The following is a 56,936-nucleotide window of genomic DNA, read 5'->3' as shown; positions in this document are numbered from 1 at the left end:
GGAGTCCAGGAGGTCGGTGTAGGAACGTCTGCGCCGGGTGTCCTCGGTGTGCTCGCCGTAGCGGACGAGCCGCAGGAAGACGGCGCGCGCCGCCCGCCGTCCGGTGTCGTGAAGGCTGGTGTAGATCTCCTCGGCCGTGGTGGTGACGGCTTCGTGGATACCGCCGGTCGCCCGGTAACCGGCCACGGTAAGGACGTGGCCGGAGCGCATCTGCCAGGTGGCGCGCAGGGCGTGGGCCAGCAGCGGAAGTCGCCCGGCCTCGTACCCCGCGCCGGGATCTCCGCTGTCGACCCCGAGGTCGCGCAACAGGAGTTCCACCAGGCCGGGTTCGACGTCCAGGTCCATCTCCTGGGCGGGGTGGAGGATGGCTTCCCGTAGTTCCGTCTCCGTCAGGGGACCGAGCAGCAACTGGCCGTGTTCCAGCGCCTCGCGCAGCCAGGGGTGGTTCGCGCACGGGGAGTAGAAGTCGGAGCGCAGGCCCAGGACCAGCAGGGCGTCGGGGCCCCGGCCTCTCTCCGGGTCAGCGTGGGCAAGGGCGGCCAGCATGTCCACGAAGCGATGGCGTTCGTCCTCGCTGGGGCACAGGGTGAAGAGCTCCTCCAACTGGTCGACCACCACCACGAGACGCCCGGTCCGGCCTCGCTGGTCCCAGCCGGCCTCCGCGAGCCGGGAGGCCAGCTCCCTGGTCGGCCATGCGGTGGGGGTGAGCAGGACGCGCGGCCAGTCGGCGGAGCCGGGGGCCGCGAGGGCGCCCCGGGCCAGGTGGGGCAGCAGTCCGGCGTTCAGCAGCGATGACTTGCCCGCGCCTGAGGGGGCGACGACGGCGACCGGACCGCCGGTGCGCAGCCGCGCGTCCAGCCGGACCAGGAGGGTCGCAGTCGCCGTGTCCCGGCCGAAAAACCACGCGGCCTGCTCGGTGCCGAATGCCTGCAGCCCCGGGTAGGGGCACTCGTCCGTCGCCGTGTCGGCGATGACCCGACGCGTGGAACGCACGCCGTGCGTGTAGTGGACGTGCAGGTCACGCTCGGCGGCGTACAGGTCCCGCGCCGCCTGGTACACCCGCCCGCTGCCGGTGGCCTGCGCCCGGAGCGTCGTCTGCGCGTCCCACGGGACATACGACGGACGTGCCGGCGCCGACCCGCCCGGGGCGTCAGGGCCCGCGGGTCGCCCGGGCACCCACCCGTCCGAGGGCACCGGTGCGGGGGCGTCCGGCTCCTCCGCTTCGGCCGACCGTTCTCCCGACGGCGCTCGGTCGCTTCCGCCCGCCGTTTCGGAACCCGACGCCTGCCCTCCCGGCGGCACGCGGTAGCGAATGCGCGGATCCTCGGGTCCGGGCTGCCGGTCCGGCGGTGTGTTCACCGTTCGGTGATGTACTGGTCACGCGCGGCCTGGTAGACCCGCCCGGAGCCGGACGCCGTGGCGTGCATCACCGTGCCGACCCGCGCCTGTTCATTCCCCGGCAGCAGCGGAGTCAGCTCGGCGTCCAGGACGCGACGCAACTCACCGGCGATCTCCGGGTGTTCACGCAGCATAAGGTGAACCCGGAACTGCCAGTCCGTCTCCAGCGCCGGGGCGATCCCGTCCGCCCCGGCCTCCAGGGCGGCCAGCAGCCGGTCCCGGGCGGTGGTGTAGTCCACGTCGATCTGCTCGGCCTGTTCCGGCCGCACCCGGCGCAACAGCGCCGTCAGCGCACTCCTGGCCTGCTGCCAGGCATCCGTGGCCATCGCCGAGACAAGAGCTGTGCCCACCGCCAACGCAAGCGGTTCCATACCGGCCCCCAGCGACTCCCGCCACTCCCCCGGTGGCGGCAACCGGCTTCCACGGTAGCCCCTGACGGGCCCCGCCGGGTCCCCAACAACACCATTGTTACTGCTACTTAGACCGTGTCCTACGTGGTGAGGCGAACGTTGCCCCCGGTATGGGGCGGGGTACGTGGAGTTGGATTGTTCCGGACGGGTTGTGGGAGATCGCGAAGCCGCTGATCCCGCCGTCGAGGGTGCGGCCGCAGGGCGGCGGAACGCAGGACACGCCTGATGAGACGCTGTTCGCGGCCATCGTCTACGTCCTGGTCAGCGGCTGCGCCTGGCGCCAACTGCCATCCTGCTTCGGCATATCAAAGTCGACGGCTCACCGCCGGTTCCTGATCTGGTCGAGAGCCGGCGTCTGGGGCCGCCTCCACGAGGCCGTGCTGCACCAGCTCGACGACGCCGGCCTCATCGACGTCACCCGCGTCGTCCTCGACTCCGCCCACGTCCGGGTCAAAAAAAGGGGCGAACATACAGGTCCGAGCCCCGTGGACCGGGGCAAGCCGGATTCCAAAATGCACATCCTGTCGGACGCGAACGGACTGCCCCTCCTCGTCGGCATCTCGGCCGACAACACCCACGACAGCGAAGGGCTCAAGCCCATGATCGAGGGTCACCAAACGAGACACGACCCTCACCGCGGCCGGTACTTCAAGCCCCAGCGCCTACACGCAGACAAAGCCTATGATCGTGCCGACCTGCGCAGATGGCTCCGATGGAAGCGAATCGGAGTACGCATCGCCCGGAAAGGCATCGAATCCAGCGAGCGATTAGGGCGTCGGAGGTGGGTCATCGAGCGCACGATGTGCGCCACGAGGCGCTCTGTTTGTATCCCCGGCTCAGCCGGGAGGAACTCGGAAGGAGGTTCCTGGGCCCGATGACTTACCTGGATCCGAAAGGTAAAGGGGACAAAAGCATGTCAGAAAACCAGTGACCGGGCTCAGTTGTCGGAGACGGTGCGCTGGGTGGCCCGCGCGATATGGCGAAGACTGGATTGTTTGAAGCCCAATCTCCAGAAGATGCAAGTTCCCATCCGCCGGAAGGACAGCTGAAACCGGTGCCGTGCTCTGCTCTGGCTTCGATTGTGTGGCCGGAGCAACTTCCGGAGCGCGGGGCGATGTCCAGCGAGGACATTCAAGGAGATGAGTGGGACGCCTGTGTCGCGCTAGTACGTACAGACAGGGACGAACGTGGGATCGCCTACGGGATGAGAATCCTATGGCGACGGAGGCCCCGTAGTAGTCGCCGGAGTCACGACCGGCCAGGGAGGACGGGAAAGCCGTCCACATCGGACGAAGGGGGCCAGGTGATTCAGACACTCGAAGCCGGGAGGTATGCGGAATGCAGAACGCCAAAACGGTGCTGGGTGTCCTGCGTGCACGCGGCAGGCGTGGCCTGCCGTGTGATGAGCTGTATCGGCAGCTGTTCAACCCGCAGTTGTATCTGCTGGCCTACGGTCGCATCTACGCCAATCATGGCGCGATGACGCCCGGGGTCACGTCGGAAACCGTGGACGGCATGTCGCAGCGGAAGATCAACCGGATCATTGAAGCGATGCGTCACGAGCGTTACCGCTTCCGCCCGGTCCGGCGTGTCCATATCCCGAAGAAGAACGGGAAGACGCGTCCGCTGGGGCTGCCCACCTGGTCGGACAAACTCGTCGGTGAAGTGGTCCGCCTGTTGCTTGAGGCGTATTACGAGCCGACGTTCTCCGACCGCTCCCATGGGTTCCGTCCCCGCCGTGGCTGCCACACCGCATTGCGGGAGGTGGACCACACCTGGACCGGGACGTCCTGGTTCATCGAAGGGGACATCGCCGACTGCTTCGGCAGCCTGGACCACCAGGTCCTGCTGTCGATCCTCGGCGAGAACATCCATGACCGGCGGTTTCTGCGGCTGGTGCGCAACATGCTGACAGCCGGATACCTGGAGGACTGGAGGTGGGGCGCCACACTCTCCGGAGCGCCGCAGGGCGGAGTGGCCTCCCCGATCCTGTCCAACATCTACCTGCACAAGCTGGATGAGTTCGTCGAGACAGTTCTGATTCCGGAGTACACCCGGGGAGACCGCCGGGCCAGAAACCCGGCCTACCTGGAGTTGCAGAATCTGCTGGCGAAAGCCCGCCGGCGCGGCGATCGGGTGCAGGCCCGTGTGTCGCGTCAGCGGATGGTCAGCCTGCCGAGCGCGGATCCCAACGATCCGGCATACCGCAGGCTGCGCTACATACGCTACGCGGACGATCACCTCCTCGGTTTCACCGGCCCGAAAGCCGAGGCCGAGCAGATCAAACAGCGCCTGGCCCAGTTCCTGCGTGATGAACTCAAGCTGGAACTGTCCCAGGAGAAGACACTGATCACTCACGCCCGCACCCGGGCAGCAAGGTTTCTCGGCTACGAGATCACGACCCAGCACAACGACACGAAGAAGACTGGCCGTTACCGTCGAGTCAACGGCCAGACAGCACTCCGTGTCCCACGGGACGTGATCAAAGCCAAGTGCGTCCCGTATCTCGCCCGCGGAAAACCCGCGAAGAAGACGGCCCTGATCAACAGCAGCGATCACGCGATCGTGGCGACCTTCGGGTCCGTCTACCGGGGCGTTGTCCAGTACTACCTGCTCGCCGGAGATGTCTTCCGGCTGCATCGGCTGCATCGGCTGCAATGGGTCATGGAGACATCCATGCTCAAGACACTCGCCGCCAAGCACCGCTCTTCAGTGACGAAGATGGCCGCCAAGCACAAGGCCAGAATCGAAACTCCCAATGGGCCCCGAGTATGCTTCGAGGCCCGTATCGAGCGGAAGAACAGGAAGCCACTGGTGGCACGGTTCGGTGGAATTCCGCTCCAACGGCAGCGAGCGGCAGAACTCGCCGATCGTGAGCCGGTCCGGGTGGACTATCCGCAGAAGGAACTCATCGCGAGGCTCCTGGCGGACACCTGCGAGATCTGCGGAAGCAAGGGCAACGTGCAAGTTCACCATGTCCGCGCTCTCGCCGACCTCGCGCATGCCGGATGGCAGCCCTCCGACTGGGCGCGCGTCATGTTGCATCGGCGTCGCAAAACCGTCGTGGCCTGCGACGCCTGCCATGACCGCATCCACTCAAAACGGCCTGCCAAAACAGACACGCAGTAGTCACTGGAGAGCCGGATGACCGGGAAACCGTCATGTCCGGTTCGGCGGGAGGCCGCGCGGAACAGGACCTGCCACGGCAGACACCTCGCCGCGCGGCCGACCCAACGTCATGGCTGTCCGGTTACCGCAGACTCAGTCCCCGCTAAGAGCGCCAGCCCCGCAACTACCTGGCATTTCTCGGACTTGCCGCCGCCCTCTGCTGCTACAAGCGCCTCGTCCGCCTCACCACGTAGGACACGGTCTAAGCAGCTCCCGGGTCCAGGGGGCGCCCGGGTAGGTGGCGGACAGGTGGGCGTTCATCCACTCCCGCAATGGCTCACGATCAGGCTGCCAGGCGGACACGGGGAAGATCACCGGTACCGGATCGCCGTCCGCACGCTGGGCGATCCGGTCCAGGGTGAAACGGAGGGCGAGGACGGTCTTGCCGCTGCCCGGGTCTCCCAGGACCACGAGCCGCCGCGACGGCACGGCATCCACAGCGGCCGAGATGCCATCGAGGCGATTGTCCAGATCCGCGGGCAGACGGTCGTCGCCGGGGTCGTCGGCGAGCCACGCCTCGGCCGACGACCACCGCACTTGGAGCGGATGCGGATCCTGCAGTCGCCGCAGCCGCCACTCCCGGTGCCACTGCTCGTCCACCGCCACCGCCAGCCGGCCCGCCAGCTGCTCCAGCCGCTCCGGCGACGAAGCGCCGTCGGCGGACACGCTGTCGGCGGGAGTTCCGCGCCACAGGTTCACGGCCAATCCGACGACGGACAACCCGAAGCCAAGCACCGCCGTCAGCGACGACGTGTTGCCGAGGTCCCCGTTGGCCAGTGCCACGGCCAGCACGGCGCCCGTGACGGCCACCGCTCCCAGCCAAATGCCATGTCTCCACCACCGCATCGCGCGGCCCCCGTCACACCCGGCTACCTGCACGGAGAATGATCCAACGATCACTCTCTGCGTGCGAGGCGGGCTCAACCGACAAGCCCCCGTCCGCTTCGCGCCACACGGTGAACCCGAAGACCCGCTGCCGTCACACGCACACCAGTTCAGGCGTACCCGCCCGCTCCCGCGAAGCTGCGCCCTCCTCCCGGCCCGCTGGGGCGTGGGTCGCTTCAGTCGCTGTCGTCGTACGGTTCGGCCACCCTCGACTCGTCGCTTGGAGCGGATCCGCCCGAAGCGACGACTGGGCCGCAGGCACCGTCCGCCGTACGACGGCTGACGGACGGCAGCAGTTGACGTCGGACCTCAGCGGACAGCCAGTCGAGGAACAGGGCGCGTTGGCCGACGTCGACAGCCCCCCAGCGTTCCAGGCGATCGCCTGGAACGCCGTGCCGACTGCGCCGACAGATGCTCTAGGCCGTGGGCCGTGCAACGGCCCGCCCGCCTCATCGGCCTCATCCACACGTTGCCGGATGACGTCCAACCACGGGGACGCTTCTGCGCCTTGGACCGCTTCGGCGATGTCCGCGTATCTGGTGTGGACGAGGGCGTGGTGGAGGTAGTGCATGGCAGTGCGGCCGCAACCGTTGGCGCGTGCCGCCTGAGCCTCATCGAGCCATGCCCGCGCTTCCTCTGCCCGGGGGTCCGCGGACTCGCGGAGCGCGGCGTGCAGCGGACGGATGTCCTCCAAGAGTTCGTCTCCGTCTACTACACCACCACCGACACCCCTCAACCCAACACCCCCGGCCGACGTCCAGCCCGAAACCAACTGACCAACGGGGCACCATTCCTGGGCGTGCCGGGTCCCTGGCGCCAGGCGCCGACGGTGGCGCCCAGCCGGCGGGCGGCGGAAATCAGCAGCAGACAGAGATTTTTGACCTCCGCAAAGTGCCGCGCGAAACGCCGGGCGTACTCCTCTCCGGCCTGTCCGCCGGCCAGTTCCGCCCAACGGTCGCGTTGCCCGGTCATGTTCAGCGTCCTTCCGGTCAGTCTTGTCCAGCAAGGGCGAGGCCACCCTCAAGGCCTGGAAAGTCCTGACCAAGTTGCGCTGCAGTCCCTCCCGGACGACCGCAATGGTGCAGGCCATCCTCGTTCTCCACCACGTCGAAAACCCGACCTGCCAAGGATGAGAAACGCTCAGCCATGCCGACCGACCTGGTGATGAGTTTTCGCGCCCACACCCGTCACACCTACGACGGGACACGACGAGGCGGAAGGATGACGTGATGAGTGCGGACACGCGGCTGGAGGAGCTGGGCGTGAGCGGGCTGGGCGAGGTCGACGAGCCGGCGTTCTCGGGGCTGGCGGAGCGGTACCGGCGGGAGCTGCACGTGCACTGCTACCGGATGCTCGGGTCGTTCGAGGATGCCGAGGACACCGTGCAGGAGACGTTCCTCCGTGCCTGGCGGCGGCGGGAGACCTTCGAGGGGCGGTCGACGTTCCGGGCCTGGCTGTACCGGATCGCCACCAACGCCTGCCTGGACCTGCTCGCCAAGTGCCGCCCGGAGCCTGCGACCGGCGGCGAGGTGCTGTGGCTGCAGCCCTACCCGGACCGGCTGCTCGACGAGCTGCCCGCGGGCGACGCGGACGAGCCGGAGACCGTCGCCGTCGCGCGGGAGACGATCGAGCTGGCGTATGTGGTCGCAGTCCAGCACCTCGCGCCGCGCCCGCGGGCCGTGCTGATCCTGCGGGACGTGCTCGGCTGGCCGGCGAAGGAGGTCGCGGAGCTCCTCGGGGACTCCGTCAACTCCGTGAACAGCGCGCTGCAGCGGGCCCGCGCCGGCATGCGGGAGCACCTGCCCGCCGAAAGGCAGGACTGGACCGGCGGCGAACAGGACGCCGCCACGCGCGAGTTGGTGCGCCGCTTCACCGAAGCCAGCGTCGCCACGGACGTCGACAGGATCGCGGCAATGCTGCGGAACGACGTGCGGTGCTCGATGCCGCCCACGCCGGGCCTGAACATCGGCCGCGACGCGGTGGTGAACGACTGGGTCGAGGACGGCTTCGAGGGCATGACGGGCCTGCGCGCCGTCCTCACCTCCGTGAACCGGCAGCCCGCCGTCGCCTTCTACCTCTGGCGGGATCGGGAGGGCGCGTACCTGCCGCTGGTGATCGACGTCCTGCGGATCACCGGCGGGGCGATCACCGAGATCGTCGTCTTCCACGACGACCAGTTCCCGCGGCTCGGGCTGCCGGAGCGCCTGCCGGCGGACGGCTCGGAGTAGTCCCGGTGTGGACGCTCACGCTGCGCGGTGGCGCGCGTGTCGCGGTAGTCGCGGCGCAGTGGTACGACGCGTTCGGCGTCGTCACCCGCGGGCGGGTGCAGTTGGAACTGCGCGACGGCGAGCTGGGGCCGGTCCTGGGACGCGATGCCGGGTTCTGGCTCCGCGGCACCGGCGTCCGCGCCCTGCGCAACCCCGGCCGTCGCACGGCGAGGGTGCGCATCGTCACCCCCAGGGCCAGGACCGTCACATGCCGGTCAACACCCGTACGCCAGTTGCCGAATGATGGAGGAACGCCATGAACAGCATGAATGACACCGGGGTCGGCGCAGGCCCGGCATCGGGCCGGACCAGCCACACCCACCGACTCCGCGGGCTCGCCGGCACCGGCTTCATTGCCACGCTCGCAGCGATGGTGGCCACTACCCTCGCCGCTGCGCTTGCCCAGGCCGGTGGCGTCGACTTCGAGGTCTCCGATGGTGGCGAGACGATCCCGTTGTCCGGGTTCGCCGTGGTGACCGGCTTCTTCTCGGTCGTGGGCGTCGTCATTGCCGTCGCTCTTCTTCGTTGGAGCGCTCGCCCCGCCGAGCGATTCGTGTGGACGGCAGTGTCGCTGACCGCGATCTCGTTGGTCCCGCCCCTCCTCTCCGGGGCGAACACCGCCACCACCACCGCCCTCCTCGGGCTGCACCTCGTCCCTGCGACGGTGATGATCCCCACCCTGGCGCGGAGCCTCCGCAGCCGGACCGATTGACGATCCGGCAACGAGACAACGCGCGGCGCGCCGCGCCGACCTGATGCGCGCCCGCCACCGCGCAGAGATGGCCGACGCCTCCAGCTACGCCGTTTCATCTGGATCAAGTAGTGGGGACCTGATCGATGGACAAGGAAGGCGCGTCTGACTGCAGGTTGATCTCGCCCCAGTCGCCCAGGATCTTGTAACCGTCATTGAGACTGCTCATGGAGTCGACTGATCCGAAGTCGGCACTGCCGCTCGCGTCGATCGCAGGCTTGATGACACTCTGGCCCGCCCAGTGCAGGTCACGTACGGATGAGAAGATGACCCTGGCCTGTCGGAAGCAGGCACGTTCCCCTGGTAGCGGGGCCCGGTATTCGAGGTGTCTCGGCAAGAGCAGCAGATCGAGTTTGAGGGTCAGGACCCCTGGGTGGACCGCGATGTCCAGTACGTAGCTGTCTTCCAGGCTGACGTTCTCGAACCCCGGGAAGCTCGGGTAGTTGTTGTGCATGGCTTACTCCTCGGACTGGCCGCAAAGTGCTGATCATGATCCTGACCAATGGCCGCCATGGCGGGACCCTACTCGGTCGGGTGAAGGCGGCCGGATCGCAGAACCCTTTCGGGTGCCGGAGCGTAGTGCCGTGCATGGGGCCGATCAGCAACGTGCATATGGAACAGCCGGGGCTGGCCGTGGTGGAGATCGCGGCGTACGACGACCAGACCGCCTTCGCCGTCCAGGAACTGCTCGCCGCTCGGTGGCCGACCTCAACGGCGGACCGTACGACCCGGGATCCCGGACAGTCCGGCGTCCGGCTGCCCTGCTACTTGGACGTGCGCCAGGAGATCAACCCACAGCACTGAACAGGCGAGGCCGGCGAGATGCCGTAGCGCACTGACCTGCCGTGGTCGCGGGAGGTGGTCGGCGGCGCCCAGGCCGTGGTCGGACTTGTGGCCGGGTACGCGCGCACCACTCGGTTTGCGGCCGGAGGGGCTGGGCGGAAGGCATGGGGCTGTGACGTGGACGCCGCCGGAACCGGTGCTCGCCGCCGCTGCGCCCGACCCGGCTCTGCTGCCGGGGTGGGCGGGAGAGCCGAAGTTATGGACAGGGTTTACGGCTGTCCGTTGTCCGCACTTTCCGGGTTGTTCGACGGTTGGCTCGTGGAGCGAGTGGTCATGCGGCGCGGTGGTGGGGCGCCAGGGTGGCGTGGATCTGGTGGCGGATGTCGGCGAGGACGGCTTCGTCGCTGCGGTGCAGGTACACGGTGGCGGTGGTGCTGATGTGGATGATCGCGGTGATCACCCGCGCCAGCGTTGCCGCGTCGGCGGCACCGATGTAGTCGTTGCGGGTGAGCAGGCCGGTGACGCCGTCCTCGAGGCGGCCGGCAAGGGCTAGGCCCGCTTGCCGGTAGGGCTCGGCCGGGTCGCCGAAGACGAGTTCGTGCAGGTACGTGCGGCCGTTCTCGAAGTGCTCCCTCAGGCACTCCACCACGGGACGGATGAGAGCGGCGACCGGCTCCAGTGCGCCCTGTCCGACGGTGGCGTTCGCGGCGGCGAGGCCGACGTCGATGGCGGCGGCGAACTTCTCGTTCTGCACCATGATCAGCAACTCGGCCTTCGTGGACGCGTACCGGTAGAGGGTGCCGATCGCGACGTCGGCCCGGTGGGCGATCTGCTGCGTCGTGACCCCGCGGACGCCGTGTTCGGCGAACAGCTCACGGGCCGCGGTCATGATGCGCTCGCGCTTGGCCTGTTTGGCCCGCTCGCGGCGCCCGATCGGCATGCGACCGCGTCCCATGGGACCTCCCTTGACAATTATTCTGAGTACGCTCATAGTTGAGTGTACTCGGATTAATTGAGTGAGGCGAGGCTCCGGGCGGCGCGCAGAATTTGCCGACTTGGTCTCAAATCTGGATAAATGCGACAAGGACTAGGAGTGGCACCCCATGCGAGCGTTCGTCGTCACCAAGTACAAGGAGCCGCTGCAGGAGGCGGACGTCCCCGAACCCACCGTCGGGGAGCACGACGTGCTCGTCCGGGTGGAGGCCGCCGGACTGAACCCGCTGGACGAGAAGATCCGCGCCGGTGAGTTCAAGCAGATCCTGCCCTACAAGCTGCCGCTGATCCTGGGCAACGACGTCGCGGGCACCGTCATCGGCATCGGGGCGGCGGTTCGCGGCTTCAAGCCCGGAGACGAGGTCTACGCCCGGCCCCACCAGAACCGCATCGGCACGTTCGCCGAGCGCATCGCCATAGCGGAAGGCGACCTGGCGCTCAAGCCCGCTTCCATCAGCATGGAAGAGGCCGGCTCGCTGCCGCTGGCGGCGCTCACGGCGTGGCAGGCGCTGGTGGAGCGCGGGAAGGTGCGGCCCGGGCAGAAGGTTCTCATCCATGCCGGCGCCGGCGGGGTCGGTTCGATCGCGATCCAGCTCGCCGCGCACCTCGGTGCGCACGTCGCCACGACCGCCAGCGGCTCCAACGCAGACTTCGTGCGCGCGCTCGGCGCGGACACGGTGATCGACTACCGCAGCCAGGACTTCGAGCAGCTCCTGACCGGCTACGACCTGGTGCTGGACAGCCTCGGTGGGGAGACTCTCGAGAAGTCCCTGCGGGTGCTCAAGCCCGGCGGCAAGGCCATCGGGATCTCCGGTCCCCCGGACCCCGCGTTCGCGCGCGAGGCCGGCCTGAACCCGCTGCTGCGCCTGGCGGTCGCAGGCCTGAGCGGCAAGATCCGCAGGCAGGCCAAGAAGCTCGGCGTGACGTACGAGTTCCTGTTCATGCGCGCCAGCGGCGACCAGCTCCGCCAGATCACCACCCTCATCGGCCAAGGCGCGGTGCGTCCGGTCGTGGGAAAGGTGGTCCGCTTCGACCAGACCCCGCACGCGCTGCAGTCCCTGTCCCAGGGCGGCATCCGCGGCAAGGCCGTCATCGGCAACAGCTGACCCGCCGCAACCGCGACGGGCGACACGAAACACACAGCGACACAGAACACACGAGGAGCATCCGTCATGAGCAGCACCGGCACCCCGAACGAAGCCGTCATCACCTCCTACGCGAAGGCCCCGGCCCGCACCGTCAACGCCGGCGGCGTCACCTACGCCTACCGCGAGCTGGGACCGAAGGGCGGCATCCCCGTCGTCTTCTTCGTCCACCTCGCCGCGACCCTGGACAACTGGGACCCCCGCATCATCGATCCCATCGCGAAGGGCCATCACGTCATCGCCTTCGACAACCGCGGTGTCGGGGCGTCCACCGGCCAGGTGCCGGACAGTGTCGAGGCGATGGCCGACGACGCCTACACCTTCATCAAGGCGCTCGGGTACGACAAGATCGACGTCTTCTCCTTCTCCCTCGGCGGCATGGTCGCCCAGGCCCTGGTGGTCAAGCACCCCGAGCTCGTCCGCAAGCTCGTCCTCACCGGCACCGGGCCCAAGGGCGGCAAGGACATGGACAAGGTCGCCAGAATCACCTACTGGGACATCCTGCGCGCGACCCTGACCCGCTCGGACCCCAAGGAGTTCCTGTTCTTCAACCGCAACGCCACCGGCAAGCCCGCCGCACGCGCGTTCGTCAACCGGCTCAAGGAGCGCACCGTCGACCGCGACGTGGACATCAAGACCAAGGCGTTCCAGACACAGCTGAAGGCGATCAAGAAGTGGGGCCGCTCCACCCCCGACGACCTGTCGTCGATCACGCAGCCCACCCTGATCGCCAACGGCGACAACGACCGCATGGTGCCGTCGGTCCTGTCGGAGGACCTGCACCAGCGCATCAAGGGCAGTGAGCTGATCATCTACCCCGACTCCGGGCACGGCGGCATCTTCCAGTACCACCAGGAGTTCGCCCCCATAACGGTCGAGTTCCTCGCCCGATGACCACCACCTGACCAGGGAAGAGCAGGGCGACATCATGAGTACGTCACCGGCCGTCGCACCCCTTGAAGTGAAGAAGCCTCTCACCTCCTCGATCCTGCTGTGGGTGCGCACCGACCAGCCCCGCCAGACCGGCATGGACCACTGGAAGGGCCCGCACTCGGGGATCATCTCCGCCACCCCGGGCCTGGAGGAGTACCGGCAGATCCACCTCGCCGAGCACAACACGGGCCTGTGGCCGGCCACCGACGGGGTCCAGACCACGATCCCCGCCGACCGGAAGATCGACGGCGTCGCGGAAGTCACCTTCCAATCGGCGCTCGCACCCCTGAAAGGGCGCAAGCAGACGAAGCTGGCCTATGCCGACGAGATCAACGTGTTCCGCCGCACCCTCCTCTACGCCGGCCCGCCGAACTCCTCTCGGTGGTACGACGTCGCAGGCCCCGGAGAGACGGTCGGTGCCCGCGCGCTGATCTATCTGCGCCGCAGAGACGGGGTCGGCGCCGGCTCCTTCCGGAAGTTCGTCAACGAGCAGCTCGCTCCCGCGCTCGCCGGCACCGGAGTACTGAAGGAGCTGCGCACGCAGACATTCCTGCCCTGGTTCGAAAAGCTCTGGGACACCCCGGACGTTGCTCACGACAACCCCCACGACCAGCACTTCCACGCCTCGGTCAGCCTGGGGTTCACCGACACCGCGGCACGGGACGCCTTCTTCACCGGCAAGGTGATCGAGAACCTGCCCAACCGGCTGGCACCGCAGGTCTCCGCGATCCACGCCTACGACGTCACCGCCGCCCTCACCTACGTCAAGAACGGCGAGATCCTCCCGCACCACGAGGAGTGAGCGCCGCGCAGATGGGACGCGGGACCGCAGGATCTGCTGATCGGGCTGCTGCCGGATCGACCGCCGAGGTCATCCACGGCTCGACGGCCCCGACGGTGCACCCCTTCCCGACACCGGTCTGCCAGCTGTTCGAACGCGATGGATCACGGGTTTCCGGCGTGAAGAGATCACGTCGGGACCGAAGAACAAGCTCAGGCGTCCGTGCCGCGCAGGTCCGGGTAGAGCGCTTCGACCGGACCGCTCAGAGCCGCCTTGACCCCTTTGGTCAACTCGTCGGCCAGGACCTCGTGTTCTCCGGCCTCGACAGCGTCGTAGACCGTCGTCACCAGCTGCGTCGGCAGCATCTTGGGTCCGTCGGCGTGCGCGGCCATATCGGTGTCGACGTAGCCCATGTGCACACCCGTCACGTGGACGCCCATGGGTGCGAACTCGATGCGCAACGAGTTGGTGGCCGACCACAGTGCGGCCTTGGACGCGCTGTAGGCGCCGCCGAAGGCATACCAGCTGGCAACGGAGTGCACGTCGATGAGGATTGACCCCTGCTTGGCGGCGAGGATCGGTGCGAAGGCGCGGGCAAGGAGGACCGGTCCGAAGAAGTTCGTCTCCATGTTCGCCCGGATGTCCGCCTCGGTGACGTCCAGTAGGCTCGCGCTCGGCGGGATGGCGCCCGCGTTGTTGACTAGCACGGTGACATCCGCCGCGGCGGCGACGGCCGCGTCGATCGACGCACGGTCGGTGACGTCAAGGGTCAGGGGGACGATGCGGTCATCGTCCCAGGCGCGGGGGGAACGGGCGGTGGCGTAGACCTTGGCGGCGCCGCGAGCCAGGGCGTCGTGGACGAAGTGGGTGCCTATACCGCCATTGGCGCCGGTGACGAGGACGACTGCTCCATCGAGGGAGGGAATGGGTGTTCCTTCTTTTCCAGGGGGAAGTGAAGTGCGTGGCTGTGCACGGACGGAGCAATGAATCCTGGCCCGGCCGTGGGATAATGAGCGGAGCCACATTCGATCCCATACAGTTATGACTGTAATCGTAACTGATTACAGTCATAATCTACTCCTGGAGGACGCCGCCATGTCTGTCGCCCCCCGGTCGGTCGGACGGCGCGAGCGGAACAAGCAGGAGAAATTCGACCGCATCGTCGCTGCCGCCACAGAGTTGTTCGCCGAACACGGCGTCGAAGAGGTCACGACCCAGCAGATCGCTGACAAGGCCGACATCGGCACCGGGACCCTGTTCCTCTATGCCAAGACCAAGGGCGAACTCCTCCTGCTTGTGCAGAACGCCAAGTACGTCGAAGCACTTGAGCAGGGCCGGGCGGACGCCGAGACCGTCCCAGGCGTGCTGGACGCGGTGATGGCGATCGTCCGGCCGATCGTCGAGTGCAACCGCATCCAGATCGACAACGGACGCACCTACCTGCGAGAGATGGTCTTCGGCGACCCCGAAGAGCCCCGGCACAGCGCGGCACTCGCCATCGTCGCGCAGACCGAGGAGGCCGTCGCCGCCGTGCTGCGCCGAGACGAACGGGTCGCAGAGGGCGACGCCGCGACGCTGGCACACACCGTGTCCGCCGTGATGTTCCTCAGCATGGCGGCGAGCGTGAACATCGCCTTGAGCGTCGAGGAGATCGCGCAGGACATCCGCAGGCAGGTCGACGTCCTGCTGCCTCGCTGAAGCACGGCCCGGACGCAGGCCCAGGCGACCATCCGAAGGTCCTCGGCTGCGGCAGGGCCCGAATCCCCAAATGGCAGGCCATCCGACTGTTGCTGCCCGTTCCGACCTGGCCGGGGGGTGGGGTGGGCGGCCGGAAGACTACCGCCACCGTGTACTGCCGGGATTCCGCGATTGCCTACCTACGTGGCGTCGGGTCCCCGACGCTCGGCCCCTGCCTCCAGGATTCCGGGTCAAGGTCGGTGTGGTGCGGTCAGGGCTTTGTGGGTCGACTCCAGGATCTTCTCCGACAGCTCTGTGCCCGCCGTTGCCCGGGCGAGCAGGATCGCGCCGACCAGGGTGGCCATCACGGGAAGGCCGTCGTCGGCGTCGGTGGACATCCACGCGGCGAATTCCCGGACTCCGGCCGCATACGTTTCGCGTAACTCCCCGGCTGTGGGCTCGCGAGCCATGTCCCCAGCGAATCCGGCGGTGGGGCAACCGGTGCCGGGCCGGTCGCGGTGCTCGGCCGACAGATAGAAGTCGACGAAGGCGCCGCGCGCGGTCGGTCGTGTTCGGGCACAGCGTGAACGGGGCACCGAGCCCTTCGCGGGCGAAGAGATCCTCCAGGACTGCCCGCCGTTCACGATAGGGCCGGACCATCTGACGTGGGCAGCGACGATTGGGTCGTTGCCTCGGTCGAGCAAGCGATCGAGCGGTTCGAGCGGATCAACGTCCTGGTCAATAACGCGGGCATCGGCTCCTTGGGCGCCTACAAGGAACACTCTCCCGCGCAGGCCCAGCGCTTCTTCAACCGAGTTCCTGGACTACGAGATCCGCGAACACGGGGTCCGGGCTCGTCCAGCCTGGCGGTACCAACTCCTCGTTCGAAGGCGAACACCGTCGAGCCCGGCATGCCCCAAGCCGAAGGTGCGGTACGCAGCAGGCCGGAGCGCCTGGCTCCTCAGTGCGGCGCACCGCGTCCCTCCCGCCGGGGCCTTCGACGGACAGGTCCGCAAGGGCAACAAACTTGCCAGCTGAGATCTGCAGACAGTGAACCGCCCCGATATCGGTGGAGGTTCCGGACTGCCCCGAGTTGGGTGGAGTCGAGTAGCCGGGGACGGCATGGTCGGGGTTTCCCGTCGCGCCCGTCCACAGGCCCGACCAAGACCGGTCCGGTCATCGGTCCCCCGGGGCCGATGACCTGGGTGGAAGGCATGATGCGTGACGTGGACGCGGCCGGAGCCGATGCTGTCCACCCCCGCGCCTGATCCTGCTCTGCAGCCGGGATGGGTGGGCTGGCCGAGAGGGACTTCGGTGGCCTGACACGCCGCGTCTTGCCTCCGCACTCGCCGGCGATGACCCTTGTCAGTTCACGCGCTGTCGGCGAGCAACGTCGGGTAGTCGGTGTAGCCGCGGTGGTCGCCGCCGTAGAAGGTGACCGCGTCGGGGGTGTTGTAGGGGCCGCCGGCTGCGAGGCGGGCAGGCAGATCCGGGTTGGCCAGGAACAGCGCGCCGAAGGCGACGATGTCCGCGGTGCCGTCCGCGATGTGGGCGAGTGCGCCGGGTCCGGTGGTCTCGGGGTGGGTGAAGGGGTTGAGGATGAATGCCGTCGGCCAGTCCTTGCGCAGCCGGGCGGTCAGGTCGCGGTCCGGGCTCTCGACCAGGTGCAGGTAGGCGAGGTCCAGCCGGGCGAGACCGGCGATCAGGGTGGTGTAGGTCTCCAGCACGTCCGCCGGGTCGGTCTCGGCGATGTCGTTGTAGGGGTTGCCGGGAGAGATACGGAAGCCGGTCCGGTGGCCGCCGATCGCCTCTGCGACGGCCGTGGCGACCTCGATACCGAAGCGGACCCGGTCCGCGGCGCCACCTCCCCACCTGTCGGTGCGCAGATTGGTGTTGGGGGCGAGGAACTGGTGGATCAGGTAGCCGTTCGCCCCGTGGATCTCCACGCCGTCGAAACCGGCGGCGATCGCGTTGCGCGCGGCGTCGGCGTAGTCGGCGATCGCCTGGGCGATGCCGTCGGGGTCCAGTTCCTTCGGCGTGACGTAGTCCTGAGGGCCCTGGTAGGTGAACACCTGACCCGCCGCCGCGACCGGGGAGGGGGCGACAGGGAGGAGTCCGTCGGGCAGCAGGCTGGGGTGGCTGATCCGGCCGGTGTGCATCAACTGCGCGAAGATCGTGCCGCCCTCGGCGTGGACGGCGTCGGTCACCTTCCGCCAGGCGTCGACCTGCTGGGCGGAGTGCAGGCCCGGGGTGTTGGTGTAGCCCTGGCCGCCCACCGACGGCTGTATGCCCTCGGTGATGATCAGGCCGGCGCTCGCGCGCTGGGCGTAATAGGTGGCCATCAGCTCCGTCGCCGTGGCGGCAGGAGCATCGGCGCGGCTGCGGGTCATCGGCGCCATCGCGATGCGGTTGGCGAGCGTCTTGCCGCCCAGGTCGATCGGGTCGAACGCGGTGGTCATAGCAGCTTCCTTCGAAGAATGGGTCAGGTGAAAGAGACAGGCGGCGGCACGTTCCCTGCGGGGTGGCGGGGAACTGGTGATCGGCAAGGCCAGGGTGGGCCGCCGCTGGAAAACAGTCATAGGCGTCAGCTGTGGCCGAAGGCCGCCGCGGTGGCCACGCACGAGAGCGATGTGCTCGCCGAGGTCACCGAACGCAGGCTGCTGACCAGGAACTTGCGGACCGTCAACGCCCTGACGGACCCGACGGTCCCTCGAGCCGGTGATCGCCGGTGTGACCGCGGGCTCAAAGGGGCGGGCACAGTGTCGCCGGTCGGGCGCCTGTCCATGTGTGAGTGGGGCTGCCGTATGGACAGGCGTGACCGTGGGCCTCAAGCCGCTTCGAGGAAGGGGTAGTCGGTGTAGCCCTCGGCGCCCGGCCCGTAGAACAGTTCCGGCCGCGGCTCGTTCTCCGGGTGTCCACCCTGCCAGCGCTCGACCAGGTCGGGGTTGGCGATGAGGGCCCGGCCCACGACCACGGCGTCGGCATGGTCGGCCTCGATCTGCTGGAGCGCCTGCTCGCGGGTGGTCTGCCCCCCGAAGGGACCGCTGTTGACGATCAGCTTGCCGTCGAAGCGGCGCCGCAGCTCCTGTACAAGGTCGCCGCCCGGCTCGGCGTGCAGTACGGAGAGGTAGGCCAGGCTCAGCGGGCGCAGTTGGTCCATCAGGGTGCCGTAGGTGGCCAGGACGTCGTCCCGGTCGGTCTCGAAGACGTCCCCGAGGTCGACCTCCGGCGAGATCCGCAGCCCGACCCGCTCGGCACCGACGGCCTGGGCGACCGCCGTGACGACCTCGACGACGAAGCGGGCGCGGTTGTGCGGCGAGCCGCCGTACTCGTCGGTGCGCTGGTTGGCCGCCGGGGAGAGGAACTCCTGGAGCAGGTAGCCGTTGGCGCCGTGGATTTCCACGCCGTCCGCTCCCGCCTCGATGGCCCGGCGGGCCGCGGTGACGAAGTCCTCCAGGGCTGCCCGGATCTCTGCGGTGGTCATCGCTTCCGGTACGGGGTAGGGCTGCTCGCCCTTCTCGGTGAACGTCTTGTTGTCGATGGCGATCGCGCTGGGGGCGAGGATGCGGCGGCCGCCGTTGATGTCGGGGTGGGTGCCGCGGCCGGCGTGCATGATCTGCAGGACGATGCGGCCGCCCTCGGCGTGCACCGCCTCGAACACCCGCTGCCAGCCGGCCGCCTGCTCGTCGGTGGCGATGCCCGGCTCGCCGACGTAGCCTTGCGACGCGTGGTCGGGGTAGGTGCCCTCGGTGATGATCATTCCGGTGCTCGCCCGCTGCCGGTAGTACTCGACCATCAGGTCCCCGGGGATGCCGGAGGAGCCGGCCCGGACCCGGGTTATCGGTGCCATGACGATGCGGTTGGCGAGCTCGATCTTCCCGAGGGAGATGGGGGAGAAAAGCGACGGGACGGGTGAAACATCTGAGATGTTGACAGTCATGGGTTTCTTTCTTTCTGCAATACGGAGGGGAACGGGATGAAGGTCTGCGACGCAGGGGTCCGCGCTGTCCCGGCGGAGGCACGGGCCCGCTGACGGTGACGCGGTTCCATGACCGCGATCGGGGTGTGGGTGGTGTTGGCGGCGAACGCGGTGAGAGCCGCATGCCGTCGGCGTCGACGCCGGTCAAGCGCAACTGCCCGCCGCAGTACGGGCGTTCGCTGCTTGCACACGATCAGCAATCAGCCAGGTGACGAAGTCACGGGTGCCGCCGCCGGAGTCGGCACGGATCGGTGTCTGCAGGCCGCGCCGCGACCGACTCCCTCGACGCGCCCCGCGAAGGACCGATACATGGCTTCACCTGGAACGCGCTCATGGCGGTGGCGGGAACAGCGATCTCAGCGCTCCTCGTTCTCACCGGCCTGAGGCACTTCCGCCGGCCGATCGCCCAGCGGACAGCCTGCTCCACGAAAGCGCGAGGCTAGCTGAGCGGCACGTCCGCGACAGCCTTGAGGTGGCTGAACGTCTCCAGGGAATACCGGCCGTGGTACCGGCCCATGCCACTTTCGCCGACGCCGCCGAAAGGCAGTCCCGGCATGAGCAGCTGTATCACCGGCTGGCCCCAGGCAACGCCGCCGGAGGACGTCTCCTTCACGAGGCGCGACTTGGTGGCCTCGGAGGTGGTGAAGGCGTAGAGGGCGAGGGGCTTTTCGCGTTCGTTGATGAAGGCGATGGCGGCATCGAGGTCTTCGACTTCGACGACGGGGAGGATCGGACCGAAGATCTCTTCCTGCATGATGGGCGATGCGGGGTCGACATCGGTGAGCACGGTCGGTGCGATGAACAGGTCGTCACGGTCGTGTCGGCCTCCCACCGCCGCACGGCCGGAATCCAGCAGACGGGTGAGTCGGTCGAAATGCCGCTCGTTGATGATCCGGCCGAAGTCGGCTGAGGTCTGCGGAGTGGCACCGAACTGGGCGTCGACCGCCGCACGCAGGGCGGGAACCAGCGCGGCGGCGGTGGCCGGATCGGCCAGTACGTAGTCGGGGGCTATGCACTGCTGCCCCGCGTTGCCGAACTTGGCGCCGACCAGCCGCTTCGCGGTCTCGTCCACGTCGGCGTCGGGGGCCACGAAGACCGGCGACTTGCCCCCGAGTTCGAGCGTGACCGGGGTGAGGTTCTTGGCTGCTGCGGCCATGACGATCCGGCCGACCGCGCCATTGCCGGTGTAGAAGATCTGGTCGAAACGCTGTGCCAGGAGGGCCGTGGTCTCCTCGGCGCCTCCCTCGACCACGGTGAGCACATCGGCGTCGAAGTACTGGCGCAGCAGGCGTGAAGCGACCGCCGAGGTGTGCACCGACATCTCGCTCGGCTTGGCCACCACGGTGTTCCCGGCGGCCAGCGCGCCGATGATGGGGTCGATGAGCAGGTGCAGCGGGAAATTCCACGGAGCGATCACCAGGACGACCCCGAGCGGGTCGTACGTGGTGTAGGCCGTTGTCGTGGGACCGAAGTGGGCAGGAACCTCCACCGGGCGGGGCTGAAGCCAGTTCTCGAGGTTCGCCAGTGCCTCGTCGATGTCGGCGACGGTGAAGTCGATCTCCTGCATTTTCGCCTCGGCGGCGTTCTTCCTCAGATCCGCCCAGAGCGCATCGAGCAGCTCCTGCTCGTTCTCCACCAGCAGGGCCCGCAGCCGCTGCAGCTGGTCGACGCGCCAGTCCAATGGGCGGGTGACACCGGTGTTGAACGTCGCACGAAGGCGGCCCACCACCTCCGCAGCCGTCTCGCTTTGGTGCGTCCTCGACTCGATCCCCTGTGTTGCGCTCATGGGATGTACTCCGTTCTTGATCCAGGCCACGCCCTGGCCGTCTTCTAGCCGGGCACAGTGGCCAGCGTGCTGGACGATCCGGCATCCACCCAGGTCACGGCTTTGCGTACGTGCGCGGTGCCTACCACTGGTTGGGTCAGGATGGTGTGCGTGCGACCGTGGATACTCGAGGCATGGACAAATACCCCGAACCGGTGCACGAGCCCGCCGTCGGCGCTCTGGACCCGCGTGCCGAGCTCAATGAGTTCCTGCGCACCCGACGCGCCCGGCTGAAGCCGGAGGACGTGGGACTGCCGGACTACGGGCGGTACCGGCGGGTACCAGGGCTACGCCGCGAGGAGCTGGCGCAGCTGGCCGGGGTGTCCGTGGCGTACTACACACGCCTGGAGCAGGGCAACGGGCGGCACGTGTCGTCGGAGGTCCTCGACGCCATCGCCCGCGCCCTCAGGCTGAGCGACGCCGAGCACGCCCACCTCACGCACCTGGCGAAGCCGAAGCAGCACAAGAAGAAGCCGGCCGGCCGCGCCCAGCCGGTGCGGGGCCCCCTGCGGACGCTGCTGGACACCATGGACGGTGTTCCGGCGATCCTCGTAGGGCGGCGCTCGGACATCCTCGTCTGGAACCGGATGGCCGCGGCGGTCTTCGGCGACTGGGCCGAGCTGCCGACGCGGGAGCAGAACTGGGCGCGGCTGGTGTTCCTGCGGCCCGAGTACCGAGACCTGTTCGTGGACTGGGAGCACAAAGCCAGCGACGTCGTCTCTCAGCTGCGCATGGACGCCGGCTCCCATCCCGGCGACCCCCGACTGTCCGCGCTGGTGGGCGAACTCTCCGTCAAGAGCGAGGAGTTCAGGCGCCTGTGGGCCACCCACGACGTCAAGGAGAAGTGCCACGGCATCCAGCGCCTGCACCACCCGCTCGTCGGCGAACTCGACCTCCGCCTCGAGTCGTTCCACCAGGCCGACGCCCACGAGCAGATGCTGGTGACCTACCACGCCGAACCGAACTCCCCGTCCGCGGAGGCACTACGACTGCTGGCCAGCTGGGGCGCGGACGCGACCCGGGCGGGAACGGGCACGTCGTCGGCACGCACGGCTTGATGAACTCTCCCTGATCATCGGTAGTCGGCTGCACGTCTGACGCGGGAAGGCTGATGCTTCGATGCGCCGTTCCGAACGTCGGCGGGCACGAATCGCCGCGTACGATTCGATCTTTTCCTTCGGAATACGCATCGGCACCCCTTGCGGGAAGAGCACAACCATCGTGCCACCGTAAGGCCCCAAGCGCCTTCAAAACTCGGCTCTGTCACAGATCTTGGGGAGTGGTCGCAGAGGGTCACTGGAGCAGAATCAACTTGCGGAGTAGTTCGAATCCGGCACGTCCATAGAGCTGCCTTTTGATCTTTTTGATGCGGTTTACGGCGCCTTCGGTGCCGCCGGAACTCCAGTGCAGGGTGAGCCCGGCGGTCACGGCGTCGAGGTCGCGGAGCAGGTGGAGTGCGAAGCCTGTAAGGCCGGGCAGTTGGCTGGTGTCGACGGCGTTGATCCAGGCAGGGAGCGTGGAGCCGAGGCGGTCGCTCATGATTTCGCCGAAGTCGCGGACGTGTCCGGCGGCGGTGTCCAGTTCGGGGCAGCCGGCCAGGACGTTCTTCAGCGCGGCGCGTTCTTCCTCGTTCAGGGTGGCGGGGTGGCGGGTGAGCCATCCGGTCACCTTGCGCACCGTTGGCGGCGGGGACGGTGCGCGCGGCGGGGCCGTGCGCAGGGAGGCGATGTAGGCGCGGACCATCTGGTAGGTGACGGGGGCGTCCTCGGTGAGGAGTTCGCGGTGGAGGCGGGTGACGCTGGTGCATCCTGCGGCGAATCGCCGCTCCAGGTAGGGGTCGAGGCGGCTGGGCCGGGGCCGGTTCTCACGGAAGGTGTCCTGCCAGCGCGCGGCGTGTGCGTGGCGCAGCACGGTGTTGAGGCCCCAGCCCAGGTGGCGGGCGATCGCCCGGCGCGAGTGGCCCTGCGCGAGCATTTCGTGGACCTGGGCGTGCGCGGCCTTCTTGCGCTGGGCCCGCCGACCGGCGGGCTCCGGGCTGGGGTCGTTCGGCGGTGTGCCGTACGGCGGCCCGGGTGGTGCCGGAGCGCGCAGGCACTCGCGGTGGGCGGTGACGCAGGTCTCCACAGCCCGGCCCAGGCCCTGCCACAGGTGGAACCGGTCTGCGACCTGGAGGGCGGCGGGGGCGCCGAGCCGGGCGCCTTCGGCGTAGGCGCCCGCCCGGTCCCGGCAGATGATCTCAACGCCGGGGTGAGTGGTCAGCCACGCGGCCAGTGGTCCCGCGTTGCGTATCGGGAGGACATCGACCACACGGTGGGTTTCTCCGCAGGTCAAGACGGTGGAGTAGTTCTGGCCCCGGCGGGTGGCGAAGTCGTCCACGCCCAGCACGCGCGGTGTACTGAGCTGCGGGTCCGACAGTGCCATGACCCTGCGGAGCAAGGTCATCCGCCCTGCGCGTAAGCCCAGTTGGGCGGCCAGCCGGGCGCCGGCCCGTCCGGCGAGCGCGAGTCCGACGCGCTCCAGGGCGTGGTTGAGCCGCTTGGTGAAACGTGCGTACGGGACGGCCAGCCGGGCGAACGGCTCGGCGAACGTACGACGCGCGCAGTCGTTCCCACCGCAGATAAACCGACGGACCGTCAGCCGGATCACGACGCTCTGCCCGCCGAGCGGGAGATCCTTCACCGTGCGCTGGTAGGAGTCGTGCACCCGGCCCGAGAAGCGTCCGCAGTCCGGGCACGCGGCTCCCGCCGCACGTCCTCTCGCCACCACGTCGACCGTGCCGAAGGCGGCGGTCACCGCCTCGACGTCCAGGTCGTCGATCCCGGCGGACATCAGCGAGTCCCAGAACGATATGTCGGCCTGCATGAGTGCCCGTTTCTCAACCTCACATATGGATCTTTGGGCGGGTCTAGTCTGGTTTGGTGGCCGAGATCAACGGGCCTGTACGCGGACGGCGTTGTCCGGGCTGTGGTGACTGGCTAAGGCTGGATGCCGGGCCGCGGGCGGTGTTCCGCTCGGGGTGTGCCGGTCTAGGCAGTGGCGTCGGTTGCGGCGGGTGAAGCTTCGTACGGCCGCGCTGGAGCGGGACGAGGGCCGACGGGTGTGTCCGGTGTGTGGGGCGGCCTGGGTGGCGGGGGTGGATCACCGCAGCAACGCGCGCCGCCCGCCGGACGCGCAGGGCTTCGTCGTCCTTCCCCGCCGCTGGGTGGTCGAACGCTCCTGGCCGTGGATCATGAGGGCCCGACGGCACTGCCGCGACCACGAACGCCTTCCCGAGATGAGCGAATCGTTGATCACAGGGCGGCCGTCGCCTTGATGACCAGGCGCCTGACCCGCTGCGGGGCCCGGGCTACCGAACGACGCGGCGTCAGCCCGTACTACCTGGCACAGGCCGCCTGATCCCTCGGCCATGAGGTGTCGTGGTCCGCACCATGAGGACTTCATCAAGCGACTGCACGTGCCGTCGGGGCCGTGGCACCGCGGACGCAGGCCTGGCCTGTCACTCCCCCGTGGTGACAGGCCAGGCCTTAATGCCTTCATGCACGTGCAGCCCGAAGACCACCCGACCAGGCACCTTGTTCGACCTGTACGTTCCGTGATCGGTAGAGATGCGGCATCTGACCTGAGGCGTCGCGTCGTTGGGGGCTACGGGCAACCGATGAAGCCAATCGACGAGGCCTGGTTGTCCCATTCGGGGGTGAAGTTCCCGGAGGTGCCGACGGGCATGGTGTTGTCCGGGTTGCCGCCGTTGGTGCCCCATGAGACGCAGTAGTTCCGGTCCGTCTTGTTGGCCCAGGAGCTGGCGTCGTCGTGGAAGTCACCCTCACTGCACCCCGGACACGGAATGTTTCGGAAGTCGGACGAGTAGGAACCAGCCGGCCAAGCGACCATGGTTCCGCCGTTGGGGTTGAAGTTCCTGTACTGCCACAAGCACGCCCATCCAGCCCGGCAGGCGGCGAGTCCCGACGCCTCCATGTACATCACCGATACCACCGCATCGGTGATGTCCTTGTCCGTTCTGGCGTAACTGGCGCCGTTCGCCACGGCTGCAGTTCGCTCGGTATCCGGCTGAGCGGAGACGGGGGCGGGCAGCATGATGGTGGCCGACACCACGGCCACGGTCGCTGCTACGCGGAACAACTTCATGTGACGTCCCTTGGTTGGTGATCCGTTGGGACACCCATGGTGTGGTGGTCCGCGTGCCTCCGACCAGGCGCTTTGATGGTGCTCAAAGGGCGCTGATCAGGCGAAGGAGCGGTGTCCAGGCGCAACGTATACAGCATGAACATCCGCTGGAAGCGTCACACCCGCCTGCTGTTCACGAGCTGGGCCCCGAGCGGGGTCGGGAGGTGGTGAGCGTTGGTCCCATTGCGGTGGGTGGTGATGAGTCCGGCGTCGCGCAGCACGGTGGTGTGGTGGGAGACGGTGGCCGGGGAGATGCCGGTGCGCTGGGCGAGGTCGGTGGTGGTGATGCCGTGCCCGGTGGTGATGGCGTGCAGCACGCTTGCGCGGCTGTGGCCAAGGAGAGCCGCCAGGGTGCTGCGGCCGGGTTCCAGGGGGGGGCATCGGTTGCTGGGTTCCAGATGGTGTCTTGGGAGACGGGGAACGCCAGGACGGGGGGCTCGGGGGCCGGGGTGATGATCGGTGTGCGGCCGCAGAACAGGGACGGGATCAGGCGTAGTCCACGCCCTTCCAAGTGGAGGTCCGCGTCGAGGTCGGGACGGGCGAGTTCGAGTACGGGGGTGTCCAGCGGATGGTGGGGTGCAGGCGGGAGAGCATCGCGTCCAGTCCCTCGGCCAGCAGCGTGCGCGCCGCGGACAACCGGGTTGCTTCGGTGCGGGCATGCAGGTGCTGTTGCATGGGGGCGATCGCTGTCCGGTGCCAGTCGTGTATCGCGTGGCTGACGGTCTCCAGAGCCCGTGGGGAGCCGTCGGCGAGCGAGCTGGCCCATGCCAGTGGCTTTCCGGTGACGTGGGTGAATTCTTCCAGCTCGCTGTGCAGGGTCGATTTCGGTGTGTACAGCAGCGCATCCAGGCCAGCGTCGAGATCGGTGGCGTTGAGTGGGGTCAGGAAGTCCGGGCAGGGCTCATGGGGCGGTACCAGTGATCGCAGGAGTTGGACGGAGCGGGGGATTTGCTGGCGTGCCCAGCGCTGCCAGGGCCCGAACGCGGCGCCCGGTCTGCGTCGTTGCACAGCCCGCAGGCTGATAACTGTCTCGAAAACAGGATCGGCCCCCTCTCCGAGGGACACCCGAAGAAGATCGTCACGCGTGAGATGAATCCGAAATGCCACCCGTCCCCCTACGAAGCCGCCGAACGCGAGGATCAGGCGACCAGACGGGAGTGGGGGTAGCAAGAGGATCGCAAGCCACGTCATCACGCTGAGGGGTGCGTGCGTCCGAAAATCCTCCTGCCCACACATCGATCGAGGCGGTAGGACAACCGTCGCCAGCCAGCAGACCGAGTTCGCAAACAGGCTCTGACCAGCACCGTCACCGGACACAGCCGACTACGAGCCTGGCCACCGCACACCTGACGGAGCGTCAATCTCGCCCGTCGGTCGGTGGGGCGTACGCCGTCTCATCCGAACCCGGACCTTCGCAATCGAACACAGCGGTCACCCTCTGCGACCGCTCCCCAAGATCTGTGACAGAGCCCGTTTGACGACGCCGTAGCCAGCGCTACGGGACGTCCGCTACGGGACTGTTCGCGAGAGCCCCTGGCCAGGCATTCCGGAGGCGATGAAGGTCGTTTCCCACCACTGTGGCGCTGCCGCTCGATATTGGGTTGGTGATCGAGCGTCTGCACACGGCAGAGTGCTGTGGTGACTGAGCTGTGGGCGCACGCCCTGACCTGGGCAGAAGTGGATCCGTTGCGGCATCCGTTCGAGCTGGATGAGGATGCGGCAAAGGAGTTGGCTGGTCGTGTCGCGCCCTTGCTGCCCGACGCCGGTGCCGCAGAGGAGAAGCGTTGGCGTTCGCTGGATCCTGTCACCGAGTTTCTGGTGGACCGGTACGGCCGATGGGCCTGCGGGTGGAACTGGTCGGTGGGTGAAGGCGACGCAGACGGAGGGGTCGTCGGCGCGTGGTGCTGCGCCGCCGATTCCGTGACGACGGCGGACGCAACCGCCCCGCTGGTCGTCGCGGCACTGCTTGAATGGCGCGCCTGGCTCGAAGATCTGGCAGAGCGCTTCTTCGCTCTGGCACCACGGTCGAACTCAGCTGAGTCCTCGATGGACCCCTGGCACTGGGAGCGTGCGTGCACGCGACTGGTCACTGTGGTGGCCGACCGCACTCAGGCCGAGAGCGGCTGGTACGGGCACTGCATTCAGGTCCTCGAATGGTTCCTCGCCTACAACGGCATTGACGAGGAGAGAGCCCGGGAGATCGTGGAGAGCGCGGTCGGTGGCCGGTTCGGCAGTTGGATCGCACCAGACGTCGCGGTGGTCGAGGCAGTGAGCTCGCGGTTCGCCCGGACCATGGGTGGAGATCGATGAGCTTCGGGACCGACCACCGGAACGACGCCCTCGCCGACTGGCTGCGCATCCGTTCGGAGATATCCTGGCCGAGCTGGAGCGGCGAGCACCCCGTCGCCGAACCCCCGACGTTTGACGGCTTCCGAGACTTCTTCACCGCGACGCGTGGCGGCCGTGACGTCGAAGGGACCGCGCGGGTTCTGACCGCCCTCGACCGGGCTCTGGCCGACGCGGAGCAGGGCGCGCGGCTGACCTTCTCCCTCATGGCGAACTGGCAGCGGACCGTGCTGGGCTGCAGCTCCGTCGCCTTCCGCACGATGCCGGCCTTCGCGAAAGGCGGACGAGAGCGCTACGGCTTCGCGCCCGACACACACGCACGGTTCGAGCACTGCCTCGCCGAGAGCATCCGCCCGGACCTGCCCCTCCCTTCACGCGCCGCCCGGACCTACCTCGATGTCCTCTTCTTCCATCCGTTCGACGACGGCAATGCCCGTGCGGCCATGCTGGCGCTGGCCTTTGTCTTGGCCCGCGAAGGCGTCTCCCTCGACCAGGTGCGCCCGTTGCAGGCCACCCGCTGGGCCGACGATGCCGAAGGCGCGGCCGATCTGGCGGTGCTGCTCGGGATCCTGATCACTGCGGCGGAGCGCCGCTTGTCCAACGGGAGCCAGTCATGACCGGACGCGACGTCACACTCAACGAACTCGCCCAAGGGCTGCGCCCGATGTCACAGGGCATCGAGTGGTTCGACGGTCTCAGCCCGGAGGAGCAGTCCGAGACGCTGCTGTTCCTCCGCCATCACTGCGTCCAAGCTCGCGCCGTCATCGAGGATGGACCGGAGAGCATCCGCCGTGCCGGACTGCGCCCGACTCATACGCCGGCGGTGCTGATCACACGCGGCCGGATCGACCAGCAACTGGGGAAAATCGCCAGCCTCGCCCCTCTCGACGAACGCCGCAAGGCGTTCCGGCTGCTGATCGCGGTACTCGCGATCGCCGACGAACGGCGCCGCGAGCGCTTCTGCTCCGACGGATGCGGTCACTGGTGGCACCGGCTGTCAGCTGTGAATCCCACCTGACCGATCAGACCGGGATGGCCTCACGGGGCGATGGGGTCGTTCTTCTTGTCCGGGTGTGCCGACAGGACGTAGCGGGTGGCGGAGAGGTTGGACAGGCTGAAGAGCTCCATCAGCCGGACGGGGTCGGCGCTGTGACGCGCCTCGTCGACGATTCGGTCCACGCGCAGGCGGCCCGCGGGCAGGCCGACTCGCTGGAAGAGTAACTGGACCACGCCGACGCTGATCGGCGGGCCGGAGTCGTCGACGGCGGTGTTGCGGGTGACGAAGAGGTGGGGGTTGGAGCTGTCGGGCCAGCGCCGGTGGCGCTGGAGCTCCCACGCTGTGGCCAGGCGCAGTGTGAAGGCGTCGAGGTAGATGACGTGGTCCGTGCGTCCCGCCCGGCGCAGGCGCAGTTGGCCCTTGCTGCGGTCGAGGTCGGTTCGCCGGAGGTGGGTGAGCTGTCCGGGGAGGAGGGCGTAGATGGCGACGAGGGCCACCATGAGGCGGTCGCGCGGGTCGTCGAGGCGGTCCAGGAGACCGGCGATGCGGTCGGAGGGCAGAGCGGTCGGCACGGATCGGCTGCTGGTGAGGGAGATGCTGCGGGCCGGGTCTCGGAAAACGAGGCGTTCGCGTTTGAGGGCCCTGAAGAAGGAGCGCAGTGCGGTGTGCAGGCGGCGGGCCTGGTCGCCGTGGAGCGGGTCCAGGCGTCCTCGATGTGCTTCCTGGTGATCTCGCGGGGATCGGTGAGCCCGTCGGCGATCCACGTTTCGAGGGTGCCCAGGATGGCGCCGACGTAGTTCTCGACGGTCTTGGGGCTGCGGGTTCGGCTGGAGGTGCTGCCTTGGCCGAGGAGTACGTCGATGAAGGTGTGCACCGCGGTGGAGAAGGCCGGGCGGGCGATGGCGGCGGCGTGATGCCGGGCGCGGGCGATGCACGGGTCGGTGGGCGGTTGCGCGGCGAGCAGGCCGTGTTGGCGGAGGTAGTTGATGACGCGGGCGCCCTGGAGGTCGGCTCTCATGGAGGCCAGGGCCCGGATGTCGCTCTCCTGGATAGGAGCCTCGGCGCCGAGGTGCCCGGCCACGATGCGCAGGGTTCGGATGCTGCCGTTGAAGAAGTTGGTGTTCCATCCGCGGCCCCGCATGTACGCGGTGAAGTCGGTGACCAGGCTGTCTGCCGCAGCAGTGAGGGCGGGCGGCGTGCTGGTGTCCAGACGGGTCCAGTCCCGGGGCAGGTAAGGGAACAGTTCCAGCTGGGCGGGGTCCAGAAGGTGCTCGGATAATTGGCGTTCGGACTTGGCGCGGGCGCGGCGTCGTTTGAGGGCGAAGCGGCCTTGGAGCGTGGCGGTGCCGGGCAAGAGACGTCCGACCGCCAGTCCGGCGGCATGGGGGCCGGTGAACCACAGCTGATCGCCGTTCTTCATCGCGATCTGGGCGGTGTCGACCTCCGTTTCGGCGACGACGATCCGGCGCCTGCGGCACATCCCGGCGCTGAGCATCAGCGTGCGGTGGCAGCGGCCGCACTCGGCTTCGCTGCCGCCGCGCTTGCGCATCTGGTGGCACCAGTTGGTGCACGGCGCACACAGGACCCGGCGATCGTTCGCCCAGGCCAGACAATGTGTGCACTGTCCCCGCAGCTCAGGGTCCCGTTGTCCGTCCTGGCGGGTGGGGCCGGTTCCGCGCGGCGGGACCATCCGGCGTGGTGGGGGCGGTGCGAGGAGGCCTGCTCGGTCCAGGGCCTGTCCGAAGATCGGGCCGTTGTAGAGGAGGCCCTTCAGTGCCTCGGCGGCGACCTGGTGCCGGTCGGGGTCACGGGCGGCCAGCGCCAGGCGGGCGAAGCCTTCGAGCCTCCAGATCCACATGGTCCTGGCGCGTACCCGGCGCTCGTGGGCCATCTGCTGCAGTTACTCGGAGACGGCCTCGAAGCCGGGGATGTTGCGGTCGCCGATGCGGGCCGCGTGGGTGCGGGCGAACTGGCGGGCCGGGGTGGGGAAGAGCCCCAGTTGCCCGGGAACCTGGGGCGGGCAGATCCGGGGGTCATCGTTGACCTGCTCGGGGAGCCGAGCGCGTAACCACGAGGGGATGGCCGCTCGCCGTCCGGGCTTGGCTTGGGGCATGCGCAGCGGCCTCGCCTCGGGCAGGGCGACCCCGTCGATGTCCAAGGCGAGCTGACGCGGCCGGCCCGGGGTAAGAGCTTCGTCGTGGAGCTCGCCCCAGGCCCAGGGGTCGTCCTCGCCAAGGCGGACTGCCAGCAGGCAGGGCGCGCACACGCCCGTCCGCGTCACCGGCACGGTCCAGGCGCAGCGGCGGCACGAAGCCTCGCTCCAGCCGTCCCGGCCCGAGGGCACGCGGATCCACGCCCACGCGCACCGAGGGCACATAGCCTTGCCGTTCACTCTCCCCCAGCCCGCGCACGTCCCGCACGACCCGAGCAGCCCAAACTCCCTGATCACCGGTCGCCCCGGTCAGTTCGGCGGCAGCGAACGCCGGGCTCCACCGCTGCCCGGCCGCGGAATCGAGCGTGCGGGCCCGCTCTCGCCGACGGCGCGCTGCTCGGTCTCCGGGCGTCCCTCGACCGCCGCTACCGGTTCGGCTTCTGGTACTGCATCCCGTCGGCGGTACTGAGGTTCGTGTCGTCCAGACACTGACCGCTGTGCTGGACCACCGCGACGGTGGAGACCGTGATGTTCGACGGCTGCAGCAGGGTGACGGTGTAGCCGTCGTTGGCGTCCGTCCAGGGCACGCTCACCGAAGCCGAATTGCTGCCCACCGTCAGAAGCTGGTCGGAGACTGTCACCAGCCCGGACACGGCTCCGCCGCCGTTGTTGGGTATGCGCTGGACGACCGCGCGGACCCGGCCGTTCTCCACAACCGACGTGGTGTCGAGACGGTTGAGGTTGACCGTGACCGTCCCGGTGTTGCCGTTGTTGCCCAGCAAGATCTTCGCGTTCCGCGCGGAGTTGTCCTTCGTCGCCAACCCGTCCGTGTTCGTACCGGGCGTGAAGTTCACGATGTTGCCGGTCTGCGAGCCGTAGTAGCGATAAAGGAACCACTCCCCCAGCGGCAGGTACTGGCTGCCGGTCTTCGTCAGCAGCCTGGCCGCGTTGTCGTGCAGACCGCTCCCGGAGGCCCAGTTGGCGCGCAGACCGTCCGCCCCCGCCCGCTCCAGACGGGAGATGTACCAGCCACCACGGCCCGGGGTCTGCTCGTTCGTGTTGCCGTACTCGTTCACCTGGAACGGACGGCTCGTCGTCATCGACCGGGCCGACAACTTCGAGCGCACGGCGTTGGCGTCGGAGACCGGGTCGCCCGGCAAGATGTGCCAGCTGTAGATGTTCGGCTCGACGTTGTTCGCCTTCACGTAGTCGAGATACGTGTCCCACCAGCCGGAAGCGGCCCCGCCGGGGCTGCGGTAGGTGCTGGGGTCGACAACGACGGCCCCTGGGACGGCCACCCGGATCTTCTGGTACGCGCGCTTCCACATCTCCAGGTACTGGGCATGTGTACGCCCCCAGAAGGGGCCGTTGTCGGGCTCGTTCCAGATGTCCCACTGGACGGTCATGTTGTTCGCCCGCACGTCCGCGATGAGCTGGTCGAGGAAGGCGTCGAACCTGGTCCAGTCCCCGTTGTCACCGGGCCAGCCCTGGCTGGTGGTGCTGTCGGCGCCCCACAGGTCGTGCGGCAGGATGACGAAGGTTCCGCCGAGGGCCGCGGTGCGCCTGTACTGGGCGAGGGTGGAGTTCCAGCGGGTCTGGTAGGCCGCGAGGCTGGTGCCGTAGCCGCCGTTGTTGAGCTGGGCGCCGCCGGCCCGCATGAACTTCCACTTGATGTCCTTGAAGAAGTGGTCCTGGGGCAGCGACCCGTCCGAGGTCATCCCGTAGATGATCCCCGACGCACCGTAGGCGGGGCTCCGCCGGCGTTGGAGAAGTCGACGGCGACGGTGGCGTCGACGGCGTGCGCCGACGGGCTGGGCAGCGCGACGGCGGCGACCGATACGCAGAGCGCGGCGAGCACGGTGGCCGTGCGCGGGCGGATTCCCGGATGGGGAGGTCTGCTCGTGCGTCCGGGCAGGGGAAGGGGGCGGGGTACGTGTATTGCGGGTCTCCCGAGGTGGGTGGTGCTGCCTGGGCCGGCTGCCCAGGTGGTTTCTCAACCGCCCATGTGTCCGGCGGACGGCGGTGTGGTGCGCCGCAGCTCGTGGGCCTCGGCGAGGAGGAGGTAACTGCTGGCGGTCCAGGTGTAGGCGCGGTCGCGCAGCCCCGTGCCGGTCAGGGCGTCGAAGTTCTCCGCGAAGCCGGAGGTCTCGCACAGGGCGCGGAAGCGTGCGCTGATCTCGTCCGCGAGGCGGTGCTGGCCGGCGCGGCGCAGGCCGTCCTCGACGAGAACGGTGGAGGGGGCCCAGATCGGGCCGCGCCAGTAGCCGTCGGCGAGGTAGTGCGGTGACGCGGGCAGTTCGGTGGCCAGGCCGTAGCTGGTGAGGTGGGTCTCGATCCTGGTGGCCAGGGTCTTGGCGACGTTCTCGGGCAGGTGTTCCCCCAGCACCATCGGCATCAGGTCCAGCAGACTGGACGTGCTCCAGGTCCGCGTGGTGTGGACGCCGCGGGCGACGAACCGCTCCCCCGTCCACAACTCGTCGAGCATCGCGGCTTGTGTCTCGTCGGCGGTACGGGCCCAGTGGCGGGCTTCGTCCGTGAGGCCCAGTTCGGTGGCGAGTTCGGCGAGTTCACGGAGTTGCAGGATGAGGAAGGCGGCCAAGTCGGCGGTGACGATCACGCGCTCGGGGTCGAAGGTGGTGGCGTTGTCCCAGCCGCTGTCGTTGCCGTGCTGGTAGTGGGGCAGGGCGGCGCCCGGTGCGCGGCGGGCGGTGAGCCAGAAGTCCGTCCACCGTGCCAACCTGCCGTAGATCTGCCCCAGTTCGGTCCGGCCGAGGGGCTCGGGGAGCCGTCTGCGCAGTTGGGACAGGGCCCAGCCGTGGATCGGGGGTTTGACGAAGTTGTAGAGGACCTCCGAGTGGGTCACCGAGTCGGGCAGGGCGCCGGCCTCGTCCTGGTGGTCAAACGGCAGCAGGAACTGGTCCAGGGCGAGAGCGGGCGCTCCGGGTGCCAGGGCGAGGGAGTTGAAGCAGTGGTCCCAGCTCCAGACCTTGTCCATCCAGTGCTTGGACATCAGCACCGCGGGCCGGGTGACAAGGGCCGCCGGACGGACCGTCGCCGACCACAGGACGTACGCGGCGAGTTCGGCGGCCGGGGTACCGGACGAGCGCCAGGGTGCCACCTCGTCCGCGAAGCCGGCGAAGTCCTGTTCCACGGCCCGCACGACCTGGTCGAACGTCTGCGTGGAGGCGTAGGGGCGTCGTGCGCAGCTCAGTTCCTCGACGGCCGCTTCCCAGACTCCGCCGGCGTCCGGGGTGATGGTGATGCCGCGCTCGCCGCGGCCGAGGGCCTGGCTGCCGGACACCTCGGTGACGGCGCCCGACAGCACGGTGATCCGGTAGCGGCGCCCGGTCTCGTACGAGGTGAACACGTGCGCCCCGTCCACCGGGTCACGGTAGAAGTAGGTGCCCGTGAAGGGGGTCAGGACGTCCGCCGCCGCGGTGACGCGCATGCCCAGACCCTGACCGCGCAGCCGGACGGTGTCCGGCGACTCGTAGGCGAGGCCGATGTGTCCGCCGTCGTGGACCCACTCGAGCAGGCTCGGTATCGCCTGGACGCGGGGCTCGGCCCGGTCGCCCGTCGCCGGGTCGAGAGGCACGAACCGCAGGACGGCGTGCATGCCGTTCTGGTGCGAGACGAGGTGGAGGTCATCGGCGCGCGTCTTCTCCGCGAGCACCGGAGAGATTCCGAACCAGGAGCCGTGTGTGCTGAACGGGACGTCATGGAGGGAAAAGGCCGGGCCGGATCGGGCGGCGGTCATCAGGCGATACTCATTTCTTGGGCAGTGATCGGCTGCTCTGCGGCAGTGGTCTGAGCCAGGGACGGTCAACGGTGGGGGCCGGTCCGGGACTCAGTCCTTGACGGCTCCGGCGGTGACGCCGGCGGCGACGTAGCGCTGGGCCAGGACGAGGATGACCGCGGCGGGCAGCGAGGCCACGACGGCGGTGGCCATGATGGCGTTCCACTCCTGGTTGTTGTTGCCGATGTACTGGTAGATGCCGAGGGTGATCGGCTGATGGGCGCCGCCGGCCGCGAGGGTGCTCGCGAAGACGAAGTCGGACCAGGACCACAGGAACGCGAACAGCGACACCGTGACGACGGCGTTGCGGCTCATCGGCAGCACGATCGACCAGAAGGTGCGCAACGCACCGGCGCCGTCCGTCTTCGCGGCCTGGAGCAGCTCACCGGGGATGCCGGACATGAACGCGGTGAAGATGAGCACGCCGAACGGGACAGCGAGGGTGGAGTCGGCGACGATCAGGCCGGGGACGGACTGGAGCAGGCCGAGCTGGAGGTAGATGGCGTAGAAGCCCATCGCCATGATGATGCCGGGGATCATCTGCGCGGCCAGCAGCACGAAGTTGAGGATGCCGCCGCCGCGCGGGCGCAGCTTGGCCAGCGCGTAGCCGGCGGGCGCGGACAGCGCCACGGTCAGGACGACGGTGCCGAGGCCGATGACCAGGCTGGTGCCGAGGTAGGGCAACTGCTGGTCGAACACGGCACGGTAGCCGTCCAGGGTGGCGTTGGTGGGGAACAGGTCGGGCGGGCTCTTGCGCATGTCCTGGTCGCGGGTGAGGGACACGTTGAGCATCCAGTAGACCGGGAACAGCATGACCGCGGTCAGCACCAGGCCGAGCCCGGTCTTCCACCACGCAGTACGCGTACGGGAGTTCATGACATCCTCTGCTTCCGCTCGGCCCGCAGGTAGATGAGGCCGAAGACCAGGGCGGCGACCACCAGCAGGTTGCCGACCGCCGCGCCGGGGCCGAAGGCGGGCAGCAGGTTGCCGAAGCCGAGCTGGTAGGACCAGGTGGCGAAGGTGGTGGACGAGTCCGCCGGGCCGCCCTTGGTCATGATCCAGATGATGTCGAAGACCTTGAGCGTGTAGACGAGGCCGAGGAGCAGCGTGATCGCGGACACCGGGCGCAGCAGCGGGAACGTGATGCGCCAGAACCGCTGCCAGGCGTTCGCACCGTCGAGCGCGGCGGCCTCGTAGAGGCTGGCGGGGATGGACTGCAGGCCGCTGTAGAGCACGACCAGGTTGAACGGGACGCCGATCCAGATGTTCGCGATGATCACGGACGGCAGCGACCAGTCCGGCGACGTCAGCCAGTTGACCGGCCCGATCCCGACGGCGCCCAGCGCGGAGTTCACGATCCCCGAGTCGCTGTTGAGCATCCACGACCAGGTGGACGCCGACACGATCAGCGGCAGCAGCCACGGTACGAGGAACAGGGCGCGCAGGGTGGCGGAGAGCCGGAAGTGCTGGTTGAAGAAGACGGCCAGGGCCAGTCCGATGCCGTACTGGAAGACCAGGCACACGACCGTGAACACCACGGTGTGCAGCAGCGCGGGCGCGAACGTCGGGTCGTCGAAGACGGCTTTGTAGTTGTCCAGGCCCGTGAAGGGGGCGTTGCCCTGGACGAAGGAACGGACGGTGTAGTTCCGCAGGCTCAGATCGAGGTTGCGGTACAGCGGATAGGCGTAGAAGACGGCGAGATAGAGGGTGACCGGGGCGAGGAAGGCCCAGGCGGCCCACTGTGGGGAGGTGGGACGGCGCCGGGTGGCGGTGCGGGCCGGGAGCGGGGCGGTGTCCGCCCCGTTCCGGTCGCGCACCGGCCGGTGGTCCGGCAGGTGTGTCGTGCGGTTCATCGAGGAGCCCCGGGTCGCGGTTGCCTGACGGGTTGACGGTTTACTTGACGGCGGCCTGTGCCGCGGTGAGCGCGTCCTTCGGCGACTGCGACCCGCTCAGCGCGGACTGGACCGCCTTCCACAACTGCTCGGAGATCTTGGGGTACTTGGTGCCGAGGTCGTCGCTGGTACGTCCCTTGGCCGCCTTGACCGCCTCGACCCAGGGCTTCAGCTCGGCGTTGGCCGCGACCTGCTTGTCCTGCACCTCGGCCGTCGGCGCGACGTAGGAGAGCGTCGTGTCGGTGGCGAGGAGGTTGTCGGTGCTGGTCAAGCAGGTCACGAGCTTCTGCGAAGTGGCGTAGCGGGCGGTGTCGCCCTGGACCGGGACCGTGACGAACTCGCCGCCGGTCGGAGCCGCCGCGTTGCCGCCCGAGGCCGCCGGGACAGGGATGACCCCGTACTCGAAGCCGGCCTTCTCGGCGTTGGCGAGCTGCCAGGTGCCGTTCTCGCTGAACGCGTAGTCGCCGGTGGCGAACTCCTGCCAGCTGGTCGTCTGGGTGTTGTTGATGACCGAGTTGGGGGCGTACCCCTTGTCCAGCCAGCCCTTCCACAGCGACAGCGCGGACACCGCCTCGGCCGAGCCGACGTCGGTGAGCTGCGCGCCCGAGCCCCAGAACCAGGGCAGGAACTGGAAGCTGCCCTCCTCGGTCCCGATCGCCGAGAACGTGATGCCCTTCTTGCCGGCCTTCTTGACCTTCTCCAGCGCCGCCGTCAGCGAGTCCCAGTCCTTGACGGAGGCGATGTCGACGCCGGCCTCCTTCAGCACCGCCTTGTTGTAGTAGAGGGCGAGGGTGTTGGCGCCGACCGGGGTGCCATAAGTCTTCCCGCCCGTCTGGCCGGCCCCGAGCAGGTTGGGGTCGACGGCCGAGGTGTCGATCTTGTTGTCGTCGGTCGTGGTGAGCAGGCCCGCCTCGGCCAGCGTCGACACCACGGGGTTGTCGACGATGAGGACGTCCGCGGAGTTGTCCTGCTGGGCGGCGAGCAGCGCCTTGTTCGTCAGGTCGCTGGTGTCGAACGCGGTCCGCTTGATCTTCACCCCGGCCTTGGTGCCGCAGTCGTCCAGCAGCTTGGCCCAGGGCGAGCCCTTCGCGAACTGCGGGTAAGGGTCCCAGATGGTGTACGTCCCGCTGTCCTCGGCCTTGGTGGAGGTGCCGCCCGAGTCGGAGGAGCACGCGGTGGAGCCGGCGGCGACGGCGACGACGGTCATGGCTGCGGCGGTGAGACGCCGTCTGCTGGAGCTGTTCATCGGGTGATCCTTTTGATTTTGGACATAGATATGGATACAGACATGGACATGCCAGGATTGCCAGAGGAGTGGCTGAGCCGGGCGAACGGCGCGCGCATCGCGAAACGGCCGGTCGGACGGTGACAGGGCAGGAGGGGAGCGGGATTCGCCGAGGCGGAGGGGTTGCGGACGGCAACCGGTCAGGCGGTCGAGCCGGAGCCGGGCGCCCCGTGCGGATCCGCCGGTGAGCCGGAGCCGACGGGCCCGGTGCTGGCCCGGAGGGAGATCGGCGGGGCAAGCAGGTGGTGGCGAGGCGGCGCGTCGGGGTGGTCGAGCCGCTCGACAAGCAGGTCGACGGCCAGCTGCCCCATCTGCTCCGCCGGCACGTCCGCCGCCGTGAGCTGCGGGGTCACCGTCTCGGCCCATCGGGCGGCGACAACTCCGCTGACGGAGAAGTCGCGCGGCACATGGCGGCCCGCATGGGCCAGGCCCCGGTAGAGGCCTCCCAGCGCGGCCTCGTTCAGCGTGACGAGGGCCGTGGTGGCGGGTTCGTCGTGCAGGATCCGCTCCAGGCATGCCTGGCCCGAGGGGGCGTCGTCCGCGCAGTTGTACGTGCGGACGGTGAGCCCACGCTCCGCGGCGGCCTTGGTGAAGCCGTCGAGCCCCCGGTGCGCGGACTCGTACCCGGCACGCAGAAGCCGCTCGGGCCGGTTGACGAAGGCGACCCTGCGATGGCCCAGGTCCGCGAGGTGGTGGACACAGGCCGCCGCCAGCGCGGTGTGGTCCAGGCCCACCCACCAGTCGCCCTCCGGCCGCGCGGTCCGGCCGATGCAGACGGCGGGGAAGTTCTCGGCGAGGAGGTGGTCGACCCGGTCGTCCTGAAGCCTGATCTCCATCAGGATCGCGCCGTCCACCCGCCGCTCGCCCAGCAGCCGCTGAAACGAGCGGTCGCTGTCCACACCGCTCGGGGAGAGCAGCACGTCGTAGTCGTAGGCCGCGGCGGCCTCGACGACGCTGCCGATGAAGTCCAGCTGCATGCCGGTGTAGTGGTTCCCGGCCGGCGGGAAGACCAGACCTATGGTGTTGGTCCGGCCGTTGGCCAGGGCCCGCGCACTCGCGTTGGGCTGGTAGCCCAGCTCGTCGATGACCCGCTGGATCTTCTGCCGGGTGTCCTCGGACACAGGGCGCTTCCCGCTCAGGGCGTACGACACGGTGCTCCGCGAAACACCGGCCCGCTTGGCGATCTCACCGATGTTCATGGAGCCTCCTTCATCAAAGTCATCGAACCGGTTCGCCGCTCCCGGGAGGGAGGGATCGCACAGGCCGGGCATCACAACGTGCGAATCTATCGGCGATCCCGGTTGTCGAACCGGTTCGCGTGAAGGGAACGTAAGAGGTGACCGCGCGGCTGTCAATGCCTTGCGCACACTTCCCGAAACACGCCGGAAACCGACAAACGAGGGCCGCGAGTACCTCCGGACCCCCGCGTGTACCGCTTTCACCAGGCAGATCGACTCTTCGCGCCCCTCGACGCGCCCGAAACCCACCCGCACCGGACGAGGAAATATGTCGGGAGTATTGCTGACCCGGATCACCGGTGCTAGCTTCCGGCGAACCGGTTCGACAGATACGGGCGGACAGGAAACCCACTGGTCCACCGCCGGAGCGGCTCCCCCCTGCGACAGCGAGCCAGACAGTCCCCTCCATCATCGAACCGGTTCGACGCTGCGATCGCAGGTGTCTGCGACCGCCGCGCCATCCCCTTCTTTGCGCCCTCATGGACACGACGGAGACTTCAGTGCGACGCAGGAGAAGAACAACAGGAACAGGCGCCGCGGCGCTGGCGGTGGCGATCCTCGCCGCAGCGCTCGCCACCACCGGCACGGCCGGGGCGGCGGATCCGGAACGCCTCGTCGTGGACCTCGCCACCGACACCGGCCCCTTCCACGGCGGTGCCTCCGGCTCGCTGTACGGCGTGTACGGCGACGGAGTACCCAGCCGCAACCTCATCGAGGGCATGCGTCTGCGCACGGTGTCGACGAAGGCACAGGACGGCCCCCAGCATCCGGGCGCGGACGCCCTGGAGATGCTGCCGCCGTTCGTGGACTCCGGCGGCAAGGACGTCTACATCTACATGACCGACATCTACCGCGGCTTCCCCTACCAGTGGCCCGGCGCCGACGGTCCGGCGAAGCTCGCCGACTTCAAGGAGAAGATCAAGAAGCAGGTCCAGCAGGTCCTGACCCTGGACGCCAAGTACCAGGACCACGTCGTCTACGTACCCTTCAACGAGCCCGAGGGGAACATGTTCGGGACCGGGGAGTGGAGCTACAACAAGGTCTCCTGGCTGAACGATCCGCAGTACTACTTCGAGGCCTGGAAGGAGGTCTACCACCTCATCAAGGGCCTCGACCCCGACGCCCGCATCGCCGGCCCCAACACCAGCGTCCTGTACAACCAGGTCAAGGGCTTCCTGCAGTACGCGAAGGCCAACGACGTCGTACCGGACGTGATGAGCTGGCACGAGCTGTCCAGCCCCGCCGCGGTCCGCACCAACGTGGCCAAGTACCGGCAGATGGAGCAGGACGTCGGCGTCGGCCCGCTGCCGATCAACGTCAACGAGTACGGCCACAACTACCACCTCTCCGTCCCCGGCCAGGTCGTCCAGTGGGTCTCCGCCATCGAGGAGTCCAAGATCGACGCCGACCTGGCGTACTGGAACATCGACGGCAACCTCAACGACTCGGCCGTGGAGGCCAATAAGGGCAACGGCCAGTGGTGGCTGTTCAACGCCTACGGCCAGATGTCCGGCCACACGGTGGAGGTGACCGCCCCGCATCCCAACCAGCAGTACACCCTCCAGGGCGTCGCCACCCTCGACGAGGACAAGAAGCAGTCCCGGGCGCTCTTCGGCGGCAAGAGCGGAGCTGCCGACATCGTCTTCGAGAACATCGACCCCGAGCTGTTCGGCAAGACCGTCCACGCCACCGTCCAGGAGATCCCCTGGACCGGCCAGGTCGGCGACTCGGCCCAGCCGCTGCGGCTGGCGGACCAGGAACTCGCGGTCGGCGCGGACGGCTCGGTGAAGCTGCCGATGACCGGCATGAACGAGATGTCGGCGTACCAGGTCATCCTCTCCCCCGGCGGCCACGGGGGCATATCGGCCGAGCCGTCGGTGAGCTGGCGGCAGACGTACGAGGCGGAGAACGCGACCTACACCGGCGGCGGTTACTCGAAGAACGGCCCCGAGGGCACACCCTCCGACGTGGGCAAGTTCGCCACCTCGGGCACCTACAACGTGGGCGGCCTGCGCACCGGTTCCGACGGTGTGCTCGCCTTCGACGTCGAGGTCCCGCAGGACGGGACGTACGACCTGAGCGTGTTCGCCAACTCCTACAACCTGTACGGCCTGGTGAAGGAGCAGGGACCCACCAACGTCTTCCTGCGTGTCGACGGCGCCGATCCGCAGGAACTGCGGCTGCCGCTGGGCTACAAGTGGGTGGTCTGGGGCCACACCGACACCACGGTGGAACTCACCGCCGGAAAGCACACCATCACCCTCGCCGCCACGGACGCCGACCTAGGCGTCACCAAGGGCGATGCCATCATCGACAAGATCGACCTGGCGCTGCGCGACGCCCGCGTGACCGCGCCGGCCGTCTACGAGGCCGAGTACGCCGCCCTCTCCGGAACGCGGCCCGGCTACACCCGTCGCGGCGCCTCGGGGCCCGGCACGGTACCGCTGGCCAAGGGCGACTCCGCGACCTTCTGGGTCCACTCCCCCGCCGACCGTGAATCGACCGTGACCGTCGACCACTTGGGCGGCGGCCGGGCGACCCTGTCGCTGAACGGGGAGAAGCTCGACGTGCCCAAGGTCGAGGGCGAGAAGAAGGGCAGCGACAGCGTCCGGCTGTTCCTGTCCGGCGGCATCAACAAGATCACCGTCACCGGTGCATCCCGCGAACTGGTGCTGGACCGGCTGCGGGTCGCTCCGTCCAGCGGCGCACTGACGACCAAGGTGTATCAGGCGGAGGCGGGCACGCTGACGGGCGCCGCGAAGGTGACCGACGCCTACACCTTCGCCACCGGTGGCAAGGCGGTCACCGACATCGGGGACGGCAGGGCCAACGCCCTCACCGTCGACGTCGTCGCCGGGAAGGCCGGGCGGCACGCGGTGACGATCCGCTACTCCAACGCCGAGCAGGCGCCCGCCACCCACTACAACCCCGACCCGATCGCCCGTCACGCCGACCTCTCGGTCAACGGCGGTCCGATCCACCGGGTGCTGTTCCCGACCACCTTCCACTTCAACGACTTCCGGGAGCTGACCGTCCCGGTGACGCTCAAGAAGGGCACGAACCGGCTCACGTTCACGGCGGAGGAGCTGCCCGACTTCAACGGCGACACCTACAACCAGCACAACCAGCGCTCCCCGTACGCACCGGTCATCGACCGCATCGCCGTCACCCGCCTCGCTCAGAAGTAGCCCTCGGACATCCCGGGACACATCGGGGGGGGCACAGATGTGTCCCGGGGCTACCGTCCACCCGGGCCTTGGGGCCCGGGGACACCCCGACCTTGGGAGAGCCGCTCATGCACCTGCGCCTGCCACGTCTGCTGCCCACAACCGCCGTCCTGCTCGCGACCGTGGCGGCGGGCCTGCTGCCCGCCACCGCGCGCGCTGCCGACACCAGCGTCACGGTGGACTTCGCCACCGCCGGAGGCGCCCCCGCCTACCGTGCCTCCGGAATCATCTACGGGATGACCCCGGACGGTTCGCTGCCGCAGGACCACTTCTTCAAGGACATCAAGTGGCACTACATGCGAGCCGGTGGTGCCCAGCTCAACAACGGCGGCTACGCCGCGAGTCTCGCCGCCTACCAGACCCGCTGGAACGCCACCCTGGCCCAGTACAAGCGCACTGTCGCTCTCGGCGGAACGTTCGTCCTGCTCCCGCACGACCTGTGGGGCGCCGACGGCACCACCAGCCAGGGCTGGCCCGGTGACAACGGCGACTGGACGCAGTTCGACAACTTCGTCACCCAGCTCATCAACGACGTACGCGCCAACAACATGACCGTCCAGTGGGACCTGTGGAACGAACCCGACCTCAGCATCTTCTGGGGCGCCTCGCAGAGCCAGTACCTCCAGATGTGGTCACGGTTCTACGCCCGGGTACGGACCGCGTTCCCGAACCAGCTCATCGTCGGCCCCAGCACCGCACACCAGCCGAACTCCGCCAACACCTGGTGGACGACCTTCCTCACCCACGCCAAGACCAATAACGTCGCGCCGCACATCTGGAGCTGGCACGACCTGCCCGGCGACCCGGTCGCCGACGTCGGCCGCGCCAACTCCACCCTCGCCGCGGCCGGCCTGGCCAACACCCGTCCCTACCAGATAAACGAATACGCCCCCCTGTCCCAGCAGAACCCGGGCGGCGGGGCCTGGTACATCGGCCGCCTGGAACGCGCCGGTGCCGACGGACTGCGCGCCAACTGGGCCTCGGGCCGCAACCTCCACGACTACGAGGCCAATCTGCTCACCAAGAACAGCGCCGGCCAGTACGTACCGCTCGGCGAGTGGTTCATGTACCGCTACTACGGCTCCCAGACCGGCAACATCGTCAACCTGATCCCCGGCCCCGGCACCGACGGTCTGGCCACCAAGGACAACTCCGCCAATAACGCCAAGATCCTGCTGGGCAGCAGCGGCAACACGGGGACGGTCACCGTCAACCTCACCGGCCTGAACACGACACCGGTGGTGGAGAGCGGCCGGGTCCGGGCGATCGTCCAGCGTGTCCCGTACAACAGCGGGGCCGCGGTGACCGGCCCGGAGACCGTCTCCGACGCCACCCTGAGCGTCAGTGGCAACGCCGCTTCCCTGGCCATCCCCTGGTCGAACGCCCAGGACGGCTACACCGTCACCCTGCTACCACCGTCGAACACCACCGTCTCCACGGTCGCCGTCAGCCAGAACAGCGTCCAGTGCCTCGACGACACAGACCTCAGCACCGCCAACGGCACCCAGTACCAGCAGTACTACTGCGAGGGCGGCTACCAGCAGATGCTCGACCTCAAGCCGGTCACCGGCCGGACGAACACCTACACGGTCGTCAACGAGCACAGCGGCAAGTGCCTGGACGTCGCGGGCGCCGCCACCGCCGACGGCACCGCCGTCGGTCAGTACACCTGCAACGGCGGCACCAACCAGATGTTCACCCTCAACCCCGTCACCGCCCTCGGCAACAGCCACGACTACCAACTCGTCGCCGTACACAGCGGAAAGTGCATCGACGTCTCCAACGTCTCCACCGCGGCCAAAGCCCTGATCCACCAATGGACTTGCGACCCTGCGAGCGCCCTCGGCACCAAGAAGAACCAGATCTGGCGGCTTCTGGGCAAAGCCTGATCTTCACTGCTGGTGACAGGTGGTCGGCGCAGACCGACAGCTTCGTGCGCCGCGGGATCCGCGTCCCGCGGCGTACTGGTCATGTGAGTCTCAGACCTCGGCGGAACCCAGTGGGATGGCCGTGAACATCTCCGGCTCTTGGTCGGGAGTCAGCGCGGTGGGGCCGTAGACCCAGTCCATGAAGGTGTAGTCGTAGATGTCGCGGGAGCGCATCACCGCATTGCGCTGCTCCCGCTGTTCCCCGACGTGGTGCCACAGTGCGCCCCATGAGCGTGCAGTGAGCACCACTCGGCGGCAGTGTTCGGGGCGTACGGCCTCGTAGGCGGCGAGTGCCTTCTCCCAGTCGACACCGGACGCCTCCTGGGACCGCTTCGCGTGCTGCGCGGCGACGTGCTGTGCCAGTACCCAGCCGTCCTCGATGGCCATGACGGCACCCTGGGCCATGTACTGCAGCGGCGGATGGGCCGCGTCGCCGAGCAGGGCGATGCGTCCGGCGACCCAGTTCATGATCGGATCGCGGTCGAACATCCGCCACCAGCGGTCTCGCCACATCAAGGGCAGGCCCTTCTGGACCTGGTCGCACGTTCCATCGAAGGCCCGGTCGAGTTCGTCCGGGGTACCCCAGTCCTCCTCGCCGGCCAGGGCCTTCGGCGACTCGAACACCGCAACCTGGTTGAACATCTCGCCGCCGCGCAGCGAGTACTGGACGAAGTGGCAGCGTGGCCCGACGTACAGCACGACGTCCTTCTCGTGCACGTCGTTGGCGCGCACCTGCTCGAAGGGAACCGCACCACGGTAGGAGACGTACGCCGAGTTGACAGGCTCGTCGTCGACGAGCAGTGTCCGCGCGACCGAGTGGAGCCCGTCGGCGGCGAGGACGACCTCGGCCTCGTCGGTCCGGCCGTCGGCGAAGGTGATGCGCGCTCCGCCCTCGATGTTCTCGTAGGCCACGCAGCGCGTGCCGGTGACCAGCTCCACACCGGCCCGCTCGCAGCCGCGCAGGAGGACACCATGCAGGTCGCTCCGGTGCATCACGAGGTACGGGGACCCGTAACGGCGTTCCATGTCCTTGAGGTCGACCCGGGTGAGTTCCGATGCGTCCAGGGCGTCCTTCATGACCATGTGCTCGGGCAGCACGCCGAGTTGGACGGCCTCGTCCAGGAGTCCGTAGTCGCGCAGGATCCGCGTGCAGTTCGGCGCGAGTTGCAGGCCCGCGCCGACCTCGCCGAACTCGGGGGCCTGTTCGTAGAGGCGGACCCACAGCCCCTGGGAGGTGAGGGCCAGCGCTGCCGACAGGCCGCCGATTCCGCCGCCGACGACGAGAACGTCGGGGCGGGGTGAGTCTGTGGTGTTCATGTCTCGCTCCCGCGTGGTCACAGCCATGGCGTCAAGGGTTCGGCCGGGGAGCCGTTGTCGGTCGTCACGCCGGTGTACGGGCGGCCCGCCAGGTAGGCGGTGATGTCGGCGTCGCTGCCCTGGACGGTGGGGACAGTGTCGCTGCCGCGCTTGCCGACGATGTCGTGGCGCAGTTCTGCGAGGAACTCCTCGGGCAGGTCGGCGAATCGGATGCCGGTGCCGAGGTCGACGGCATGCACCATGACTTCCCTGGTGCGCATCCAGGGGATCTCACTGGCCAGAACCGTCCGCCCCTGGGCGGTCACTACCTCCGCCCGCCACTGATCTTCGGTCAGTTCGGCCATCGCGTAGGCCAGGAGCTGCGCCGAATCCTCGAACCAGGCGGTGAGCCATGCGGCGGGCAACTGCGCGCCCGACTCGATGTCCGCCAGGCGCTGTTCCGGCGAGCCGTACATCGGGGTGGGCTCACCCGTGCGGGCCCAGTGCATGAGGTTCCTGAGGGCCCGGGCGTTGGCGGCCACGTGGGCCACGACGTGCTTGCGGGTCCAGCCGGGGAGCAGCGAGGGCGCGTGGTACGCCGCCTCGTCGAGGTCGGCGACGGCCTTGCGGCACAGGTCGGTGCCCTGGGCCACCCAGGCCAGCGTCGTCCGGAGGGTTCTCATCATGCCCCCTCGGAGACGACGCGGTTCGCGAGTCGGCCCAGGCCCTCGATCTCGGTGACGATGGTGTCGCCCTCGTGCAGGAACACCTGGGGCTTGCGGGCGTGGCCGACGCCGCCGGGGGTGCCGGTGGCGATGATGTCGCCGGGGTTGAGCCGGATCATCGTGGAGACGTAGCGGACCAGGTGAACCGGGTCGAAGAGCAGGTCGCCGGTGTTGTCCTGCTGCATGACCTGCCCGTTGACCTCGCAGCGGATGTCGAGCGCGGGGCGCGGTCCGCCGACCTCGTCGGTGGTGACGAGGAACGGGCCGAGCGGGGTGGTGGAGTCCCAGTTCTTGCCCTGCAGCCACTCGCGGGTGCGGAACTGCCAGTCGCGGCAGGTGACGTCGTTGAGGACGCTGAAGCCCGCTATGGCCGCCTCGGCCTCTGCCTCGCTCGCGCGCCGGACCTGGCGGCCGACGACCACGGCGAGTTCGGCCTCCCAGTCGAACTGCTCGGTCTCGACCGGGCGTCGGACGTCGTCGAGGGCGCCGACGAGCGTGTCCGCGAACTTGCAGAAGAGAGTGGGGTATTCGGGCAGGTCCCGGCCCATCTCCTTGATGTGCTTCTGATAGTTCAGGCCGACGCAGACCACCTTGGTGGGGCGGGGGACGAGCGGGGCGAACTCGGCGTCGGCGCCCGCGTATCGCCGGCCGTCGGCCGCCGACGCGGATTCAAGACCGCCGGGGGCTGCCAGTACGGCGCCAACGTCGGGCAGGCCGAGGTCGACGAGGGTGTCGCCGTCGACGCGGACGGCGGTGGTGCGGTCACCGAGACGGATGGTGGCGAGCTTCACGCGAGGTTCTCCTCGATACGGGTGCGGAACAGGTTGAGCTTGGTGAACAGGGGGGCGTCGCTGAACTGGAACAGGTCCAGCGCGCCGGAGTCGGAGTCGGACGGCGACGCCTCGGACCGGATCGACAGGGGCTGCCACGACGGGACCACGAACAGGTCGCCGCGCTGGACCGACCAGGAGAAGTCGCCCACGGTCACCCGGCCGGTGCCGTCGAAGACCTGGTAGACCGACGAACCCGTCTCGCGGCGCGGAGCGATCTCGGCGCCACGGACCAGACGGTGGAACTGGGCTCGGATGGTCGGCAGGACGTCGCCGGCGGTGGTGGGGTTGGTGTAGCGCACCAGCGCGTGACCGGGACCGACGGTGCCGGGGTGGCCCGCACGCTCCAACTCCAGTTGGCCGGTGAGGGCGGCGTCGGTGTCCGCCCAGCGGTAGCGCAGCAGCGGTGTGCCCTCCCTACGTCCGAACTGCGAGACCGGCACCAGCCCCGGGTGGCCCCACAGCCGCTCCGAGCGCGATCGGTCGGGCGTCGCGTGCTCCTCCTCGGACAGCTCGTCCCGGCCGAAGTCGAAGAACTGCGCCTCGACGTCGTACTGGAAGGGGATGTCGAGGCCGTCGATCCAGGCCATCGGCTCGTCGGCCGAGTTGTGGTGGGCGTGCCAGTTCATCCCGGCCTGCGGCAGGAAGTCACCACGGCGCATGGGCACCGGATCGCGCTCCACGACGGTCCACACGCCCTCGCCCTCGACGACGAACCGGAAGGCGTTCTGGGTGTGCCGGTGCTCGGGCGCGTTCTCGCCGGGCATCAGGTACTGAATGGCCGCCCAGAGGGTCGGCGTCGCGTAGGGCCTGCCGCCCAGACTCGGATTGGCCAGGGCTATGGCCCGCCGCTCGCCGCCGCGGCCCACCGGCACGAGGTCGCCGGACCGGGCGGCCAGGTCGAGCAGTGTCTTCCACTCCCACAGGTGCGGCTGCGCCTTCGACCTGGGGTGCTCGGGCATCAGGTCGCCGATCCGGGTCCACAGCGGCACCAGGAGTGCCTTCTCGAAGCCTTGGTAGAGCTCTACGAGTTCGGGAGTGACGGGCGGCTGGTCCGGCCGGTCCTCGGCGGTGAGCGAGACGGGGGAGACAGTGTTGTCCTGGTCGGTCATGACCACACCGTGCTCCGCAGACCCTCGACTGGAACAGTAGATTCTGTCTTGCGGAACAACGGTGAGAGGTGGTCGTCGTGGCCAAGTCAATGAAGAACCCGCCGGCGTACGGCGTTACGAGCGTGGACCACGCGCTGCAGCTGGCGGTGATTCTGCAGGTGGAGGGCCCCATCACGGTCTCCGAGGCCGCCCGGCGACTCGGCGTGGCCCGTTCCAGTGCCCATCGTCTGCTGTCCACGCTGGTGTACCGCGACTTCGCGGTGCAGAACGACGACCGCAGCTACCGGGCCGGACCGGTTCTGGAGATCGCCGCCAAGGCCCAGTCGAACGTAGGAGCCCTCCGGACCGCCGCCCTCGGCCCGCTGCGCACCCTCGTCGACACCCTCGACGAGACGGCGAACCTCACCATCCGCACCGGCCGCACCGCGAGGTTCATCGCCTCGGTCGAGTGCACGCAGGCCCTCCGGGTCGGAAACCGCGAGGGCATGGTCTTCCCCGCACACCAGGTGAGCGGGGGGCTGGTCATGCTCGCCGCCCTGGCCGACGACGAACTGACCGCGCTCTACGCGCACGCCCCCACCGACGGGTCCGAGGAGCACCCGGATCTCGCGGAGCTGCGCGGCGAGCTCAGAGCCGTCCGGAGCAGTGGCGTCGCCGTCAACCTCGAACGTTCCGAGCGAGGGCTCGTCGCCATCGGGCTCGGAGTCACCGATACGAGCGGCGCCACGATCGCCGCCGTGTCGGTGTCCATGCCGAGCGTGCGGTACTCGCCCGACCGCGTGAAGGAGATCGTGTCGGCTCTGGCCGTGGCCGCTGGCAGGATCTCTGCCGAGATGCATGAGGGAGGGCGGTGAAGCACATCGGTCAGAAGTCATCGGACGAGGTCGGCCGGCTGCGATGACCAGTGCCGCGTCGTCGGCCGGCGGCTCGGGCAGCAAGGTGGCGAGGACCGTACAGCCAGGTCGAGGACCTGTGGGCGCAGCTGGAAGGGTACGCCGTCGGCGACCTCAGTGACGCCGAGCGCGCCGAGACGCCAGCCGTCCTGGACCAGCTGGAGCGCAACCTGCTGCACCACGCCGGCGAGGCCGAACCGGTCCTCTGCGACGACACACACGGGGCCACCGGCCGGTGGCCCCACGGCGTCACCATGACGGCTCGCCGGCCGGCTCCTTCAGAGTGAAGCGGGCACGCCGGACGCCGCCCCCGCCACCCAGGCGGCTACCTGCGCCCGGGAGGAGAACTCCAGCCTGGCCAGGATCCGTTCGATGTGTCCGTCCACCGTGCGGGTGGACACCACAAGCCGCTCGGCGATCTGGCGATTACTGAGGCCCTCGGCGACGAGTCGGGCGACCTGTTGTTGCCGTGGGGTCAACACCTCGACCGTCGTCGCGGGTTCGGGTGTGGCCACCGCTTCGGGGCCGTTCAGCGCATAGGAGATGGCCTGCCGTCGGTCCATACGACCGCCCTCGTCAAGCCTGGCCCGCAAGGCCTCGGCGCCACCCAGTCTGCGTTGCAGTTCCTCCTCGCACTGGGTGTGGTAGCCCGCCAGGTGCGGTCCGAAGGCAGTGAGTGACGTGCCGATCACACCCCAGATCGACTGGATCGCACCGAGCAGACGAGCCGCGTGGTCGTACTCCGCGTTCGTCGTGGCGACCCATGCGAGGAGTTCGATCATGACCGCGGCGCCGACATGGTCGTTGAAGCCACGCTGGATCTGCAGACCCGCGCGGGCCGCCGACTTCGCCTGGTCGGGGTCACCGTTCAGCCAGGCGTACAGAGCCAGCGCGTACAGCGCTCGTGCCCTGGCCCACTGCTCGCCATTGCGCTCACTCACCGCGATCACCTGCCGGGCAGCCTGCTCGGCCTGGTCGTCCTGGAGCAGAGCCCGGGCGATGGCGGTCTGGAAACCGTTGAAGAGCATGCCTTCGACGTCTCCCGACTCCGCGAACCGCGCAGAGGCGGCATCGAAGTGGCCGAGGGCAGCACGGAGGTCCCCGCGGAAGAAGGCGACGGTACCGCTGAGCGAGCGCGTCATGCTGAGCGAGACCTCATCGCCGAGCGCTCCGGCCAACTCGTCGCATTCCGCCAGTCGTACCTCGGCGGCGGAGTCGTCGCCCTGGAGCAGTGAGACCCATGCCGCCACCCAGAGTGCGGTGGCCCGCTCGGGCAGTCGTGGTGCGTCGAGCGCGAGAGCCAGGTCGAGCCAGCGCCGCCCCTCGCTCAGAGCTCCGTCGGCACACCAGTGATGGCGCAGCGCGGACACCATGGACAGGGCGCGCCGGGTCCGACGCGTGCTGATGCACCATTCCAGGGCCGATTCCACGTTGCCGCGGTCGGCGCGGAGCCTGGCCAGTCCGGCTTCCTGGCCCGGCCCGCTCCAATTCGCCGCTACCTGAACGGCCAGTGCTCCGTAGTATTCCTGGTGGCGGTCTCGCACAGTTTCCACGTTCTCGTGGGTCTTCAGGCGCTCTCCGGCGTATTCCTGGAGGGTCATCAGCATACGGAAGCGCAAGTGCCCGCTTCCCTCGACGGCCTGGATAATCGACTGGGCGACCAAGTGATCCGTGAGGTCGAGAATTCGCTCACGGGGCAGATCGTCGCCGGCGCATATGTGTTCGGCGGCCTGCAAGTCGAATCCGCCGGAGAACACCGAGAGGCGGGTCCACAGCAATTGTTCCTCGGGCGTGCACAGGTCGTAACTCCAGTCGATCAGCGCGCGGAGTGTGCGCTGACGGGGAAGTGCGGAACGGCTCCCGCTGGTGAGCAACCCGAATCGGTCTGTCAGCCGTTCGACCAATGCGTCGAGGTGCAGCGATCGCAGCCGTGAGGCGGCCAGCTCGATCGCCAGGGGGATGCCCTCCAGCTGAGCGCAGAGCCGGGCCACTGCCGGGCTGTTGATGTCGTCCACGACGAACCCGGGCGTGATCGCCCTTGCACGGTCCACGAGGAGTCGCACCGACTCGTACCGGGACAGCACCTCCACGGAGGACTCGGTGTCGGGGTCGGGAACCGGCAACGGCAGAACCTGATGGACGTTCTCCCCGCCGATGTCCAGGACTTGTCTGCTCGTCGCGAGAATCCGCACGTGTGGACAGCCCCGCAGCAGCCGGTCGAAGAGCACGGCGCAGGCCTCGACGAGATGCTCGCAGTTGTCGAAGAGCAGTAGCGTCTGCCGGCGGCCCAGGTACTCGATCAGCCGGTCCGCCGCCGGCCGGTTCGAGGAATTCGCCACTCCGAGAGCGGTTGCCACGGCGTGCTCGACGAGTTCGGGCTTACGGACGGCCGCCAAGTCGATCAGCCAGACCCCGTCGGGGAACGCCGAACGGGCCGCGATTCCCGTCTCGACCGCCAGCCGGCTCTTCCCGACGCCACCAGCTCCGGTCAGCGTCACCAGACGGACCGATCCCAGCAGCCCGCGAACCTCCGCCAGTTCACTGCGGCGTCCCACAAAACTCGTGACGGCGTTGGGAAGGTTTCCCGAACCACCCTCAGGTATCTCATCCACCATGAATTCCAGATTCTCTTCTGAGAGCCCGGCCGTTACTCGAATTCGGCGGAGTGCCCCCGTCGAATTCCATGCGACTCTGACGCACTCCGGGTGCTGGCACCCGGGTTTCCTCCATTGATGCCGTGCCGAGTAAATGGGCGAGATGTGAGGCCGAGCTGACCCAATGCCGCATGATGCGGATTTGTGCCCCGAACATTGAGACGCTAACAGGTGGTTTTCTGTCCACGCAACCATCAGGAGCGTAGATACTGCGCGCTTCGGCGCGGCTCGCACGGGCACGGGCGAAGCGGGTGCGGACACCGTGCGTGCCGGCCGGAGCCGGTACGAGCGCCCCGCCCTCGTCGGGGGCCGGGCGGGCGGGGGTAGACCTGCGGGACCTCGCGAAGGGGTGGTTCTACCCGTATCCCCGGAGCCTCACCGGGGTTGAGATTGGCCCTCGGTTCGAAGTGAGGAGGACCCAACGTGACGACGATGCACGTGGGAGCCCGGCCCGCGGTTGCCCCAGGCAGGCTGTTCATCGGCGGTCGATGGGAGCCGGCAGAGGCAGAGGCCATCAGGGAACTGGTCGATCCTGCGACCGGGCAGAGGGCGGCGACCGTCGCCGAAGCCGGTGCCGGCGACGCCGGACGTGCGGCCGCCGTGGCGTTCAAGGCCTTCGAGGAAGGTCCCTGGCCGCGGATGAGCCCGCGTGAGCGGGGGCGCATCCTGATGCGCGCCGCCGAGTTGCTGCGGCAGCACGCCGAGGAGTTCGCCCTTCTGGAGAGCTTCAACGTCGGAAAGCCGATCACGCTCGCCCGGCGGGTCGACATCCCGATGGCGATCGAGACCTTCGAGTACTACGGCAATCTCGCAGCAGGCATCGAAGGCGCGGTCCGGACGCCTGCCGCCCCCGCTCTGGCGTACACCCGGCGGGAGCCGATCGGTGTGGTCGCGGCGATCACCCCGTTCAACTTCCCGCTCGTACTGTCCAGCAAGAAGATCGCCGCGGCCCTTGCCGCGGGAAACACCGTCGTACACAAGCCGGCCGCAGAGACCCCGCTCACCGCTCTCCGGCTCGCGGAAGTACTCCAGGAAGCCGGTCTGCCGGACGGTGCCTACAACGTGGTCACCGGGGATGCGGAAGCCGGACAGGCGCTGGTGTGCGATCCGAGGATCGCCAAGGTGGCGTTCACCGGCTCGACCGTCGTCGGAAAGAGAATCGTGGCCCAAGGGGCCGAGACCCTCACCCGGGCGACCCTGGAACTGGGCGGGAAGAGCGCGAATCTCGTCTTCGCCGACGCCGATCTGGATGCCGCCGTGCCCACGGCGGTCAAGGCGTTCACCTTCAACACGGGACAGTTCTGCATGGCGGGCAGCCGGCTTCTCGTCGAGCGGCCCGTCTACGAGGAAGTGCTCGAGCGGCTGAGCGCGGCCTGTGCGCAGATCAAGGTCGGCGACCCGCTGAGCGAGGAGACCATGGTCGGGCCCCTGGCGGGCCCCGCTCACCATGCAAAGGTCGTCTCGTTCCTCGAACGGGCCCGGCGCGAGGGGATCGGTGTCACCAGCGCCGAGTGCCCGGACGGGCCAGGCTTCTACGTCGCCCCGGCGGTGCTCACCGGCGTCGACCAGCAATCGGCCTACGTCCAGGAAGAGATCTTCGGGCCGGTCCTGACCGTCCAGCCCTTCGACACCGAGGACGAAGCCGTGCGGATGGCGAACGGAACTCCCTACGGCCTCGCCGCCGGCCTGCAGACCCGGGACGTCTCCCGTGCGCATCGCGTCGCAGCGCGCCTCGAAGCGGGAACGGTGTGGGTCAACACGTGGGCTGCCATGGACATCTCCATGCCGATAGGTGGCTACAAGCAGTCCGGTTATGGACGGGAAAACGGTCCCGAGGGCTTGGACGAATACCTGCAGACCAAGTCGGTCATCGTGGCCCTGTAGGAATCGACCGAGAAAGAGAAAGGCATCATGCATTCCACTACAGCGGCCATAATCGAAGGCCCGGGTGCCCCGTTCACCTTTACCGAAGTAATGCTCGACGAACCTCGCAAGGACGAGGTCCTGGTACGGATGGTCGCCGCCGGCCTGTGTCACAGCGATCTGAACGTACAGGCGGGCCGGATGCCCTTCCCCCTGCCCGGGGTCATCGGCCACGAAGGAGCCGGAATCGTCGAGCGGGTCGGGTCTTCCGTCACCAAGGTCCGGCCCGGCGACAAGGTCCTGTTGAGTTTCACCTCCTGTGAACACTGCACCAACTGTCGCAATGGGCACCCGGCCTACTGCGACACCTGGCTGCCCCGCAATGTGACCGGAGGCAAGCGCAGCGACGGGAGCTCTCCGATCACGCGCGACGGCGTCCCGCTCGGTGGGCATTTCTTCGGCCAGTCCTCCTTCGCCGAGGCGGCCGTCGTCGACGCTCGCAGCGTGGTGAAGGTGGACCCCGAAGCCGACCTGACGGTGCTTGCGCCGCTGGGCTGCGGCGTCCAGACCGGAGTCGGCACCGTCTGGAACGTCCTGGCTCCCAGACCCGGTGAGAGCCTGGCCGTCTTCGGCGCCGGTGCGGTGGGCCTGTCGGCGATCATGGCCGCGGCTGCTCTGCCCTCGGGTGAGATCATCGCGATCGACCGTGTGCCGTCCCGGCTCGAGCTCGCCCTGGAGCTCGGCGCCCAGCACACCATCAACACCACCGAAGTGGATCCGGCGACCGCGCTGGCAGAGATCACCGGTGGACGCGGCGTCGACAACGCAGTGGACACCACCGGACTTCCCGCCCTCCTGCGCACCGCCGTCGACGCCCTCAGCACCGGCGGAGCGTGCGCGGTCGTCGGCGTGGCCCCTCCCGGCGTCGACGTGGCACTGGACATGCACGATCTGCTGCTCGGCAGGCGCGTGCTGGGCGTGACGCTGGGGGACGGCGAGCCGGAGACCCTGCTGCCCCGGATGGCCACGCTGCATCGGCAGGGAAAGCTCCCGCTGGAAAAGCTGATCAAGCACTACAAATTCAGGGACCTGAACACCGCTGCCCTCGAAATGCACGATGGGGCGACGATCAAACCGGTCATGCTGTTCTAGTCTCCCGATTCCGTTGAAAACACCTGGCGAGTCATCGAAACGTATGGCACGCCATGAGAAAGCAACAGGTGGACTGACGATGCAAGAAGGAAATAGGCACGACGCAAGGCTTCCCGGCGGTGTCGACACCGCGGAAGTCTCGATCGAAGAATTCTGTGGTGCGCTCGCATCGCGCGATATGGCGGGCCTGTGGAGCAGGCCGCCGATGCCGGCACACCCGATTCCGCAGACGCGCGCGCATCTGTGGCGCTGGGACACCGTCGCCCCGCTGGCTCGGCAGGCGGGAAGGGTTCTGGAGGTCGACGAAGGGGCGGCTCAGCGGCGGGCACTGCAGTTCTGCAACCCGGGACTGCGCATCGGAACGACAGAAGCCCTGTTCGGTGCCTACCAGTATCTGGATCCGGGTGAGAAGGCGCCGGCCCATCGGCATTCTCCGGCAGCGATCCGGTTCATGATGACCGGCTCGAGTGTCTACACCACCGTCGACGGAGACGCCTGCTGGATGGAGCCCGGCGACTTCGTCCTCACGCCCAGCTGGGCGTGGCACGATCACACCAACCAGAGCGATGAGCCCGCGATCTGGCTCGATGTCATCGACGTGGTGATGGTCGCCACCTTGGAGTCGATCTTCTTCGAGGACCATCCGACCGGGATGCAGAACGTCGCGGGTTTCTCCCTCTCGGAGGAGAAGTTCGGTCATGCGGGACTTCAGCATTCCGACGGCGCCGCCTGGCCGAAACCGTACTCGCCGCTGCTGCGCTATCCCTATGCCCAGGTCGATGCCGCACTGGAAGCGTTGCAGAAGCAGAGCGACGACTCCAGCGTGACGCTGGAGTACAAGAATCCGGTCACCGGTGGCCCTGCTCTGCCCACCCTCACCTGCCAGATGACGAGAATTCGTCCGGGAAAGCCCACGGCCCCCCGACGGCAGACCGGCGGCCAGATCCACACCGTGTTCCGCGGCCGCGGCAGGTCCGTGATCGGCGGAAAGGAATTCACCTGGGGTCCGGGCGACGTCTTCGTCGTCCCCTCCTGGGTGCCCGTCGAGCACGAAGCGGAAGAAACCGCCGACCTTTTTGTCGCCAGTGACCGGGCGGCCCTCGAGGCTTTGCATCTCTACCGCGAGACCGAGCTGCCCGACCGGCAGAAGGTGGCAGACACATTCGAGCCGGCCCCCGCGACGGACACCGACGAAGCGGTGCCCGCTGTCGGCCAAGGAAGGAGGGAACCGTGAGAATCGCAATTTCCGGAGGCGGGATCGGCGGACTCACCACCGCGTTGATGCTCCATGACGTCGGCATTGACGTGACCATTTACGAGGCGGTTCCCGAACCGCGACCGCTCGGCGTGGGAATCAACGTGCTGCCCCACGCCATCCGGGAACTCGACCGAATCGGCGTCCTGGAGGAGCTGCTCCCCCTGGCCGTCGCCACCGAAGAACTGTGCTACGTGAATCGGCACGGCCAGTTCCTGTGGCGGGAGCCGCGCGGGATATCGGCGGGATACCCGGTGCCGCAGCTCTCGATCCACCGAGGCAACTTCCAGATGGCCCTCCTGGACATCGTCCGCCGGCGCCTCGGCGAATCCGCGGTGCGCACGGGAACGAAGGTCACCGGCTCCAACACGGACAACCGCAAGAGCGCCGAGTTCCAAGTGATCGACAGCGTCACCGGCCGCACGTCCCAGGAGTCTGCGGATGTCCTGGTGGGCGCCGACGGCCTGCACTCGGCGCTCCGGAAGCAGCTCCACCCGGGCGACGGCAGCCCTCGATGGAGCGGGGAAGTGATGTGGCGTGGCACCACCATGGCGCCCCCGTTCCTCACCGGAAAGTCCATGGCGCTGATCGGCACGCGCGGGCACAAGGTCGTGGCCTATCCGCTCTCCCTCCCTGACGACCAGGGCAACGTCCTGATCAACTGGATTGCCGTCCTGGACCAGAGCTCGCGCCGGATCCCGCCCGTCGAATCCTGGAACGGGCCGGGAAATATCGAGGACTTCATCGACCAGTACGACTCGTGGTCGTTCCCGTGGCTCGACGTCGCGGCGCTGATGCGCGGCGCACAGAGCGTCCACGTCTTTCCCATGGTCGACCGCGACGCGCTGCCGACGTGGACCGCGGGACGGACGACCCTCTTGGGCGACGCGGCGCACCCCATGTTCCCCGTGGGCTCCAACGGAGCTTCCCAGGCGATCCTCGACGCGCGTGCGCTGACCCAGGCCCTCCTGGAGGAGCGCGACCCCGACATCGCCCTGGAGCGCTACGAAAGCGAACGCCTCGCCGCCACGGCCGGAGTCGTGGAAGCCAATCGCAGCCAGGGAGCCGCACGCATTCTCGACCTGGCCGAGGAACGTGCACCCGAGGGCTTCACCGAG

49 protein-coding genes and 4 pseudogenes (2 of these 53 running past the window's edge) are annotated in these 56,936 nt (G+C 68.4%); 24 read left to right on the top strand and 29 right to left on the bottom strand.

The annotated features are described in order from the left end of the window. Together ACWCRB_RS06450 and ACWCRB_RS06445 are read right to left on the bottom strand one after the other, a co-directional pair. Positions 1-1,176, bottom strand: the start of a protein-coding gene (locus ACWCRB_RS06450) for an nSTAND1 domain-containing NTPase (RefSeq protein ID WP_450994950.1). 2,628 nt of this gene lie to the left of the window's left edge; only the first 1,176 of its 3,804 coding nucleotides appear in the window; it begins with the start codon at positions 1,174-1,176; its stop codon lies beyond the left edge, outside the window. 179 nt (positions 1,177-1,355) lie between these two features. Next, entirely contained in the window at positions 1,356-1,769 is a 414-nt protein-coding gene (locus tag ACWCRB_RS06445) for a hypothetical protein (RefSeq protein WP_450994949.1), read from the bottom strand. A 149-nt stretch (positions 1,770-1,918) separates the two neighbouring features. Between ACWCRB_RS06445 and ACWCRB_RS06440 the strand changes: the two are divergent. The 3 genes and pseudogenes from ACWCRB_RS06440 to ACWCRB_RS06430 all read left to right on the top strand — a co-directional run. Beyond that, positions 1,919-2,611, top strand: a pseudogene (locus tag ACWCRB_RS06440) (IS5 family transposase); the annotation flags it as partial. A gap of 535 nt (positions 2,612-3,146) precedes the next feature. After that, complete coding sequence (locus tag ACWCRB_RS06435) at positions 3,147-4,937, top strand: reverse transcriptase domain-containing protein (RefSeq protein WP_450994948.1); 1,791 nt, start codon at positions 3,147-3,149, stop codon at positions 4,935-4,937. A gap of 107 nt (positions 4,938-5,044) precedes the next feature. After that, positions 5,045-5,170: pseudogene (locus ACWCRB_RS06430) on the top strand (IS5/IS1182 family transposase); the annotation flags it as partial. On the opposite strand, the gene ACWCRB_RS06425 reads toward ACWCRB_RS06430, so the two are convergent. Together ACWCRB_RS06425 and ACWCRB_RS06420 are read right to left on the bottom strand one after the other, a co-directional pair. Continuing rightward, the gene (locus ACWCRB_RS06425) at positions 5,160-5,786 is read right to left on the bottom strand and encodes a hypothetical protein (protein WP_450994947.1); all 627 of its coding nucleotides are present in this window, start codon (positions 5,784-5,786) and stop codon (positions 5,160-5,162) included. The pseudogene ACWCRB_RS06430 and the gene ACWCRB_RS06425 overlap by 11 nt on opposite strands. 888 nt (positions 5,787-6,674) lie before the next feature. Further along, positions 6,675-6,833: pseudogene (locus ACWCRB_RS06420) on the bottom strand (SAM-dependent methyltransferase); the annotation flags it as partial. 38 nt (positions 6,834-6,871) lie between these two features. Between ACWCRB_RS06420 and ACWCRB_RS06415 the strand changes: the two are divergent. The 4 genes and pseudogenes from ACWCRB_RS06415 to ACWCRB_RS06400 form a co-directional block, all read left to right on the top strand. Continuing rightward, positions 6,872-6,994: pseudogene (locus tag ACWCRB_RS06415) on the top strand (IS5/IS1182 family transposase); the annotation flags it as partial. Between the two features lie 96 nt (positions 6,995-7,090). Then, positions 7,091-8,089 carry an RNA polymerase subunit sigma-70 gene (locus ACWCRB_RS06410; protein ID WP_450994946.1) on the top strand — a complete coding sequence of 333 codons (999 nt, stop codon included), beginning with the start codon at positions 7,091-7,093 and terminating at the stop codon, positions 8,087-8,089. Positions 8,090-8,094: 5 nt separating this feature from the next. Then, positions 8,095-8,388: a hypothetical protein gene (locus ACWCRB_RS06405; RefSeq protein ID WP_450994945.1), complete on the top strand. Its 294-nt coding sequence runs from the start codon at positions 8,095-8,097 to the stop codon at positions 8,386-8,388. After that, entirely contained in the window at positions 8,385-8,840 is a 456-nt protein-coding gene (locus tag ACWCRB_RS06400) for a DUF6069 family protein (RefSeq protein WP_450994944.1), read from the top strand. The genes ACWCRB_RS06405 and ACWCRB_RS06400 overlap by 4 nt, the downstream gene beginning before the upstream one ends. Positions 8,841-8,943: 103 nt before the next feature. On the opposite strand, the gene ACWCRB_RS06395 is transcribed toward ACWCRB_RS06400, so the two are convergent. Beyond that, on the bottom strand, positions 8,944-9,333 hold the full coding sequence (locus tag ACWCRB_RS06395; protein ID WP_450994943.1) for a hypothetical protein: 390 nt from the start codon (positions 9,331-9,333) through the stop codon (positions 8,944-8,946). Positions 9,334-9,467: 134 nt separating this feature from the next. Between ACWCRB_RS06395 and ACWCRB_RS06390 the strand changes: the two genes are divergently transcribed. Continuing rightward, on the top strand, positions 9,468-9,683 hold the full coding sequence (locus tag ACWCRB_RS06390) for a DUF6207 family protein (protein WP_450994942.1): 216 nt from the start codon (positions 9,468-9,470) through the stop codon (positions 9,681-9,683). Positions 9,684-9,993: 310 nt separating this feature from the next. Here the strand turns inward: ACWCRB_RS06390 and ACWCRB_RS06385 are convergent, their stop codons facing one another. Continuing rightward, a complete protein-coding gene (locus ACWCRB_RS06385) occupies positions 9,994-10,617 on the bottom strand; it encodes a TetR/AcrR family transcriptional regulator (RefSeq protein WP_450994941.1) in 624 nt (207 codons plus the stop codon). Between the two features lie 148 nt (positions 10,618-10,765). Here ACWCRB_RS06385 and ACWCRB_RS06380 point away from each other — a divergent pair, with 148 nt between their 5' ends. The 3 genes from ACWCRB_RS06380 (at position 10,766) to ACWCRB_RS06370 (ending at position 13,535) form a co-directional block, all read left to right on the top strand. After that, on the top strand, positions 10,766-11,761 hold the full coding sequence (locus ACWCRB_RS06380) for an NADP-dependent oxidoreductase (RefSeq protein ID WP_450994940.1): 996 nt from the start codon (positions 10,766-10,768) through the stop codon (positions 11,759-11,761). A gap of 66 nt (positions 11,762-11,827) precedes the next feature. Continuing rightward, positions 11,828-12,694: an alpha/beta fold hydrolase gene (locus tag ACWCRB_RS06375; protein ID WP_450994939.1), complete on the top strand. Its 867-nt coding sequence runs from the start codon at positions 11,828-11,830 to the stop codon at positions 12,692-12,694. A 34-nt stretch (positions 12,695-12,728) separates the two neighbouring features. Continuing rightward, complete coding sequence (locus tag ACWCRB_RS06370; RefSeq protein ID WP_450994938.1) at positions 12,729-13,535, top strand: strictosidine synthase; 807 nt, start codon at positions 12,729-12,731, stop codon at positions 13,533-13,535. A 191-nt stretch (positions 13,536-13,726) separates the two neighbouring features. Here the strand turns inward: ACWCRB_RS06370 and ACWCRB_RS06365 are convergent, their stop codons facing one another. Continuing rightward, a complete protein-coding gene (locus ACWCRB_RS06365; protein ID WP_450994960.1) occupies positions 13,727-14,440 on the bottom strand; it encodes an SDR family oxidoreductase in 714 nt (237 codons plus the stop codon). Between the two features lie 169 nt (positions 14,441-14,609). On the opposite strand from ACWCRB_RS06365, the gene ACWCRB_RS06360 reads away from it, so the two are divergent. Beyond that, positions 14,610-15,212, top strand: a complete 603-nt coding sequence (locus ACWCRB_RS06360) for a TetR/AcrR family transcriptional regulator (RefSeq protein ID WP_450994937.1) — start codon at positions 14,610-14,612, stop codon at positions 15,210-15,212. A 230-nt stretch (positions 15,213-15,442) separates the two neighbouring features. On the opposite strand, the gene ACWCRB_RS06355 is transcribed toward ACWCRB_RS06360, so the two are convergent. Further along, positions 15,443-15,661 carry a hypothetical protein gene (locus ACWCRB_RS06355; protein WP_450994936.1) on the bottom strand — a complete coding sequence of 73 codons (219 nt, stop codon included), beginning with the start codon at positions 15,659-15,661 and terminating at the stop codon, positions 15,443-15,445. Between the two features lie 195 nt (positions 15,662-15,856). Here ACWCRB_RS06355 and ACWCRB_RS06350 point away from each other — a divergent pair, with 195 nt between their 5' ends. Continuing rightward, the gene (locus tag ACWCRB_RS06350) at positions 15,857-16,459 is read left to right on the top strand and encodes a hypothetical protein (RefSeq protein WP_450994935.1); all 603 of its coding nucleotides are present in this window, start codon (positions 15,857-15,859) and stop codon (positions 16,457-16,459) included. A 102-nt stretch (positions 16,460-16,561) separates the two neighbouring features. On the opposite strand, the gene ACWCRB_RS06345 is transcribed toward ACWCRB_RS06350, so the two are convergent. The 3 genes from ACWCRB_RS06345 to ACWCRB_RS06335 form a co-directional block, all read right to left on the bottom strand. Further along, on the bottom strand, positions 16,562-17,650 hold the full coding sequence (locus tag ACWCRB_RS06345) for an alkene reductase (protein WP_450994934.1): 1,089 nt from the start codon (positions 17,648-17,650) through the stop codon (positions 16,562-16,564). Between the two features lie 368 nt (positions 17,651-18,018). Then, a complete protein-coding gene (locus tag ACWCRB_RS06340; protein WP_450994933.1) occupies positions 18,019-19,131 on the bottom strand; it encodes an alkene reductase in 1,113 nt (370 codons plus the stop codon). 478 nt (positions 19,132-19,609) lie between these two features. Then, entirely contained in the window at positions 19,610-20,956 is a 1,347-nt protein-coding gene (locus ACWCRB_RS06335; protein WP_450994932.1) for an aldehyde dehydrogenase family protein, read from the bottom strand. 173 nt (positions 20,957-21,129) lie between these two features. Between ACWCRB_RS06335 and ACWCRB_RS06330 the strand changes: the two genes are divergently transcribed. Beyond that, the gene (locus ACWCRB_RS06330; protein WP_450994931.1) at positions 21,130-22,053 is read left to right on the top strand and encodes a helix-turn-helix domain-containing protein; all 924 of its coding nucleotides are present in this window, start codon (positions 21,130-21,132) and stop codon (positions 22,051-22,053) included. A gap of 235 nt (positions 22,054-22,288) precedes the next feature. On the opposite strand, the gene ACWCRB_RS06325 is transcribed toward ACWCRB_RS06330, so the two are convergent. From ACWCRB_RS06325 to ACWCRB_RS06310, 4 genes are all read right to left on the bottom strand, one after another. Continuing rightward, positions 22,289-23,857, bottom strand: coding sequence for an ISL3 family transposase (locus ACWCRB_RS06325; RefSeq protein WP_450994930.1), 1,569 nt, complete (start codon positions 23,855-23,857; stop codon positions 22,289-22,291). A 780-nt stretch (positions 23,858-24,637) separates the two neighbouring features. Then, positions 24,638-25,102: a peptidase inhibitor family I36 protein gene (locus ACWCRB_RS06320; protein ID WP_450994929.1), complete on the bottom strand. Its 465-nt coding sequence runs from the start codon at positions 25,100-25,102 to the stop codon at positions 24,638-24,640. 191 nt (positions 25,103-25,293) lie between these two features. After that, positions 25,294-25,494 (bottom strand): ArsR/SmtB family transcription factor, encoded by a 201-nt coding sequence (locus ACWCRB_RS06315; protein WP_450994928.1) that lies wholly within the window; start codon positions 25,492-25,494, stop codon positions 25,294-25,296. 169 nt (positions 25,495-25,663) lie between these two features. Then, the gene (locus tag ACWCRB_RS06310; protein ID WP_450994927.1) at positions 25,664-26,185 is read right to left on the bottom strand and encodes a hypothetical protein; all 522 of its coding nucleotides are present in this window, start codon (positions 26,183-26,185) and stop codon (positions 25,664-25,666) included. Between the two features lie 630 nt (positions 26,186-26,815). On the opposite strand from ACWCRB_RS06310, the gene ACWCRB_RS06305 reads away from it, so the two are divergent. From ACWCRB_RS06305 to ACWCRB_RS06295, 3 genes are read left to right on the top strand one after another with little or no spacing between them, the layout of a single operon-like run. Beyond that, positions 26,816-27,487 carry a hypothetical protein gene (locus ACWCRB_RS06305; RefSeq protein ID WP_450994926.1) on the top strand — a complete coding sequence of 224 codons (672 nt, stop codon included), beginning with the start codon at positions 26,816-26,818 and terminating at the stop codon, positions 27,485-27,487. Then, positions 27,484-28,140 carry a Fic family protein gene (locus ACWCRB_RS06300; protein WP_450994925.1) on the top strand — a complete coding sequence of 219 codons (657 nt, stop codon included), beginning with the start codon at positions 27,484-27,486 and terminating at the stop codon, positions 28,138-28,140. Before ACWCRB_RS06305 ends, ACWCRB_RS06300 begins: the two co-directional genes overlap by 4 nt. Beyond that, positions 28,137-28,541 carry a DUF5958 family protein gene (locus tag ACWCRB_RS06295; RefSeq protein ID WP_450994924.1) on the top strand — a complete coding sequence of 135 codons (405 nt, stop codon included), beginning with the start codon at positions 28,137-28,139 and terminating at the stop codon, positions 28,539-28,541. Before ACWCRB_RS06300 ends, ACWCRB_RS06295 begins: the two co-directional genes overlap by 4 nt. Before the next feature lie 20 nt (positions 28,542-28,561). Here the strand turns inward: ACWCRB_RS06295 and ACWCRB_RS06290 are convergent, their stop codons facing one another. The 8 genes from ACWCRB_RS06290 to ACWCRB_RS06255 all read right to left on the bottom strand — a co-directional run bounded on the left by ACWCRB_RS06290 (position 28,562) and on the right by ACWCRB_RS06255 (position 38,844). After that, entirely contained in the window at positions 28,562-29,284 is a 723-nt protein-coding gene (locus tag ACWCRB_RS06290; protein WP_450994923.1) for a hypothetical protein, read from the bottom strand. Positions 29,285-30,420: 1,136 nt separating this feature from the next. Beyond that, the gene (locus ACWCRB_RS06285; protein WP_450994922.1) at positions 30,421-30,864 is read right to left on the bottom strand and encodes a hypothetical protein; all 444 of its coding nucleotides are present in this window, start codon (positions 30,862-30,864) and stop codon (positions 30,421-30,423) included. A gap of 233 nt (positions 30,865-31,097) precedes the next feature. Further along, positions 31,098-32,390 (bottom strand): beta-xylosidase, encoded by a 1,293-nt coding sequence (locus ACWCRB_RS06280; RefSeq protein WP_450994921.1) that lies wholly within the window; start codon positions 32,388-32,390, stop codon positions 31,098-31,100. 275 nt (positions 32,391-32,665) lie between these two features. Then, positions 32,666-34,429, bottom strand: coding sequence for an amylo-alpha-1,6-glucosidase (locus tag ACWCRB_RS06275; protein ID WP_450994920.1), 1,764 nt, complete (start codon positions 34,427-34,429; stop codon positions 32,666-32,668). A gap of 90 nt (positions 34,430-34,519) precedes the next feature. Beyond that, the gene (locus ACWCRB_RS06270) at positions 34,520-35,344 is read right to left on the bottom strand and encodes a carbohydrate ABC transporter permease (RefSeq protein WP_450994919.1); all 825 of its coding nucleotides are present in this window, start codon (positions 35,342-35,344) and stop codon (positions 34,520-34,522) included. After that, positions 35,341-36,321, bottom strand: a complete 981-nt coding sequence (locus ACWCRB_RS06265; RefSeq protein WP_450994918.1) for a carbohydrate ABC transporter permease — start codon at positions 36,319-36,321, stop codon at positions 35,341-35,343. The genes ACWCRB_RS06270 and ACWCRB_RS06265 overlap by 4 nt, the downstream gene beginning before the upstream one ends. Before the next feature lie 40 nt (positions 36,322-36,361). Continuing rightward, positions 36,362-37,606, bottom strand: coding sequence for a sugar ABC transporter substrate-binding protein (locus ACWCRB_RS06260; protein ID WP_450994917.1), 1,245 nt, complete (start codon positions 37,604-37,606; stop codon positions 36,362-36,364). Between the two features lie 179 nt (positions 37,607-37,785). Continuing rightward, positions 37,786-38,844, bottom strand: coding sequence for a LacI family DNA-binding transcriptional regulator (locus tag ACWCRB_RS06255; RefSeq protein WP_450994916.1), 1,059 nt, complete (start codon positions 38,842-38,844; stop codon positions 37,786-37,788). 587 nt (positions 38,845-39,431) lie between these two features. Between ACWCRB_RS06255 and ACWCRB_RS06250 the strand changes: the two genes are divergently transcribed. Beyond that, positions 39,432-42,071 carry a cellulosome protein gene (locus ACWCRB_RS06250; protein WP_450994959.1) on the top strand — a complete coding sequence of 880 codons (2,640 nt, stop codon included), beginning with the start codon at positions 39,432-39,434 and terminating at the stop codon, positions 42,069-42,071. Between the two features lie 107 nt (positions 42,072-42,178). Further along, a complete protein-coding gene (locus ACWCRB_RS06245; protein ID WP_450994915.1) occupies positions 42,179-43,999 on the top strand; it encodes an RICIN domain-containing protein in 1,821 nt (606 codons plus the stop codon). Positions 44,000-44,089: 90 nt separating this feature from the next. Here the strand turns inward: ACWCRB_RS06245 and ACWCRB_RS06240 are convergent, their stop codons facing one another. Genes ACWCRB_RS06240 through ACWCRB_RS06225 form a run of 4 tightly spaced genes read right to left on the bottom strand, consistent with a single transcriptional unit; the run spans position 44,090 to position 48,001 of the window. Then, positions 44,090-45,355 carry an FAD-dependent monooxygenase gene (locus tag ACWCRB_RS06240; RefSeq protein WP_450994914.1) on the bottom strand — a complete coding sequence of 422 codons (1,266 nt, stop codon included), beginning with the start codon at positions 45,353-45,355 and terminating at the stop codon, positions 44,090-44,092. A 17-nt stretch (positions 45,356-45,372) separates the two neighbouring features. Continuing rightward, a complete protein-coding gene (locus tag ACWCRB_RS06235) occupies positions 45,373-46,020 on the bottom strand; it encodes a maleylpyruvate isomerase family mycothiol-dependent enzyme (protein ID WP_450994913.1) in 648 nt (215 codons plus the stop codon). After that, the gene (locus ACWCRB_RS06230; RefSeq protein ID WP_450994912.1) at positions 46,017-46,850 is read right to left on the bottom strand and encodes a fumarylacetoacetate hydrolase family protein; all 834 of its coding nucleotides are present in this window, start codon (positions 46,848-46,850) and stop codon (positions 46,017-46,019) included. Before ACWCRB_RS06230 ends, ACWCRB_RS06235 begins: the two co-directional genes overlap by 4 nt. Then, positions 46,847-48,001 carry a cupin domain-containing protein gene (locus tag ACWCRB_RS06225; protein ID WP_450994911.1) on the bottom strand — a complete coding sequence of 385 codons (1,155 nt, stop codon included), beginning with the start codon at positions 47,999-48,001 and terminating at the stop codon, positions 46,847-46,849. The genes ACWCRB_RS06230 and ACWCRB_RS06225 overlap by 4 nt, the downstream gene beginning before the upstream one ends. 77 nt (positions 48,002-48,078) lie before the next feature. Between ACWCRB_RS06225 and ACWCRB_RS06220 the strand changes: the two genes are divergently transcribed. Further along, entirely contained in the window at positions 48,079-48,855 is a 777-nt protein-coding gene (locus ACWCRB_RS06220; protein ID WP_450994910.1) for an IclR family transcriptional regulator, read from the top strand. Positions 48,856-48,872: 17 nt separating this feature from the next. Here ACWCRB_RS06220 and ACWCRB_RS06215 read toward each other — a convergent pair whose 3' ends face one another. Together ACWCRB_RS06215 and ACWCRB_RS06210 are read right to left on the bottom strand one after the other, a co-directional pair. Further along, complete coding sequence (locus tag ACWCRB_RS06215; protein ID WP_450994909.1) at positions 48,873-49,115, bottom strand: hypothetical protein; 243 nt, start codon at positions 49,113-49,115, stop codon at positions 48,873-48,875. Between the two features lie 57 nt (positions 49,116-49,172). After that, a complete protein-coding gene (locus ACWCRB_RS06210) occupies positions 49,173-51,449 on the bottom strand; it encodes an ATP-binding protein (RefSeq protein ID WP_450994908.1) in 2,277 nt (758 codons plus the stop codon). A 531-nt stretch (positions 51,450-51,980) separates the two neighbouring features. On the opposite strand from ACWCRB_RS06210, the gene ACWCRB_RS06205 reads away from it, so the two are divergent. The 4 genes from ACWCRB_RS06205 to ACWCRB_RS06190 form a co-directional block, all read left to right on the top strand. Continuing rightward, positions 51,981-53,432 (top strand): aldehyde dehydrogenase family protein, encoded by a 1,452-nt coding sequence (locus tag ACWCRB_RS06205; protein ID WP_450994958.1) that lies wholly within the window; start codon positions 51,981-51,983, stop codon positions 53,430-53,432. A 90-nt stretch (positions 53,433-53,522) separates the two neighbouring features. Further along, positions 53,523-54,563: an NAD(P)-dependent alcohol dehydrogenase gene (locus ACWCRB_RS06200; protein WP_450994907.1), complete on the top strand. Its 1,041-nt coding sequence runs from the start codon at positions 53,523-53,525 to the stop codon at positions 54,561-54,563. 43 nt (positions 54,564-54,606) lie between these two features. Continuing rightward, positions 54,607-55,797 (top strand): cupin domain-containing protein, encoded by a 1,191-nt coding sequence (locus ACWCRB_RS06195; protein ID WP_450994906.1) that lies wholly within the window; start codon positions 54,607-54,609, stop codon positions 55,795-55,797. Beyond that, positions 55,794-56,936 carry the 5' portion of a flavin-dependent oxidoreductase gene (locus ACWCRB_RS06190; RefSeq protein ID WP_450994905.1) on the top strand. The gene runs 93 nt beyond the window's last position, so 1,143 of the gene's 1,236 nt are visible here — the first part of the coding sequence; its start codon is at positions 55,794-55,796; the stop codon falls past the right edge of the window. The genes ACWCRB_RS06195 and ACWCRB_RS06190 overlap by 4 nt, the downstream gene beginning before the upstream one ends.

Source organism: Streptomyces sp. NPDC002156, assembly GCF_053593675.1.
The sequence above is the reverse complement of the archived record's forward strand: the minus strand, read 5'-3'. Positions and strand labels throughout refer to the sequence as shown.

Coding starts and splice junctions, on each gene's coding strand:
- ACWCRB_RS06260 (WP_450994917.1), bottom strand. CDS start 37,606: ATGAACAGCTCCAGCAGACGGCGTCTCACCGCCGCAGCCATGACCGTC.
- ACWCRB_RS06340 (WP_450994933.1), bottom strand. CDS start 19,131: ATGACTGTCAACATCTCAGATGTTTCACCCGTCCCGTCGCTTTTCTCC.
- ACWCRB_RS06200 (WP_450994907.1), top strand. CDS start 53,523: ATGCTCGACGAACCTCGCAAGGACGAGGTCCTGGTACGGATGGTCGCC.
- ACWCRB_RS06225 (WP_450994911.1), bottom strand. CDS start 48,001: ATGACCGACCAGGACAACACTGTCTCCCCCGTCTCGCTCACCGCCGAG.
- ACWCRB_RS06325 (WP_450994930.1), bottom strand. CDS start 23,857: ATGCAGGCCGACATATCGTTCTGGGACTCGCTGATGTCCGCCGGGATC.
- ACWCRB_RS06375 (WP_450994939.1), top strand. CDS start 11,828: ATGAGCAGCACCGGCACCCCGAACGAAGCCGTCATCACCTCCTACGCG.
- ACWCRB_RS06265 (WP_450994918.1), bottom strand. CDS start 36,321: ATGAACCGCACGACACACCTGCCGGACCACCGGCCGGTGCGCGACCGG.
- ACWCRB_RS06390 (WP_450994942.1), top strand. CDS start 9,468: ATGGGGCCGATCAGCAACGTGCATATGGAACAGCCGGGGCTGGCCGTG.
- ACWCRB_RS06255 (WP_450994916.1), bottom strand. CDS start 38,844: ATGAACATCGGTGAGATCGCCAAGCGGGCCGGTGTTTCGCGGAGCACC.
- ACWCRB_RS06335 (WP_450994932.1), bottom strand. CDS start 20,956: ATGAGCGCAACACAGGGGATCGAGTCGAGGACGCACCAAAGCGAGACG.
- ACWCRB_RS06235 (WP_450994913.1), bottom strand. CDS start 46,020: ATGATGAGAACCCTCCGGACGACGCTGGCCTGGGTGGCCCAGGGCACC.
- ACWCRB_RS06270 (WP_450994919.1), bottom strand. CDS start 35,344: ATGAACTCCCGTACGCGTACTGCGTGGTGGAAGACCGGGCTCGGCCTG.
- ACWCRB_RS06195 (WP_450994906.1), top strand. CDS start 54,607: ATGGCACGCCATGAGAAAGCAACAGGTGGACTGACGATGCAAGAAGGA.
- ACWCRB_RS06435 (WP_450994948.1), top strand. CDS start 3,147: ATGCAGAACGCCAAAACGGTGCTGGGTGTCCTGCGTGCACGCGGCAGG.
- ACWCRB_RS06360 (WP_450994937.1), top strand. CDS start 14,610: ATGTCTGTCGCCCCCCGGTCGGTCGGACGGCGCGAGCGGAACAAGCAG.
- ACWCRB_RS06240 (WP_450994914.1), bottom strand. CDS start 45,355: ATGAACACCACAGACTCACCCCGCCCCGACGTTCTCGTCGTCGGCGGC.
- ACWCRB_RS06280 (WP_450994921.1), bottom strand. CDS start 32,390: ATGACCTCGGACGGGTCGCTGCCCCAGGACCACTTCTTCAAGGACATC.
- ACWCRB_RS06300 (WP_450994925.1), top strand. CDS start 27,484: ATGAGCTTCGGGACCGACCACCGGAACGACGCCCTCGCCGACTGGCTG.
- ACWCRB_RS06275 (WP_450994920.1), bottom strand. CDS start 34,429: ATGACCGCCGCCCGATCCGGCCCGGCCTTTTCCCTCCATGACGTCCCG.
- ACWCRB_RS06355 (WP_450994936.1), bottom strand. CDS start 15,661: ATGGCTCGCGAGCCCACAGCCGGGGAGTTACGCGAAACGTATGCGGCC.
- ACWCRB_RS06345 (WP_450994934.1), bottom strand. CDS start 17,650: ATGACCACCGCGTTCGACCCGATCGACCTGGGCGGCAAGACGCTCGCC.
- ACWCRB_RS06205 (WP_450994958.1), top strand. CDS start 51,981: ATGCACGTGGGAGCCCGGCCCGCGGTTGCCCCAGGCAGGCTGTTCATC.
- ACWCRB_RS06410 (WP_450994946.1), top strand. CDS start 7,091: ATGAGTGCGGACACGCGGCTGGAGGAGCTGGGCGTGAGCGGGCTGGGC.
- ACWCRB_RS06330 (WP_450994931.1), top strand. CDS start 21,130: ATGGACAAATACCCCGAACCGGTGCACGAGCCCGCCGTCGGCGCTCTG.
- ACWCRB_RS06385 (WP_450994941.1), bottom strand. CDS start 10,617: ATGGGACGCGGTCGCATGCCGATCGGGCGCCGCGAGCGGGCCAAACAG.
- ACWCRB_RS06400 (WP_450994944.1), top strand. CDS start 8,385: ATGAACAGCATGAATGACACCGGGGTCGGCGCAGGCCCGGCATCGGGC.
- ACWCRB_RS06395 (WP_450994943.1), bottom strand. CDS start 9,333: ATGCACAACAACTACCCGAGCTTCCCGGGGTTCGAGAACGTCAGCCTG.
- ACWCRB_RS06295 (WP_450994924.1), top strand. CDS start 28,137: ATGACCGGACGCGACGTCACACTCAACGAACTCGCCCAAGGGCTGCGC.
- ACWCRB_RS06245 (WP_450994915.1), top strand. CDS start 42,179: ATGCACCTGCGCCTGCCACGTCTGCTGCCCACAACCGCCGTCCTGCTC.
- ACWCRB_RS06370 (WP_450994938.1), top strand. CDS start 12,729: ATGAGTACGTCACCGGCCGTCGCACCCCTTGAAGTGAAGAAGCCTCTC.
- ACWCRB_RS06445 (WP_450994949.1), bottom strand. CDS start 1,769: ATGGAACCGCTTGCGTTGGCGGTGGGCACAGCTCTTGTCTCGGCGATG.
- ACWCRB_RS06380 (WP_450994940.1), top strand. CDS start 10,766: ATGCGAGCGTTCGTCGTCACCAAGTACAAGGAGCCGCTGCAGGAGGCG.